Source organism: Levilactobacillus yiduensis, assembly GCF_024718525.1.
Lineage (GTDB): Bacteria > Bacillota > Bacilli > Lactobacillales > Lactobacillaceae > Levilactobacillus > Levilactobacillus yiduensis.
Window position 1 is genome coordinate 1 of sequence record NZ_JAMXAZ010000003.1, and the last position, 57,671, is coordinate 57,671.

Annotated in this window: 51 protein-coding genes and 1 other annotated feature (1 of these 52 running past the window's edge); of the genes, 13 read left to right on the forward strand and 38 right to left on the reverse strand. The window is 51.5% G+C overall.

Annotated elements, in window-relative coordinates:
- Positions 1 to 769 precede the first annotated feature (769 nt).
- From NGM66_RS02400 to NGM66_RS02420, 5 genes are all read right to left on the reverse strand, one after another.
- Positions 770 to 1,141 carry a DUF3102 domain-containing protein gene (locus tag NGM66_RS02400; protein WP_208911054.1) on the reverse strand — a complete coding sequence of 124 codons (372 nt, stop codon included), beginning with the start codon at positions 1,139 to 1,141 and terminating at the stop codon, positions 770 to 772.
- A 51-nt stretch (positions 1,142 to 1,192) separates the two neighbouring features.
- A complete protein-coding gene (locus NGM66_RS02405; RefSeq protein ID WP_208910339.1) occupies positions 1,193 to 1,804 on the reverse strand; it encodes a hypothetical protein in 612 nt (203 codons plus the stop codon).
- 198 nt (positions 1,805 to 2,002) lie between these two features.
- Complete coding sequence (locus NGM66_RS02410) at positions 2,003 to 2,329, reverse strand: ArpU family phage packaging/lysis transcriptional regulator (protein WP_245155258.1); 327 nt, start codon at positions 2,327 to 2,329, stop codon at positions 2,003 to 2,005.
- A 229-nt stretch (positions 2,330 to 2,558) separates the two neighbouring features.
- Positions 2,559 to 3,545 (reverse strand): type II TA system antitoxin MqsA family protein, encoded by a 987-nt coding sequence (locus NGM66_RS02415; protein ID WP_245155259.1) that lies wholly within the window; start codon positions 3,543 to 3,545, stop codon positions 2,559 to 2,561.
- Positions 3,546 to 3,559: 14 nt separating this feature from the next.
- Complete coding sequence (locus tag NGM66_RS02420; protein WP_208910343.1) at positions 3,560 to 3,883, reverse strand: type II toxin-antitoxin system MqsR family toxin; 324 nt, start codon at positions 3,881 to 3,883, stop codon at positions 3,560 to 3,562.
- A 333-nt stretch (positions 3,884 to 4,216) separates the two neighbouring features.
- Between NGM66_RS02420 and NGM66_RS02425 the strand changes: the two genes are divergently transcribed.
- Complete coding sequence (locus tag NGM66_RS02425) at positions 4,217 to 4,609, forward strand: hypothetical protein (RefSeq protein ID WP_258115357.1); 393 nt, start codon at positions 4,217 to 4,219, stop codon at positions 4,607 to 4,609.
- Positions 4,610 to 4,697: 88 nt separating this feature from the next.
- Here NGM66_RS02425 and asnS read toward each other — a convergent pair whose 3' ends face one another.
- Positions 4,698 to 6,089, reverse strand: a complete 1,392-nt coding sequence (asnS, locus tag NGM66_RS02430) for an asparagine--tRNA ligase (RefSeq protein WP_208910347.1) — start codon at positions 6,087 to 6,089, stop codon at positions 4,698 to 4,700.
- A gap of 375 nt (positions 6,090 to 6,464) precedes the next feature.
- The gene (locus NGM66_RS02435) at positions 6,465 to 7,217 is read right to left on the reverse strand and encodes an HAD-IIB family hydrolase (protein WP_208910349.1); all 753 of its coding nucleotides are present in this window, start codon (positions 7,215 to 7,217) and stop codon (positions 6,465 to 6,467) included.
- Between the two features lie 371 nt (positions 7,218 to 7,588).
- Between NGM66_RS02435 and NGM66_RS02440 the strand changes: the two genes are divergently transcribed.
- On the forward strand, positions 7,589 to 8,887 hold the full coding sequence (locus NGM66_RS02440) for an LPXTG cell wall anchor domain-containing protein (protein WP_208910351.1): 1,299 nt from the start codon (positions 7,589 to 7,591) through the stop codon (positions 8,885 to 8,887).
- 250 nt (positions 8,888 to 9,137) lie between these two features.
- The gene (locus NGM66_RS02445) at positions 9,138 to 9,713 is read left to right on the forward strand and encodes a C40 family peptidase (protein WP_258115358.1); all 576 of its coding nucleotides are present in this window, start codon (positions 9,138 to 9,140) and stop codon (positions 9,711 to 9,713) included.
- 645 nt (positions 9,714 to 10,358) lie between these two features.
- On the opposite strand, the gene NGM66_RS02450 is transcribed toward NGM66_RS02445, so the two are convergent.
- The 3 genes from NGM66_RS02450 to NGM66_RS02460 form a co-directional block, all read right to left on the reverse strand.
- On the reverse strand, positions 10,359 to 11,981 hold the full coding sequence (locus NGM66_RS02450; RefSeq protein ID WP_208910353.1) for a peptide ABC transporter substrate-binding protein: 1,623 nt from the start codon (positions 11,979 to 11,981) through the stop codon (positions 10,359 to 10,361).
- An 80-nt stretch (positions 11,982 to 12,061) separates the two neighbouring features.
- Positions 12,062 to 12,296 (reverse strand) — a binding site (T-box leader).
- 80 nt (positions 12,297 to 12,376) lie between these two features.
- Positions 12,377 to 13,762, reverse strand: a complete 1,386-nt coding sequence (locus NGM66_RS02455; protein WP_208910355.1) for a class II fumarate hydratase — start codon at positions 13,760 to 13,762, stop codon at positions 12,377 to 12,379.
- A gap of 686 nt (positions 13,763 to 14,448) precedes the next feature.
- Entirely contained in the window at positions 14,449 to 14,943 is a 495-nt protein-coding gene (locus tag NGM66_RS02460; protein ID WP_208910357.1) for an alcohol dehydrogenase, read from the reverse strand.
- A gap of 220 nt (positions 14,944 to 15,163) precedes the next feature.
- Between NGM66_RS02460 and NGM66_RS02465 the strand changes: the two genes are divergently transcribed.
- Positions 15,164 to 15,535, forward strand: a complete 372-nt coding sequence (locus NGM66_RS02465; RefSeq protein WP_208910359.1) for a DUF1304 domain-containing protein — start codon at positions 15,164 to 15,166, stop codon at positions 15,533 to 15,535.
- A 475-nt stretch (positions 15,536 to 16,010) separates the two neighbouring features.
- On the opposite strand, the gene NGM66_RS02470 is transcribed toward NGM66_RS02465, so the two are convergent.
- A complete protein-coding gene (locus NGM66_RS02470; RefSeq protein WP_258115359.1) occupies positions 16,011 to 16,148 on the reverse strand; it encodes a hypothetical protein in 138 nt (45 codons plus the stop codon).
- A gap of 432 nt (positions 16,149 to 16,580) precedes the next feature.
- Here NGM66_RS02470 and NGM66_RS02475 point away from each other — a divergent pair, with 432 nt between their 5' ends.
- Positions 16,581 to 17,030 (forward strand): OsmC family protein, encoded by a 450-nt coding sequence (locus NGM66_RS02475; RefSeq protein ID WP_208910363.1) that lies wholly within the window; start codon positions 16,581 to 16,583, stop codon positions 17,028 to 17,030.
- Between the two features lie 393 nt (positions 17,031 to 17,423).
- Here NGM66_RS02475 and NGM66_RS02480 read toward each other — a convergent pair whose 3' ends face one another.
- Together NGM66_RS02480 and NGM66_RS02485 are read right to left on the reverse strand one after the other, a co-directional pair.
- Positions 17,424 to 17,597, reverse strand: a complete 174-nt coding sequence (locus NGM66_RS02480) for a hypothetical protein (protein WP_208910365.1) — start codon at positions 17,595 to 17,597, stop codon at positions 17,424 to 17,426.
- A gap of 53 nt (positions 17,598 to 17,650) precedes the next feature.
- Positions 17,651 to 18,094: a MarR family winged helix-turn-helix transcriptional regulator gene (locus NGM66_RS02485; RefSeq protein ID WP_208910367.1), complete on the reverse strand. Its 444-nt coding sequence runs from the start codon at positions 18,092 to 18,094 to the stop codon at positions 17,651 to 17,653.
- A gap of 294 nt (positions 18,095 to 18,388) precedes the next feature.
- On the opposite strand from NGM66_RS02485, the gene NGM66_RS02490 reads away from it, so the two are divergent.
- The 5 genes from NGM66_RS02490 to ppx all read left to right on the forward strand — a co-directional run bounded on the left by NGM66_RS02490 (position 18,389) and on the right by ppx (position 25,045).
- Complete coding sequence (locus NGM66_RS02490; protein WP_208910369.1) at positions 18,389 to 18,958, forward strand: DUF5067 domain-containing protein; 570 nt, start codon at positions 18,389 to 18,391, stop codon at positions 18,956 to 18,958.
- Between the two features lie 25 nt (positions 18,959 to 18,983).
- Positions 18,984 to 19,805, forward strand: coding sequence for a LicD family protein (locus NGM66_RS02495; protein WP_208910371.1), 822 nt, complete (start codon positions 18,984 to 18,986; stop codon positions 19,803 to 19,805).
- A gap of 612 nt (positions 19,806 to 20,417) precedes the next feature.
- On the forward strand, positions 20,418 to 21,947 hold the full coding sequence (locus NGM66_RS02500; protein WP_208910377.1) for a Ppx/GppA phosphatase family protein: 1,530 nt from the start codon (positions 20,418 to 20,420) through the stop codon (positions 21,945 to 21,947).
- Positions 21,944 to 24,109 (forward strand): RNA degradosome polyphosphate kinase, encoded by a 2,166-nt coding sequence (locus NGM66_RS02505; protein ID WP_208910379.1) that lies wholly within the window; start codon positions 21,944 to 21,946, stop codon positions 24,107 to 24,109. Before NGM66_RS02500 ends, NGM66_RS02505 begins: the two co-directional genes overlap by 4 nt.
- Positions 24,110 to 25,045: an exopolyphosphatase gene (gene ppx, locus NGM66_RS02510; protein ID WP_208910381.1), complete on the forward strand. Its 936-nt coding sequence runs from the start codon at positions 24,110 to 24,112 to the stop codon at positions 25,043 to 25,045.
- A 502-nt stretch (positions 25,046 to 25,547) separates the two neighbouring features.
- Here ppx and NGM66_RS02515 read toward each other — a convergent pair.
- The 18 genes from NGM66_RS02515 to cdaA form a co-directional block, all read right to left on the reverse strand.
- A complete protein-coding gene (locus NGM66_RS02515) occupies positions 25,548 to 27,845 on the reverse strand; it encodes a nitric-oxide reductase large subunit (RefSeq protein WP_209279980.1) in 2,298 nt (765 codons plus the stop codon).
- A gap of 847 nt (positions 27,846 to 28,692) precedes the next feature.
- Positions 28,693 to 29,451, reverse strand: a complete 759-nt coding sequence (locus NGM66_RS02520; RefSeq protein WP_208910383.1) for an ABC transporter ATP-binding protein — start codon at positions 29,449 to 29,451, stop codon at positions 28,693 to 28,695.
- Positions 29,432 to 30,400 (reverse strand): iron ABC transporter permease, encoded by a 969-nt coding sequence (locus tag NGM66_RS02525; RefSeq protein WP_208910385.1) that lies wholly within the window; start codon positions 30,398 to 30,400, stop codon positions 29,432 to 29,434. The genes NGM66_RS02520 and NGM66_RS02525 overlap by 20 nt, the downstream gene beginning before the upstream one ends.
- Entirely contained in the window at positions 30,397 to 31,290 is an 894-nt protein-coding gene (isdE, locus tag NGM66_RS02530) for a heme ABC transporter substrate-binding protein IsdE (protein ID WP_208910387.1), read from the reverse strand. Before isdE ends, NGM66_RS02525 begins: the two co-directional genes overlap by 4 nt.
- A 13-nt stretch (positions 31,291 to 31,303) precedes the next feature.
- Complete coding sequence (locus NGM66_RS02535; RefSeq protein WP_208910389.1) at positions 31,304 to 32,098, reverse strand: NEAT domain-containing protein; 795 nt, start codon at positions 32,096 to 32,098, stop codon at positions 31,304 to 31,306.
- Complete coding sequence (locus tag NGM66_RS02540) at positions 32,082 to 33,263, reverse strand: NEAT domain-containing protein (RefSeq protein ID WP_208910391.1); 1,182 nt, start codon at positions 33,261 to 33,263, stop codon at positions 32,082 to 32,084. Before NGM66_RS02540 ends, NGM66_RS02535 begins: the two co-directional genes overlap by 17 nt.
- A 314-nt stretch (positions 33,264 to 33,577) precedes the next feature.
- Entirely contained in the window at positions 33,578 to 34,315 is a 738-nt protein-coding gene (locus tag NGM66_RS02545; RefSeq protein ID WP_258115361.1) for an NEAT domain-containing protein, read from the reverse strand.
- A gap of 239 nt (positions 34,316 to 34,554) precedes the next feature.
- The gene (locus tag NGM66_RS02550; protein ID WP_208910395.1) at positions 34,555 to 34,863 is read right to left on the reverse strand and encodes a hypothetical protein; all 309 of its coding nucleotides are present in this window, start codon (positions 34,861 to 34,863) and stop codon (positions 34,555 to 34,557) included.
- 162 nt (positions 34,864 to 35,025) lie between these two features.
- Positions 35,026 to 35,211 carry a hypothetical protein gene (locus tag NGM66_RS02555; protein ID WP_258115362.1) on the reverse strand — a complete coding sequence of 62 codons (186 nt, stop codon included), beginning with the start codon at positions 35,209 to 35,211 and terminating at the stop codon, positions 35,026 to 35,028.
- A 446-nt stretch (positions 35,212 to 35,657) separates the two neighbouring features.
- Positions 35,658 to 36,389: a class I SAM-dependent methyltransferase gene (locus tag NGM66_RS02560; protein WP_208910397.1), complete on the reverse strand. Its 732-nt coding sequence runs from the start codon at positions 36,387 to 36,389 to the stop codon at positions 35,658 to 35,660.
- Positions 36,390 to 36,715: 326 nt separating this feature from the next.
- Positions 36,716 to 37,801 carry an ABC transporter ATP-binding protein gene (locus tag NGM66_RS02565; RefSeq protein ID WP_208910399.1) on the reverse strand — a complete coding sequence of 362 codons (1,086 nt, stop codon included), beginning with the start codon at positions 37,799 to 37,801 and terminating at the stop codon, positions 36,716 to 36,718.
- Positions 37,802 to 37,992: 191 nt separating this feature from the next.
- Entirely contained in the window at positions 37,993 to 39,432 is a 1,440-nt protein-coding gene (locus NGM66_RS02570; protein WP_208910400.1) for a glycoside hydrolase family 73 protein, read from the reverse strand.
- Between the two features lie 102 nt (positions 39,433 to 39,534).
- Positions 39,535 to 40,239 carry a glucosamine-6-phosphate deaminase gene (locus tag NGM66_RS02575; protein WP_258115378.1) on the reverse strand — a complete coding sequence of 235 codons (705 nt, stop codon included), beginning with the start codon at positions 40,237 to 40,239 and terminating at the stop codon, positions 39,535 to 39,537.
- A 148-nt stretch (positions 40,240 to 40,387) separates the two neighbouring features.
- The gene (locus tag NGM66_RS02580) at positions 40,388 to 40,510 is read right to left on the reverse strand and encodes a hypothetical protein (protein ID WP_258115363.1); all 123 of its coding nucleotides are present in this window, start codon (positions 40,508 to 40,510) and stop codon (positions 40,388 to 40,390) included.
- Positions 40,511 to 41,211: 701 nt separating this feature from the next.
- The gene (gene glmS, locus NGM66_RS02585; protein ID WP_208910401.1) at positions 41,212 to 43,029 is read right to left on the reverse strand and encodes a glutamine--fructose-6-phosphate transaminase (isomerizing); all 1,818 of its coding nucleotides are present in this window, start codon (positions 43,027 to 43,029) and stop codon (positions 41,212 to 41,214) included.
- 342 nt (positions 43,030 to 43,371) lie between these two features.
- Positions 43,372 to 44,727, reverse strand: a complete 1,356-nt coding sequence (glmM, locus tag NGM66_RS02590) for a phosphoglucosamine mutase (protein ID WP_208910402.1) — start codon at positions 44,725 to 44,727, stop codon at positions 43,372 to 43,374.
- A gap of 35 nt (positions 44,728 to 44,762) precedes the next feature.
- Positions 44,763 to 45,737 carry a CdaR family protein gene (locus NGM66_RS02595; protein WP_208910403.1) on the reverse strand — a complete coding sequence of 325 codons (975 nt, stop codon included), beginning with the start codon at positions 45,735 to 45,737 and terminating at the stop codon, positions 44,763 to 44,765.
- Positions 45,737 to 46,585, reverse strand: a complete 849-nt coding sequence (cdaA, locus tag NGM66_RS02600; RefSeq protein ID WP_208910405.1) for a diadenylate cyclase CdaA — start codon at positions 46,583 to 46,585, stop codon at positions 45,737 to 45,739. The genes NGM66_RS02595 and cdaA overlap by 1 nt, the downstream gene beginning before the upstream one ends.
- Before the next feature lie 238 nt (positions 46,586 to 46,823).
- Here cdaA and NGM66_RS02605 point away from each other — a divergent pair, with 238 nt between their 5' ends.
- Positions 46,824 to 47,483 carry a DUF1361 domain-containing protein gene (locus NGM66_RS02605; protein ID WP_208910407.1) on the forward strand — a complete coding sequence of 220 codons (660 nt, stop codon included), beginning with the start codon at positions 46,824 to 46,826 and terminating at the stop codon, positions 47,481 to 47,483.
- Positions 47,484 to 48,363: 880 nt separating this feature from the next.
- Here NGM66_RS02605 and NGM66_RS02610 read toward each other — a convergent pair.
- Together NGM66_RS02610 and murB are read right to left on the reverse strand one after the other, a co-directional pair.
- On the reverse strand, positions 48,364 to 50,496 hold the full coding sequence (locus NGM66_RS02610; RefSeq protein ID WP_208910409.1) for a cation:proton antiporter: 2,133 nt from the start codon (positions 50,494 to 50,496) through the stop codon (positions 48,364 to 48,366).
- A 29-nt stretch (positions 50,497 to 50,525) separates the two neighbouring features.
- The gene (gene murB / locus NGM66_RS02615) at positions 50,526 to 51,443 is read right to left on the reverse strand and encodes a UDP-N-acetylmuramate dehydrogenase (protein ID WP_208911058.1); all 918 of its coding nucleotides are present in this window, start codon (positions 51,441 to 51,443) and stop codon (positions 50,526 to 50,528) included.
- A 291-nt stretch (positions 51,444 to 51,734) separates the two neighbouring features.
- Between murB and NGM66_RS02620 the strand changes: the two genes are divergently transcribed.
- Both NGM66_RS02620 and NGM66_RS02625 read left to right on the forward strand, forming a co-directional pair.
- Positions 51,735 to 52,499 (forward strand): exodeoxyribonuclease III, encoded by a 765-nt coding sequence (locus NGM66_RS02620; protein WP_208910411.1) that lies wholly within the window; start codon positions 51,735 to 51,737, stop codon positions 52,497 to 52,499.
- A gap of 31 nt (positions 52,500 to 52,530) precedes the next feature.
- Complete coding sequence (locus tag NGM66_RS02625) at positions 52,531 to 53,067, forward strand: 3'-5' exonuclease (RefSeq protein WP_125575707.1); 537 nt, start codon at positions 52,531 to 52,533, stop codon at positions 53,065 to 53,067.
- A gap of 186 nt (positions 53,068 to 53,253) precedes the next feature.
- On the opposite strand, the gene NGM66_RS02630 is transcribed toward NGM66_RS02625, so the two are convergent.
- The 5 genes from NGM66_RS02630 to NGM66_RS02650 form a co-directional block, all read right to left on the reverse strand.
- A complete protein-coding gene (locus NGM66_RS02630; protein WP_258115364.1) occupies positions 53,254 to 54,273 on the reverse strand; it encodes an aldo/keto reductase in 1,020 nt (339 codons plus the stop codon).
- Positions 54,274 to 54,353: 80 nt separating this feature from the next.
- Positions 54,354 to 54,872, reverse strand: a complete 519-nt coding sequence (locus NGM66_RS02635; RefSeq protein ID WP_208910415.1) for a GNAT family N-acetyltransferase — start codon at positions 54,870 to 54,872, stop codon at positions 54,354 to 54,356.
- Positions 54,869 to 55,342 (reverse strand): tRNA (adenosine(37)-N6)-threonylcarbamoyltransferase complex ATPase subunit type 1 TsaE, encoded by a 474-nt coding sequence (gene tsaE, locus NGM66_RS02640; RefSeq protein WP_208910417.1) that lies wholly within the window; start codon positions 55,340 to 55,342, stop codon positions 54,869 to 54,871. Before tsaE ends, NGM66_RS02635 begins: the two co-directional genes overlap by 4 nt.
- A gap of 718 nt (positions 55,343 to 56,060) precedes the next feature.
- Positions 56,061 to 57,035 (reverse strand): phosphate acetyltransferase, encoded by a 975-nt coding sequence (gene pta, locus NGM66_RS02645; protein ID WP_208910419.1) that lies wholly within the window; start codon positions 57,033 to 57,035, stop codon positions 56,061 to 56,063.
- 47 nt (positions 57,036 to 57,082) lie between these two features.
- Positions 57,083 to 57,671 carry the 3' portion of a uracil-DNA glycosylase gene (locus NGM66_RS02650; protein ID WP_125575702.1) on the reverse strand. 131 nt of this gene lie beyond the right edge of the window, so the window shows 589 of its 720 coding nt (coding positions 132-720); its start codon lies off the right edge, out of view; its stop codon occupies positions 57,083 to 57,085.

Here is a 57,671-nt window from a genome sequence, read left to right on the forward strand (position 1 = left end):
AAAAGTATAGGTCTCCATGGCCTATTTGTTTACCCTTAATGTCTTAAGGGGTGTTGCACTTCAATTTTAAATCGGGCCCTGTATGCAAGCTCGAATTTCGGACTTCGCTCGGCCCCGAATACACGAATAGGTGTAGGCATTTGCAAGCACCTAAACTAACATTTACTTCTTGAACAGCCATAACCTCAGTTGCACTTGTCGACTGCCTTGCACCTGATCATATAACGATAATCAAGACTGTTTGCATACCCTAAAATAGATGCAACTTTAGGTGCACCCCTAAATTAACGAGTTGCGCCCTTTTCGTGTATCCTAAATGACTTCACCAAGGCTTTGTTTGTCAACAATTGCGAGCATTATACAACGTCCTCAGACTAGTAATCGTTAGTCCCTCATCCCTTGTTAATCCTGTATGAGTTGCACCCTTTACCTACCAATTTATCCGAGCATGTCTAAGGGTGTATCTCATAGTGCAGACTTAACATTTACCAACAAATAATCTGATTAATTCGATTAGGGTTTACAAGGGTGTAATGAGCCGTTTCTTTCTCTAATCGTATTGGGGATGTTGATTAACAGAAAAAGCCCTGACAACTAACGTCAAGGCTACTCATTAAGCTGTTATCAAATTCGGACACGGGTACGAATTCAGGTCGCGTTACTATAATTGACGACGAACGGTTACCGCTAGTCGCCACTCTTATTAGTCAGCCACGTTACCTAATACGACACCGATGTCGTATTTCAAATTATGATACGTATCATAATTTTATGAAAGCAATCCAAATAAAGGTGTGACGTCGCACCGTTTAAAAAGCATCACCAAATGTAGAAACATTTCTACATTAGTTTCCCGCACGGTCATTTCATCAGGCTTCTTAACCTCACCAGATGGTAGTTGCTGTGGCTTGTCACGCTCGGACTCAGGCATGGTAACAATTTCATAAAGTGCCTGCATACCCAAATTATGCGACGTCGCATAATTTGAACTCAGCTCAGACGAAACCTTCATCGCTCTAGTTGCAAACGTCCGATTAATTTCCAAAGAATCGATCCACTTTCCAAATTCTCCATGTGCTAAATCATTTTCCTTAACCCACTTAAGTCGCCGGCCAATTTCGAAGATTGCCTGACCACCGATGAATCACCAAAACGTGCACTTAAGATTATCCAGACTCATCAATTATATGCGCTAAGCCTGATCGCTTAGCTTATCTAATCTTCCCCGTATTTCAGTAGTAATCTGATTTGTTTCGTTCTTTATAGACTCATGTAAATCGAGGTTTCGCTGCATTCCGTTCATACCAACAGCATGAGCTTTCATTTCCGGAATAAACCATTTGTATGTAAACAGGTTATGTAGCTCATTCATATCCTTTGAAATACTTTCTAATTTCTTACTAATATTTTCCGAATAGAAAGGTGCATTTTCACGTCTTACTCGAGAAAAGTCATTAAACGCCTGAACAAAATCTTTCTCTCTATGTTTCATAACTTCTAACTGTTCCTCGGGCTTTTCGGGTAAGCTATCCATAATCGGTTGCAGTAAACTCGAAGAATCATATGCCGCGACTAGGCTTTTAGATAAATCTTTATAAACTTCTAATTCTAAATCAAATCGTTTCTGGCTAATATGGGACTTATCATTTAATTGTTGCTTCACAGACTCCAATTCTTTTTCCGTTTCTTTTCGAGAACGTTCCGCATCATGTTGCTTAACTATAGTCCAGACTCCACCAACAATGGTAGTAAACCATAGAAACGGACTCATCTGACTTAAAATACCCACAACTATTTTCCACATTTTTCTTTTCTCCTTTGAGTATAACTATTCGTAGCATAACAAAGCCCTGGCGTCTCCGCTAGACCAGTCTTCTATTCTGCTTGGTAAACATGTAAGTCATCCAGAAAGTAACAGTCAGCGAACTCTAGCAGCGCTCGTGTTTTATATTCGTGAGAGTAGCTAGACTCGGAACGTTGGAGAGCCATGCAGCACTGCGTATCAGAAGTAGTTCTTGAAATACAGCATGTTCAATATATTCTGGCTTTCCTGATTGCATTGGCTAATAGCCTGTTTGACCTGCTGAACGACCTGTTCGGCATACAGGTGCTGGACTATTCGGCGGTCGCTGTCATTGTCACTATCAGACGCTTTAGGCATGTCATTTAAGCGCTGTGACCGCAGTTCAGTCAATGAATTTGAAGTTATCCGAATCATACGCGGTAACGCTCGAGATAAGAAGCTAGCCACCTTCTGCCGAGCCTTCTTCTCGTCTACTTCTGGAAAGATTTCACTCATACTTACGTTCTTAAAATCAATATCTGCCACCGTTAGCAGCTCCCATCCGTCTAGTTGTCAGTGGTACAATATAGCTATTCGGAGTGATTGGTGAGGGCTGTTAGCGCGGTCTTTTTATTTTGGCCTGCTTTTCAGTTCCCTTTATCAACTAATATCCGTGATAATGGTATTGTGAAAGAGGTTAAAATGTTACTATACCAAAGCCCCTGACTATTTGCGGTAGTCAGGGGCTCCTTCGTCTATGAAAATAAACCGGTCCCTAGTTATTTAAAACAGTTAGTGAATTAGCATAGTCATACGAAATCAGCTCAGCATTACCATTGTCAATCCAAGCATTCTCTTTGTGGGAGAAAGCAGAGATTGACGTTGCATTCATATCTTTAAAGCGTTCTAATGTGTCATGCATAACTGCCAATTCTTCTTTTGAGAACAATGCAGCATTAAATTCTGCATTGGGAGCATAGCAACTCCACTCATACTTACTTGAACTATTCTCCTTCTCAACGATAAGATTAGCGCTCTCCATAGATCCGTACAACAAACTATATTGGTCTGGAACCGGGCCATGAGGTAGTCGTGCATAAGAAACACCGCTTATTGAGACCGTGTTACGTGCAAAGTGAGTAAAATCCGCATAAAACAGTAGTTTGTTAAGCTTGGTTTTAGTCAATTCTGGCACATTAATAACGAAGTATAAAACCATATTAGAAAACTTCTTTAAATCGAAAGCATTATACCCCGAAAATTCAGAGTAATTAATATCCGCAAATAGCGTATTAATTCCCTTTTCAATGAATTTCTTAGACTTTTCTACTTTCGATGTTCCAACGTTTTCTTCAAAGGCCGCTTTGCCCCGTTCAGTCATCGCTTCTTTAGAGACGTCATACAACGGTTGCGCCACATCGGGGTCATTTTCTAAAGCTAGTAGTATCTTGTTATTAGCTTTTGAAGGCAATGATCCCGTTTCATAAGTTGCAATAGTCGTCGCACTCCAGCCCAATAGGGTAGCGAAATCTCTTTGACTTAAACCGAACGAATGACGTACTTTTTTAATTCGTTCAGGAGAAATAATTCCATGACTGTCCCGGTATTTATCGAATGCACTTAAAATTGCTTTATTATCAAGTTTTTCATCAAATACTTGTTCACCACTGTCTACGTCAAACCGAGCACTAGTAACAACGTCAACCTTTTCTCCACGAATAGTGTAAGTTTCATCTATCAACTTTACTTCTGTTCTCATCATTACCGCCCCCTCCATTAGTCGTAAATAGTTTCATGAAATGAGATAACCTTGGCATGTCCATCCATGAGTTTTAACTTTATGTATAAGCGCTTTTCAGTTTCACCATTTTTGTAGAAAACCCACAAGTATTCACCGGGTCTGTCTCTATCTAATTCAGGCCCCCTTACATAATCATCGGGGGTAAGCTTCATGAGTACGATTTTAATTGACTCGGGCGTCATTTCAGTTACCTGAGCGTACGCTACTCTGCGCTGAACAATTTCCCAGTCCCCATGACTAAGGGCCTTTTTAAAATCTTGCAAGAATCGGCGAATTGTAGTTTTACTAGCTAAACTCATGGCTATCCTCCACACTCATTTCTACATCTATCATATCATTGCTACAAAATTGTAGCAAGAATTGCAGATCAACAAAATGCTTAAGTTTTGTTGCATTCAATTACTATCAGCCGTGCTTCAAAGTAATTTTTACTTTTCTCTGATTTTCGTATCGGGCCCTCACCTTATCGTTCTTAACGCTCACCGCTTAAATCGTTAATTACAACTACAAACCCAGTACGAACACTAACACTCCCCCCAATATTTACGATAGGCTAAATACGTGGAACTCGTTAAGGTTATCACAAAAAAGGGGGAGAGAGAGGCCTGGATGCACCGGTCCTTTCGTGTAAAATGAAAACTGAATTCCAGAATACCAAATATCTAGCACACGCAATGAAACGGATTGCTGAAAAGTATGGCTTCGAGTTATTTTCCGTTGATCTCATTGCCGCATTCAATGAATCACCCTATCGGCAATGTCGGCCCAAGACGATTATCTTTTTTACACCGAACACCGACCAGCAGCTAATTGCCTTCCTGAGCTTTTGGCAAGGCCACTGGCACCCACTGATTAATCCGCGGAAATACAAGGTTTATTTCAACGTGACGCAGCCCAAGTTCACGCGTGCCATGGCCGTCAAGTTTGCGGATGAATTAAATCGTTTGACCGACACCGATGTCTCACCACTCAGGCCCCATGACTTCATCTCGGATGAAGATTGGCTGGCGATGGCTACTGAGTAATTAAAGCTATGACAACATCTCACCTAGCAAAAAGGCGCTCACCCCACCAGTTTGACTGATGGACGTGAGCGCCAATTTTTGTGTGTCTTTAGAATTCAGCGTTACCTGGTGTCCGTGGGTAAGGGATTACGTCGCGGATGTTTTCCATCCCCGTGACGTACATCAATAACCGTTCGAACCCGATACCGTAACCGGAGTGAGGCGTTTCGCCGTACTTCCGCAGGTCAAGGTACCACTGGTATTCTTCTGGTGGCAAGTTATAATCCTTGATCTTTTGGGCCAATTCGGCTTGACGTTCCTCCCGTTGGCTCCCACCGATCAGTTCCCCAATCCGTGGTACCAGCAAGTCAGCCGCCGCAACCGTCTTGCCATCCGCGTTATCGCGCATGTAGAACGCCTTGATTTCCTTTGGATAGTCCGTCAGGAAGGTTGGCCGCTTGTAAACTTGTTCGCAGAGGTAACGTTCGTGTTCCGCCTGCAGGTCCAGTCCCCAGTATACGGGCACGTCGAAGTCAACCGGGGCCTTCTTCAGCTCCTCGATGGCTTGCGTGTAGGTAATCTGCGCGAACTTCTCGTCACAGGTTTGGTGTAACCGGTTCAACAGGTCGTCGTCCACGGCGCCGTTCAAGAAGTCCAATTCGTCCTTGGCGTGTTCCAACAGGTAGGCCACGACGTACTTCAGGAGTCCTTCGGCTTCGTTGATGGTGTCTTGCAGATCAGCGAACGCCATTTCTGGTTCGATCATCCAGAATTCAGACGCGTGCCGGGCCGTATGGGAGTTTTCAGCCCGGAAAGCGGGCCCGAACGTGTAAACGTCACGTAAGGCTAGCGCAAAGGCCTCAACTGGTAATTGACCACTAACCGTCAAGTTGGTTTCCTTCTTGAAGAAGTCCGCGTGGTCATCGACCTTGCCATCGTCCGTCTTAGGCAGGTTGTTCATGTCTAACGTCGTGACCCGGAACATTTCCCCGGCCCCTTCGCTATCACTACTGGTGATGATAGGCGTGTTGACGTAGGTGAAACCGTGTTCTTGCAGGTATTGGTGAATGGCAAAGGCTGCCAATGACCGAATCCGGAAGACCGCGTAGAACGTGTTGGTCCGGGGCCGCAAGTGAGCCATGGTCCGCAGATATTCATAGGAATGCTTCTTCTTTTGCAGCGGGTAATCGTTGTCAGAAGCCCCTTCCAACACGATTTCCTTGGCGTGAACCTCCAGTGGTTGCTTGGCTTCGGGCGTGTAAACGACCGTGCCGACGACCTTAATGGTTGAGCTCAGTGGCAACTTCGTCCATTCGGCATAGTTGTCGATGTCACTCTTCATGACGATCTGTGCGTTCTTAATAGTCGAACCATCACTTAATTCGATAAAGCCGACCCGCTTGGACCCCCGGACCGTCTTGACCCAGCCGTGTAAGACAATTTCTTCACTTTCGGCAAAATGCGTTTTACCAAATAAATCTCTTACTAAAACTTCTGTCATATCTATTCTCCTTTTCTGAGCACTAAAAAAAGATCCAACATCCCTATCACTAGGGACGAAAGATCTTTCCGCGGTACCACCCAAATTGTCTTTTAATGTGCAAAACCAACTTTAAATAACGTACTAACATACGTTCCGCTGGATAACGTGGCGGGGCACGGCGCAACCTACTCTCGTAATTTCAGTTGGCAACGAAAACGGGGTTATCCTCAATCGGCATGACACTAAGCTCTCACTACCCTTAGCTCGCTTACCCATGGTGCAGATTAGGCGTTGTCCGTTCTTATTGTTTTTAAAGTTATGCAACTGTTGACAGATTATCACAAGTTGCGGCGAGTTACAACTGTTATTTCCCCACCGTGTCGCAAAACGCGATCATATCAGTTGTGCAATTTGTGCTGCCACCGCCTGGCTCGTTGGGGCGCAGGTCACCGTCGCTTGGGTACTTAGATGCGCCAGTTGGGGCTTACTGGTGACCCAAACGCTGTGTTGAGCGCCGGCCAGCATCGCCAAATCATTTTGGTCATTGCCAAAAGCCACGTAATCAGTCACGCCCAACCGCAGGAGGGTCGTGGCCTTATCAATGTGCCGTGCGGTGATATCCAAGTTACCCTCTTCGGCGTTAGCCACGACAGTTAACGTTCGACGTACCTGCAGCGTCTCTTGGAGTTCACGGGTTTGTTGCGCTGGTAGGCCGATCAAAGTGACCTTAATGGCCGCCCTGATTGCGGACAGCGGCACACATTGCGCCAGTTTAGCTGGATCGATGCGTTTGGCCAACGGATGCGTGGCGGCTACTCGCGCGGCGTAGTTCCAACGGGCGTCAACCACATAATCGAGATTTGCTTGTGAGATCACACCCCGTAGTCGCCGTAGATCCGCTGGTGGAATCGTCGCAATCGTCTGCACATCACCATTTTGAGAAATCAAGGCACCATTGGCCCCAATCAGCTGAGACTCGTGAAAACCTGGAATAATCGGCAACAGGTCCCGAATCGGCCGCGCCGATGCAAAAATCACGCGATGGCCGTGATTGACCAACTGCTGAAGCGCCTGCCGCACCTCTTGCGCAATCTCTTGGCCGTCAAAGCTCAGTGTCCCGTCCACATCGAATACAAAAGTTTTCATCCCCAACTGCCCCCAACCTCTGAAGTTTAGAAGTTAATTTTAGCATGAACCCCTGCCGCTGCCTACCGCATTCGTATCGACCCATTTAGCTGCTTAATGGCCTACTGGTCAGTGCACTATGCTGTTTATTTGCCCACTGATTTGCCGGTTAAATCGTCTTGGCAGCGAGACAGATTTATCCCTAAATGTCACTTAATTTATGCATAAGTCATTCACCCCCGCGACTAACTCGTTCATAAATACCGTAAAATCAAGGATAACGCGGTATTCGACCAGTTAACAAACGAACCGTCTGATTGAACGTCTAGCCTATAAACATGTTAATTTATAGGTGTTGAGAGAGAGGGAATCTCGATAGGAGGTATTTATTTATGCGAAGATTTTGGCGTTTTAGTTTAATCGCTGCCGCCAGCCTGATTGGTCTTTGCTTATTTACCCACCCAATCGTCGGTGAAGCAAAGGTCATTGAAGGCCACGGTACAAACGCGACCGATGCGGTAATTGTTGATAAGAAAGGTACGGTTTACAGTCACTCTGCAGTCTTACCTGAAGATCTCACTTACTACGTCAAATACAAGTTGTCCATTGATAATTGGTTGAAGATCGACCCTGGGGATGAAATGTACTTCTACGTTCCAGCTAACGTTCGGATTCCTGCGGACGACACATTCCCAATGTCCGCCGGTTTGGGCCTTTCCTTTGGGCAAGCCACAATCAAGCAGGGATCACATGTTGGGGTAGTCGTCTTTAACAGCGCCTTCTCCAACACGGCCATCCTGCGTGTCGGCTACATTCGTCTTTATGTCAAAGGTGCCGGCGACGTGGATAATCCTGAAGCGCCTGGTACCGAAGAGCCTGAACCTGAAGAACCAGGGATTGAACCTGGCGAACCTGGCACTGAGGAACCCGGAACTGAAGAGCCTGGGACCGAAGAACCTGGCACTGAAGAACCCGGAACTGAAGAGCCTGGCACTGAGGAACCTGGCACTGAAGAACCTGGGACTGAGGAACCCGGAACCGAAGAACCTGGCACTGAAGAACCTGGCACTGAAGAACCTGGCACTGAAGAACCTGGAACCGAAGAGCCCGGAACCGAACAACCTGGCACTGAGTACCCAGAAGCACCTGGCGTTGAAGAACCTGGGACTGAACAACCCGGAACTACAGAACCTGGTACTGAACAACCTGGGACCACGACACCAACTGAACCAGAAAATCCTAGTGAATTCCCTGGCGATGAACAAGTGCCTGGTGTCACCTATCCAGGTCATCCTGGCCAAGTCACCCCTGGAACCAGCCTGCCAGTTATTCCCGGCGGCTCTGGCAGCTATGTAACTGGCAGTACGACTGGTGCCAACACCAGTACTCACCGGCCAACTTACACCACGCAAAAGCCTAATACCACGACCACGATGCACCAGACCGAACAACCAGCAACTTCTGCTAGTCAGTCTAGTGAGCCGGCAACGGCCAGTGAATCTGGTTCCGGTGCAACTGGTCAAGTTGCTGATCAAACCAATAATAGTTCAGCAACCACTGAACAGCCTGCCAAGAAGTTGCCACAAACCAATGAGCAACCTCATGATGGCTTAGTCATTTTAGGCTTAAGCCTCTTGAGCTTCACGCTTGGTTTGGGCTATCTGGATCGCCGTCAGCGTAAGGAAAACTAATCAGAATTAGCTTGAGGACCACCCGCTTACAACGCCTGGCCCTTTCCTTGACCGATTACTTAAGCCCCTTAGCGACCCAGCGGATAAGTCATTAGGTATTTTAAATGTTGGTCGTACCTGACATCTGCCGTTACCGAACTGACTTAATCTGTTAAAACACTGTGACATCCCCGCAACTTTTTACCGGTATACTCAACAGTGTTGTTAGCCCTCAGCAATTCGGCCGGCAACAAATACTTATAATGATGGAGTGACATTTATCAAGACACAGACGCGCTTTTTAATCAGCACCTTAGCTGCGGGGGCTTTATTCCTGGCTGGAACCAGCACCACCGCCTCCGCTCACATGGCAACGAGCCAACAGCCGGCCCAAACACAAACGACAACGACGCCAACGACCAACACGAACTACCAACATACCTCAACCACACCAACGACGAATACGTCTACGTCCACGACGACCACGACCGGTAGCCAAGTTGCTGGTGGTAACGGCGTCGCGACAGCACTGGCAATCGCCAACAGCGGCACCCCGTACGTTTACGGCGGAAATACCACGGCTGGGTTCGACTGCTCCGGCTTGGTTCAATACGCCTTGGGCTTGAGCGCCCGGACGACGACCCAGCAAGCCGCACTGGGCACCCACCACTACGACGTGGCCAACGCACCAGCTGGCGCCATCCTGTTCTGGGGCTCAGAAAGTAACCCTTACCACGACGGTCTGTCCTTAGGAAACGGGTCTTACGTAGCCGCACAAAACCCGATTGACGGCATCGGCGTCTTCAGTCAAACCTACTTCACCCCTAGTTTCTACGTGATTCCTTAACTCCCCCTTCCACTAAAAATAGATTGACTGAAGGTGTACTCACTTTCGGCAAAAAAGCAGTGACGCCAACTGGATTTCCAGCGGGTCACTGCTTTTTCATTTGTCCTTATGTTACGCCTTACTGTCCGCAAAATATGGGCTGGAACGCGGTGGGCGGACGGGTCGAGCCAAAGATCGGTCTCGACGCCTCGCTTTGAGCCGAAGACCACGTCTCAAAGGCGCCAGTTTCCTAAGCGACATGAACCGCGCCGCTAAGGAAACTCCCACGGCTGAGCCCATATTTTGCGGGCTCACGGCTACGGTAGTGATTGGTCGACAACGACTGACTGAAACTACAATCGATTCCACGACCGTACTGGCAACGTGGTCTAAATCTGTGTGAGTATCAGCCGCTACTTTGCCGGAAGCCACTAGGGATGGCGCCAGCTGTGATAACGATGTTTCCTGGCGTTTTTTGCCAGGTTACATCGTGGGGCGACTTCGGAGACTTGCGGGCTTGGCAAGGCTTCGAAGCGAGGTGGAAGCCCGCTTCCCAGGCTGGAGCCAGTCCCCATAGCAGGCAGAATCCCTGGTGGCTGCAGGCACTGGTTTAGGCAACTTTGCGGACGGTAAGGCAACCAGTACCACCATTTATGACTAGCTAAGCTACTTCCAGTAAGCGTAGCGGTATTGGGCGGCGGTACTGAAGGTACTGTACTTGATGCCGCCGACTTTCTTGCTGACCAGGTTGACCTGTGCTTGCTGGTACAGTGGGTTGAAGACGCCCAATTGTGACAGCCGCTGGTTTGCCGTCTTCAGTAATGCGAAACGCTTCTTGGCGTTCGTTTCCGTTTGTGCCGCCAACATCAAGCGGTTGAATTTCTGATCGACGTAATTCGAGAAGTTGATGGAATTTCCCTTCATGAACAGGTCCAGATCAGTTGTCGGGTCCGGTTCATCCCCGGTCCAGCCAAAGGTCGAGACGTCAAAGTTGCCCTTGAACATCTTGTTGATCTGTTGCGTCAGTGGCATTGAGGAGATCGTAACGGTCAGCCCCGGCATGTTCTTTTGCCATTGACTCTGGATGTACTCGGCCACGTTCTTGGAGCCGTCCGAATCGTTGGTCAACAGCGTCAGCTTGAAGTTGCCCCCGCCCAATTCTGCGCGGGCCTTCCGCCACAGCTTGCGGGCCTTGGCCGCGTTGTACGGCGTGTAGTTCCCCGTGCTGACCGCGAAGTCTTGCCCGTTGTTCGGATCCTTGGCCACACCCTGGGCGACCATATTCTTCAACGGTACCGACCCATCTTGATTGACCTTCGACGTCAGTTCCTGGCGATTGATGGCCAGACTGGCCGCCGTCCGGAAGTTTTGATTACCTCCTAATTTTGTATGCGTATTGAAGTACTGGATGGAAACGGCCGTGGTCAACGTCTTGCGCATCTGCTTCTTGAGTTGCGGATTGTTGGCGGTCCCGGTAACCGTGGTCCCGGCAATCTTGGTTTCTTGAACCTTCCCGGCAGCAAATAACTTTTCAGCCGTCGAATCTGTCTTGACCACCTGCACGTTGACCCGGTTGATCTTCACTTGCTTCTTGCCGTAGTAGCGCTGATTCTTGACGTAGACCCAGTTGTCCTTGGTTCCGTTCCACTTCTTCAACACGTACGGACCGTTGGCCACGACGCGACTGGAATTGGTGCCGTACTTGGCGCCATATTTCTTTACCAAATGACGGTTGACCGGCAAGAATTCTGTGGCCGCATCGTAGTTAAATGCTGGATCTTGGCGGCTTAGCGTGACCTGGAGCTTGTATTTGCCCAGTGCCTTGACACCTAAGTCACTCGGCTGTTTCGTACCCTTTTGAATAGCTGCATAATTGGTAAATGTCGCAAATCGGTTGGCATACTGTGCTTTGGTCGTTGGATCGACCTGGCGCCGGAACGACGTGACAAAGTCTTGGGCCGTGACCTGGTCGCCGTTACTCCAACGCGCATCGCGCCGCAGCGTAAAGGTATAAGTCTTCCCGTTGTTCGTGGGTTTGACGACTTTGGTTGCCATCGCCGGCACCACCTTACCGTCATTATTTTGCCGGTACAAGCCCTCCGTGGTCTGCTTCATCATGTAAAAAGAATACGCGTCGGTCGCCTTGTTGGGGTCGGCCGTTTGTAGTTCAGCCGGCATGGTCACGCTCAACGCTTTATTTTGCGTCGTCGCTGACTTGCCTGATTGACAGCCCGCTAACGTGCCCACCACTAACAATCCTAATAATCCTAATCCCATTCGTTTATCCATCGAATCCCTCCAAACCTCAAAATGACAGTCAGTCAGCGAATCGGGGTAAAAAAAGACGCCCTCAGCAGAATTTGACTTCTGCTAAGGGCGCTAAACACGCGGTACCACCTTATTTACGACAAAAAAACTGTCGTCGCTTCGCGGACTGCCGGGGCAATCCGTTTGCACGATAATGGGTGCCACCAACGCGGTTACGAGTTTCTTCACCGTTTCGCTCCGAAGTGATTTTCGATCAGTGGCCTGTCTCCCCTCACACCAAACGGGAGTCGCTAGTCAGGCCGACCCTGATCTAGTCGTCTTCATCAACGCAAATTATTCTGTTGCTTGCTAACTTGTCCATAAGATTAGACTTTGATTAGAGAAATGTCAAGATAATTTCATCATTTTCTTAAAATTTATTTTGGCCGGTCACTATTCGTCATGGCCAAGGGGTCGACCCAAGCCGCAAATTGCTCGGCCGTTACCTTGCCAGACTTCAGCGCCGCCTCCCGCAGCGTCCAGCCGTTGCGGTCCGCTGCCTGGGCAATCAGCGCGCTGTCGTGATACCCAATGTGTGGCGACAGGGCCGTCACGGTCATCAACGACTGATCAACCAGTGCCGCCATGCGGTCGGCATTAACGGTTAGACCGTGAACTAATTTGGTCGTGAACCCCCGCATCGTCCCCGTCAATAAATCGGCAGACTCCAAGAACGTCGCAATCAAAACGGGTTTATACACATTCATTTCAAAATTTCCCTGCGAGGCGGCCACCGTGATGGTCACGTCATTGCCCATGACCCGCGTCGCCGCCATCGTTAAAGCCTCGGCTTGCGTGGGGTTGACCTTGCCGGGCATGATGGAGGAGCCAGGTTCATTGGCGGGAATATTCAGCTCGCCGTAGCCCGCCCGGGGACCACTCGCTAGGAAGCGAATGTCGTTGGCAATCTTCAACAGGTCGCCGGCCAACGTCTTCAGCGCGCCGTGAACCACGTTGAGCCCGGAATGTGCGGCTAAACCGAAGAACTTGTTGGTCTTGGCGGTAAAGGGCTGGCCGTACACCTGAGCCAGCTGGGCCGCTACGGCTTCGGCAAAGCCAGGTGCGGCGTTGAGCCCCGTACCGACCGCGGTCCCGCCAATCGGCAGTTCCAATAGGGTCGGTGCCAACTGGGTCAGGTAGTCCTGATTGTGGCGCAACATGCTGATCCACCCACTGACTTCTTGGCCAAACGTTAGCGGCGTCGCGTCCTGCAAATGGGTCCGGCCAATCTTGACCACCCGCCAATAGGCCTGCTGCTTGGTCGTGAGCTCGTCGATCAGTTGCTGGATGGCGGTCAGCAGTGGTTGCAGGGCTAAGGTCGCCGTAATGGCCATCGCCGTGGGAAACGTGTCGTTGGAACTCTGACCATGATTGACGTCATCGTTGGGCAACACGCCGCTGGTCGGGTCGAATTTCACCGTTTGGTGGGCAATAACTTCGTTGACGTTCATGTTGGTCTGCGTCCCCGACCCCGTTTGGTACACGTGCAAGGGAAAATCACGTTGCAGCTGGTCGTCTGGTAAGGCCAACAGCGCATCGGCCGCGCGGATAATCAGGGTCGCCTTAGCCTCTTGCACCTCGCCCAAGTCCCGGTTAGCCACCGCCGCGGCCCGTTTCAACTGAATCAAGGCGCGAATCAGGACCAATGGCATTAACGGTCCGGTCGTAAAATTGTGGCGGCTCCGCTCAGTCTGCGCCCCCCACAACGCGTCAGCAGGTACTTTCACGGTGCCCAACGCATCCGCTTCTTCTCGATAATCCATGGCACTCTTCCTCTCATAAATGTAAAATTGTCTAACGGTTTGAAAAACGAAAATCGACTGTAACCATTGTTACCATGCACTTCATGGTGTTAAGATCAGTCGTTTACAGCTTCTTGGTGAGAACTGGCCGCCTGCCGTCCGCCAAATATGGGTCGGAACGCGGTGGGCGGACGGGTCGAGCCAAAGAGCGGTCTCGACACCTCGCCTTTGAGCCGAAGATCACGTCTCAAAGACGCCAGTTTCCTAAGCGACATGAACCATGCCGTTTAGGAAACTCCCACGGCTGAACCCATATTTAGCGGACTCTCGGCTACAGAAATGCTTACCAACAATAATTGACTTGACCCTTAGTAACAGCTAGATCGTCAACTGTGTTGGCTGGAGTTTTATCTCAGCCTAAAGCGTGAGACGACTTAAAATTTTGGCAGTTTTTGCCAAGATTTTAAGCAAGCCTGAAGACCACACCCCATAGCAGGCGCCTGGTTCCACTAATTTTAACAGACAAAGCACTGTCATTCCGTGGATCAACACGTTAAGTCTATCATTTCGTAACTATAGCCAGCATACCCAGCCCGCCAGCCGAGCGTCAACACTTTTTTAACAATTTAACCACCAAAAAAGTCGTTCCCCAATGACGGGAACGACCGGTTTTGGCTTCTATTACTTTGCTGGTTAAGCCTGCTGAATTAGCCTTCAGCGGAGGCGTCTAATTGTAAGTTGTCTTTTTTAGCCAGCTTAAGTTCCGCTTCTTTCCGTGCCGCAACGGCATCGTAAAAGTCGGTAAAAGTCTGGTTTAAAATGTAACGGCCGTGGTAAAATAGACGTGCTGCCCACTTACCGGAGCGCTTATCAAAACTGACGCCGATAACACCGGAAATGTTCCGGGAACTAATCTTTGTCAGCGCAGCAACGTTACTCCCATTCACTAATGGCAAGTTCATTGCGTTACCGATCTGCTTCTTCGTCCGGGGATCTTTCGTCAACCGGGCCTTGCTGACGTCGCGCCGGTAGCAACCGCAACTCACCGTGATGCCATGACGTAGCCGATAGCTGTCAACGGTGACCAGGTTGCCACAATTACATTTACATAGCCAAGTGGCATTCCCGTTCTTTGCTGTGCCGTCCCGACGAATAACCGTCAGTCTGCCGAATTGTTGTCCGCTCAAGTCTAGGAGTCTCATGGGTAATTCCTCCATTCATTATTTTCAAAAGCTCGCTATACTGCCATTCTCCCCGTGAATGACTCAAGTTTCTTTGGTAAATTTAATCCTCACTAATTATTCTACACGCCAAACTAAAAATTAGCTTAAAGTTTCAAATGTTTTTGTCCGCAATGGGTAATTGCCCACATTGTCTCCACTAGCTCTACTATACTAACCACTAATAAAGAAGGCAATTATAATGATTATAATTTTAACATTCTTAATTTATTTTGTCGCGATTGAGCACCTGGGTATCATGGCTTTGGAGATCTTTGGTAAGCCCACACAACAAGCCAAAGCGTTCGGTATGCCCCTCAGTTTCGTCCATCAAGCGCCGGCTAAAGCGGCATTAGGGAATATGGGCATTTACAATGGTATGCTCGCCGTAACGATCCTCGTCAGCCAGTGGGTCTTGACCGGCCGCGCCCGGCTGATCACCACGGCGTTGCTGCTGGTTTATATTGTGATTGTTGCCATTTATGGCAGTCTGACGGTAAAAAAGTCTATTTTTTGGCTGCAAGGAATGCCGGCGTTATTGACGTTTCTCGTTTTACTAACCGTCCTAGTTTAAGTGAATCTTTAAATTTGTGGTTTACAGCGGCGGGTGTCAACGTTATAATGAAGTTACATATTCAGGTGAGAGCCTGCCACGGGACTTCAATCGTTGGAGGAATTAATTGACATTTAGCCATTATTAACACCGTTGAAGCCGTACACATACTTCTATTCTGCTGGTTGCGTCCAAACGTGACTAGCTTTTTTAATACATACTTTCAAAAAAACAAAATCACCAGGCGACGTTGAGAACGTGTTCTCAACCGCCTAGTGATTTTTTCGTCTGTGTTCATGGCTACATGCTGCTAGCGGTAATCCACAACTTGATCATTTGAAAAACGACCACCGCCATTGTCCCGATAAACAAACAACCTGCTAAGTAATAGATGTAATACACCATTGGATGTTTCATCTGCTTACCCCCTAACCCGCCATAGCGTACCACGAATGGCGAGACAGTTGTCCAAATCGTCTTCGGTAGCCCCAGTTGACTAACTAACCGCTGAAGTCTCTTGCCGCCGAGCCGCTGCGACGATTGCCTGTTGCTCAGCCACGGTGTCCGTGAAGCGCTGCATCATTTTCTTCTCAACAACTTGGGCGCCGTGCTGTTTGGCGCGCCAAGTAATCATCTGAAACCGTCTGCGTTCATCTAAAACCTCTTCATTCAACATTTGGCTCCCCCCAAACTTGTTCGCCAGTGTCTATTACCAATTGACTATATTATAAACATAAAACAGGATGTGGTCTACCCCTGATACACAATTATTACAAAATTTTTACATAAAACCGTTTACGCCGATTAACCGTGATTACAGCGTTCTGACAATCTCGCAAGGTTCAAATGTTCTTCCTGGCGGACAATTTAATCTGTAATTGGTATGGTCGTTCCGCGCAACCGCTTGTCACCACGGCTGGCCTATGCTGAGCACAATTGTTCAATTGGTTAACAGTCATTGGTTTAGCTCTAGTGGAGGCCCTTACATTTTTACGGCCTTTTAATTGTTTTTTCCCGGAAAACAGGGTAATCTAAAAGTAAATTGAACGAAAGAAGTTGATGTTTTTTGGCTATTGACCGCAGTAAATTCCCACCACGTTACCGGACCGTTGCCATCAACGACGACGGCTTGGAGAGCCACTCCTATGTTCCGGGCGGTTTAGACGCCCTGACCAGCAGTCCTGAAAATGATCGACCGGGAGCCAACCCCGAACAATTCGTTGGACTGGCGTTGAGTACCTGTCTGAATGCCACGCTGGAAGCTATCGAACAACGGCGCGACCTGCCGCACACGTCTCAGGTCCACACCATCGTGGAAATGGCCCGCGACACCCGCGGCTTACAATTCTACGTCACCGCCCAGGTTCGCATTCCTGGCGTCGACCAAGCCACGGCCGAATCCATGGTCGACCTGGCCGAACGGCGCTGTCCAGTGGCCAAGCTCTTGAGCGGCAGTGACAACGTCCGCGTCGAGCTGGTCAAAGAATTCACCCCCGTTGAACCAATCACTGACTAGCCACTTGGCGGTTACCTAACACCGCGTCCGCCTTACCGTTCGCCAAATATGAGCCGGAACGCGGTGGGCGGCGGGACGAGCCAAAGTGCGGTCTCGTCTCCTCGACTTTGAGCCGAAGACCGCGTCTCAAAGTCGCCAGTTCCCTAACCGGCATGAACCACGCCGCTAAGGGAACTCCCACGGCTGAGCTCATATTTGGCGAACTATCGGCTACTATTGCGAATCGTCAATAAATAATCGTTACGCTAGTCAATCCGTTACCATTCAACAGCGGCACACTCAGTCCAGAGTTCACGCACATGTCCACCTGATATTCCGCACGATGGCAAGGAGGCCAGCAACATAAAAAAGCGGACCACCGACTCAAGTTCAGTCGTGTGGTCCGCTTTTCATTTAGCGCCGGCCAAAGTGCTGGGTCAGCCGTTCCCACCATGATCGTTTCGCCGGTTCCCCGTACACGTACGACCGTGATTGGCGTGGCGACCGCTTGTCATCGTGGCCATCATCCATGAAGACAATCTTGCGCCAGCGCTTTGCCTCTTGGTCACTCATGCGCTTTTTGCTCATTGACTTCAATCTCCTTCTCCCCCAAGAACATTCTCGGGGTTACACCGAAATTTTTACTTTTTCATGCGGGTAACCTGGCTGAAGTCCCGAATGAAATTCAAGATTTCATGGGCCCGGTCATCGCCGTAGACATCGACCCAGCCTTGAAAACGCCGGTTGATGCGATCACGAATCGCGCGTTCAGCCTTGGCCCCCGCTGGCGTTGCTAGCAAGTACAGGCGCCGCCGGTCATTTTCATCGGGCTGTTGCTGCAAGTACCCTTGCTTCAACAGAACCTTGATCTGCCGGGAAATCGCACTACGCGTGACCTGCCGTTTACTGGCAATATCCATCAGGGTCACGTGGTCATTACGCGTGATCTCGCGGAGGATCAGATACTGTTCAAAAGACAAGTGAAACGCCTTGGCTGGTTCGGAAACGAACTCATCCAAATATTTTAATGAACTCATATAAACATCAATAAACGCGTCCAACAGCGGCTCTTCTGCTTCAGCCATGATTACCCACCTACATTTCTCAAAATACGATTTTTATCTTAGCATTTACGACCAGCAAATACCAGTCTTTTTCCTGGGTCATTAAGCGCTAGTTGCCGCCGTCCTATGCTAGAATAGAGGCGTAGCCAGCCACAGGTCCACCCGGTCATTTGCGAATCATTATTTTGCCATGACGGTGTAGTTCTATTGTACCGTCTATTCGCTGGTATTGCGGCAAAAATGCTTGTGGCGTGACCTAATTTTAGCGTTTCTTTACTTCTGGCTACGTATTACTGGTTTTAGGGGGAGTTTTTCATGTCACATCTTAAATTATTGGCCGTCCTGGGCAGCTTACTGATCCTGGGCGGCTGTGGCGCGACGAAGCAGCCCAGTAGCCAACAGGAGCCGCGGCAATCTTCATCGACCGTCGTCAGCAGCAGTCAGTCTAAGCAACGGGCCTCATCCAGTAGTCAAAAGCAAGCGTCGAGCACAACTTTTCACAATCAGACACTGACGGTCGACCACACCACGTTTAAACTGACGGGAACCAAGGTCACGGCCAGTGCGACAGCCAATCGCAACCTGTTCGTGCTGTACTACACCTTTACGAATCATCAAAGCAAGGCCGTCGTGCCAATCGATCTTTGGCAGACTGCCGTCAGCGCTACTCAAAGCGGCAAGACCCTCACGACAGGTAACCTGGCCTTCACCACTAGCCAGACCAGCGACAACAATAAGTTGAACCGCACCGTGATGCCAGTCAAGGCGGGGCAAACGATCAGTGGGCTGGCCACCTTTGAGCCCAAGTCATCCCAACCTGTAACCGTCATTTTCAAGGACACCACTAGCAAGATCATTCATCAGAGTCGTTACTCACTCGACTAAATTATTATTTAGAAAGGACCACCTTATGCCGCGTTTAATTGACCGTATCCATCAGGTGGAGCTGGGCAATCTGACCCAGTTCACCCAACTCTGCCACGACCTGAACCTCCCGTACTTTTTGATGGGCGGTTCCCTCCTGGGGGCAATTCGCCATCAGGGCTTCATCCCCTGGGACGATGACGTCGACGTTGGCCTGTTGCGTGCCGACTATGACCGCTTCATCGACCAGGCGCCAGCCGCCTTAGTTGGCACCCACTATTTCTTACAAACACCCGCCAGCGACAAGAACTATGCGCTGAGCTACGCCAAGCTCCTCGACCGCAACACTTACATTGAAGAGAAAAACAATGTCAACAACGCCCGCAAAGGCATCTTCATTGACATTTTCCCGCTCGACCGCATCCCCACGGATACCGCCGCTCAGCGCGAGCAATTGGGCAAATTCCAGCTACTAAACACCCGCTTGCTCTTGCAACTACGCTATCACTTGGTGGACAATCCCCTCCGGAAGCTACAGAGCCCGTTGAATGGCGAACAACTCGCCGCCGCCACTGAATTGAAGGTGCAACGCGAGGCGCTTATGACGCGCTATCAGGCGGACACGCAGTTGCCTCAGGTCAAAAATCTGGCCTCGCAATACGCCTATGACAAGGAAATTTATGACGTTGCGGAGTTAACAGACCTCATTTCCGTACCGTTTGAGCAGTTAACTGTTCGCGTCCCCCGTAACTATGATAAAATTCTCCAACGGCTTTACGGGGACTACCAAACCCTGCCGCCAGAGAGTCAGCGCACGGAAAAGCACTTGGAACGGGTCATCATGGACAATCAGGTGTTCACGGAATAATGGCGGCAAGTCAAAATTCATCTGCTGCGCTACGAATTTTGACTTTTTGCCCATGGTCCAGACCAATTCTGGTATCATTATGAGTTAGCTAGCTTGCATGTTGGGTCTTGCTGGTCGCCTTGCCGTTCACTAGATTTGGGCCGGAACGTTGTGACAGTCGTATCTTAGGCTTCACTTTGAACCGAAAATGCTCATCTCAAAGCTGTCATTTTGCTAGCGTTGTGATGCGCAAATTCAACAGTGATTGCCAATTCACTGTTTTTCAGTTGGCAGAACGTACTAATTGGAAATGTTCACTGTGGAAAACGTAATGAGCTGGTGAATGTTGCTGATAACAACCAACGTAGCCGAGAGTTCACCAAATATGAGTTCAGCCGTGGGAGTGCCCTTAGCGGCACGGTTCACGCCGGTTAGGGCACTGGCGATTTTGAGACGTGCTCTTCGGCTCAAAGTCGAGGAGACGAGACCGCCCTTTGGCTCGTCCCGCCGCCCACCGCGTTCCAGCTCATATTTGGCGAACGGCAGGCGGTCAGTAAGACCCAACGTACAGTCACACCGTGAACACCAGTTTTGCAGGTTTTAGATAAAATTAGTAGAAAGTAGATGAAGTTTATGGCTGATGATTATTTTGGCGCAATGCTCGTCAATGTTTCTAGCATCGAACTGTCGATTGTGAACTTGAAGACCGGCACCCAAACCGAACGGGTCAAATCGACCGTTGCCATCGGGGAAAATATTTACAACCATGAAGAAATCAGCTTCGAAACTGTGGCCGATGCCGTTGAGGCGCTGCGTGGATTTCTTCAGATTTTGAAGGACTACGGCGTCACGCATTACAAGCTTTGGGGGTCACAGGCCCTGTCATCAGCACCCAACGCGGAATTCATGCGCGACCAGCTTTACGTGCGGACTGGGCTGCACATCGAGTGGCTGTCGCTGGGCGAGGAATCCTTCGTCCGCAACGAGGCTATCGCGTTGAAGCTTGACCGGTATCATCACCTGGTCAAGGAGCACGCAGCCATCATCGGCCTTAATTCCGGGAGCACCACCCTCTCCTTCTTTGCTCACGAGGACCTGGTTGCCTCCCACAACATGAAGCTGGGGCCGATTCGGATCAAAGAAGTCTTGCAAAACTTGCGGGCAACGGCGCCGAATCCGGTCGATGTGCTGGACGATTACATCAATAGTAAGGTCGATGACTTTTACCGGTTTCTTCCCGACGAGATGCAAACGGTTCCCAACCAGGTCATGCTGGTAGGTGCCGCACCGCTCAATACCTACTTCATCCCCAAGGGCGACACCAGTTACAGCCTTTCCATCAAGGATTTCAACAAGTTCTGTTCTGAAGTCGCCGGTGCCTCCAACCAATACCTAATGGAGCGCCTACACCTGACCGAGGAAAACGTGGAGATCGTGTTACCGGTCGTCCTTTTGATCAAAAAGTTACTGACCGTGGTTCACGCCGAAAAGCTCCACCTGGTCAATTTAAACGTGTTAGACGGCTTGACCACCAACCAGGCCATTGAGGCTGGCTACCACAAATATCATTTCGAAAACCAGATCTTAGCCTCCGCCGATGACTTGGCCCGGCGCTACCGGGTGGAACCCAACCACATGAATCTGGTACGGCGCTTCGCCTTACACCTCTTCGACCAACTTAAACCGTTGCACCATTTGACGGCACGCGACCGTTTGTTGCTTCAAGTGGCGGCCATCGTGCACGACATTGGCGGGTTCATCGACACCCATCAGCACTACCTCCACTCCGATTACGTGCTAAAGCAATCCGAAATGTTGGGCTTGTCGACCGAGGAAACGCAGATCATCGCGGCCGTTTCCCGTTACCACAGCACCCGGACGCCGGCCGAGGACCTGGCGCATTTCCGCCAACTCGACAGTGAAAAACGGCTGGTCGTGGCCAAATTATCCGCCATCTTGCGGATTGCGGACGCCTTAGATGATGCCCACCAACAGACGATCCAGCGCATCTCCGTTTCCGTGCGGACCAACAAAGTGATTATTACCGTCTTCAGTGATGACGAACTGTCCCTCATTCGCTGGGCCTTTAACTATAAGGCTGATTTCTTCGCGGACGTCTTCGGCTTACAACCGGTATTGAAACAAAGGAGATTACACAAATGACAGTAGATTTTACAAAGCCCAAGTACTACACCAACCGGGAACTGAGCTGGCTTGACTTTAACGACCGGGTCTTGGAAGAGGCTCGCGACAAGGCCAACCCTTTGCTGGAACGGGTGCGGTTCCTCGGCATCACGCAGAGTAACGTTGATGAATTCTTCATGGTCCGGGTGGCCTCTTTGTCCAAATTAGCCGCGGTCAACTATCCCAAGCCCGATGCTTCCGGCATGACGGCCGAAGACCAACTGTTGGCCGTTAACGCCAAGGCCCACGACCAAGTGATCAAGCAGTATTCCACGTTGAATCGGATGTTGATTCCCGCGCTAAACAACCTGGACATCCACGTCCTGACGCCGGAAGAATTGACGCCGCAACAGACCCGGTTCATCGAAAAGTATTTTAATGACGAAATTTCCCCGGCTCTGACACCCATGGCCGTCGACAGCTCACGGCCGTTTCCATTTATCGGGAACAACACCTTGAACATCGCGCTACGACTGTACAAGAACGGCGACAAGAAGGACAAACGCTTCGCCACCGTCCAAGTTCCCGACATTTTCCCACGAACCGTCCGGCTGCCTGGTGCCGACAACAGCTTTGTCATGCTTGAAGATATCATCAAGACTTTCATCGGCAATCTGTTCATTGGCTACCAGGTCAAGGAAGCTGCCAACTACCGGGTCATTCGGGACATGGACTTGGACGTGGCCGAGGAAGATACATCCGACCTCTTGAAGGAAGTCGAACAACAGCTCAAGAAGCGGGAACACGGGCGCGCCGTCCGCATGGAAGTCGAAGCGGGCATCAGCCAATCGCTGCGGACCCGTCTGATCAACTCCGTAGAAATTGCGGACTACGCCGTTTACGAGATTGGCGGCCCCATTGACCTGACCTACCTCAGCAAGTTAGTCAAGCAGATCAGTGGCCACGATGACGAGAGCTATCCCGCCTTCACCGCTGCCCGGACCCCCGGCCTGCAGCATGACGACGACATTTTTCAGACCATTCGCCAACACGATGTTTTGGTTCACCACCCCTTCGATACCTTCGCTGGGGTCACGGAATTGATTCGGCAAGCGGCTTGTGACGACGGCGTTTTGGCCATCAAGATGACGCTCTACCGGGTCTCCTCGAACTCGCCGATCATCAAGTACCTGGGCAACGCCGCGCAAAATGGCAAGCAGGTCACCGTCTTGGTCGAAGTTAAGGCGCGGTTCGATGAGGAAAACAACGTCCACTGGGCCCAACAACTGGAAAAGATGGGCTGTCACGTAATTTACGGTCTGATTGGCCTGAAGACCCACTGTAAGTTGGCGTTGATCGTGCGTCGGGAACCCGACGGCATCCGTCGCTACATGCACATGGGAACCGGGAACTACAACGACGTCACCGCCCACTTCTACACCGATTTGGGCTTGATGACCACCAACACGGACATGGGGATCGACGCCTCCAACATCTTTAACATGTTGTCCGGCTACTCCGAACCCCCTTACTTCCACCAGCTGCACATGTCGCCCAACGGCATCCGCAACTTCATCGTGTCTAAGATCGACCAGGAAATCACCAACGCCCGCAACGGCCAAGACGCCTGGATCGAAATGAAGATGAACTCACTGTCCGACTCCGCCATGATCGCCAAACTCTACGAAGCGTCACACGCCGGGGTTAAGATCAAATTGATCGTTCGGGGTATCTGCTGTTTAAACGTTGGCATTCCCGAGCTCAGTGAAAACATTGAAGTGCACTCCATCGTCGGCCGCTTCCTGGAACACAGCCGGATCTACGCGTTCGCTAACGCCGGCGACCCGCAGCTGTACCTGTCCAGTGCCGACCTGATGACCCGGAACCTCAATCGGCGGGTCGAACTGCTTTTCCCCATCCTGCAAGACGATTTGCGGCAACGGGTCTTTGACATTTTCGCCACGCTCTGGCATGATAACGTCAAAACACGGGTTCTGCTGGCCGACCGCACCTATGCGCGCGTTGACCGGCGGGGGCTGGAACCGCTGGACGCTCAAGAAACCTTCATGGCGCAGGCAACGGCCAAGATCAAGGCCAACGCCACCCACAAACCGCAAGACAGCAATGCGCCGCGGCAGTTCAAACCCATGTTAAGTCCGAAAAATCAGCCTGAATCCCCAATCGATCGGAGTCTAGAATAAATGGAAAATTTAGTTGTCATTGACTTAGGGTCAAACTCAGTCCGTATGACGATCAGCGAAATCGATGAGGCCGGCAACCACAAGACTGTGGCCGAGGAAAAACGCTACGTGCGCCTCTCCGAAAACATGGGCACCGAGCAGATCTTACAACCGGCCGCCATTGAACGCACCCTAGCAGCTTTGGCCGACTTCAAGACCGTCTACGATAAATTAGATGATGCCAACATCGTCGCCGTCGCCACGGCGGCCGTGCGTCAGGCCACCAACCAGAAGTACTTCTTGAAGCAGGTCAAAGAAAAATTCGACCTAGACTTCGATGTGATCTCTGGGGCGGCTGAGGCCCGCTACGACTACATCGGCGTGGTCCACACCCTCCCCATCATCAACGGCTTGCTGGTCGACACTGGGGGCGGTTCGTCCGAACTGATTCTGGTCCAAAACCGGCAAATGAAGCACGTGGTCTCGATTCCACTGGGATCGGTCACCCTGTCACAAACCTACTTGGAAAGCGACAAGGTCCAAGCAGACTCCCTCTTCGCCGCCATGACGTTCGTCAACAACGTGTTCAACGACGTCTGGTGGCTACGCGAGGCCGCCAACCTCCCCGTGATTGGGCTGGGCGGCGCGAACCGGACGCTGGCCAAGATCAACCGCCGCAACAAGAACTTCTTGAATTTTGAAGACGTCCACGGCTACAAGCTAAACGCCACCGACGTATACAACACTCTGACGCAACTGCTGGGCCTCGACTTGGCAGAACGCAAAAAGGTCCCGGGTCTGTCTAAGGACCGGGCCGACATCATCATCGGTGGGTTGATTCCGGTGGCGCTGTTGATGCGGCTGCTGGATTCCCAACAGATCACGTTCTCCAACGCCGGCTTGCGCGATGGTGTCCTGTTCGACCGCATCGAGCAAATCAAAGCAGCGATTGACTAACCGATTCGTTACGGCCGCTTTGCATCTTACAGTGGTGGTAACTGGCCGCCTACCGTTCGCCAAATATGGGACTGGAACGCGGTGGGCGGACCGATCGAGCCAAAGGGCGGTCTCGCTCTCGCTTTGAGCCGAAATTCACGTCTCAAAGACGCCAGTTTCCTAAGCAGCAAGCTGCTAACGAAACTCCCACGGCTGAGCCCATATTTGGCGAACTCCCGGCTACGGTGGTGGTTGTTGGCGACATTGGGTTGTTAGTCGTTTCTGGTCATTGAGTCGCTCATCGCCGGTCCTGATATAAACGTCGGCCTCGGATCTGAATTGTTTGCCAATGCGTTCAATCCCACCGGCAGGCAGTTTAAGTCACCATCGTTGGCCATAACATCCAAAACACAAAACGCCTGACTACTCGCACCGAATTGGTGTGAATAGTCAGGCGTTTTGTGTTTTAACCATTACAGATTGACTGATGCCTCACAAGACAGGCTACATCAACCTAATCAGTCTATTTAATATCGTAATCCACTGGATTGATCGTCTTTGAAGCTGGCTTCAAGTGGAACATTGCCCGCAAGAAGATCACCCCAATGATGACCACACCGGCCGTGAAGATGAGGTCTGGTACCGACCGGGCAATCGTTAAGCCCTGAATGATCGGTTCCTTGTAGAAGCTCATCTGCCGTGCATGCCAGTAACCGAAGTCCAGCGCATCCTTTAATTGCAGGAAGCCCATTGGCATCAAGGTAATGAAGACCATGCCGGCCAAGCCGATGTTGAATAACCAGCAAGCCCATTTGACCCATTTATCGACCTTGGCCGTCCAGAATTCTGGCTTGGTCAAGTGCCTCATGGCAAAGAGCATGATGGCAATCGAGAAGAAGCCGTAGACTCCGGCCATTGACGCGTGCGCGTGGGCTGACGTCCATTGCGTCCCGTGTTCAAAGAAGTTGATGGCTGGTGCGTTGATCAAGAAGCCTAAGGCCCCGGCACCCAGCGCGTTCCACAACCCGGTTGAAACCAGGAACATGAAGGTCCCCTTGTACGGGAAGTCCAACTGACTGTCACGGTAGACCTTGTAATGCGTGTAGGCCTCCCAAACCAGCAAACACAGCGGAATAACTTCCAGCGCGGAGAAACATGATCCGAGGGCCAACCAAATGGAGTGGTCCCCTTCCCAGAAGTAGTGGTGACCCATCCCAACGACCCCGGTCCCCAGTAACAGAATCAACTGGAAGTACAGGGCTCGAATGGTCGACTTGATCGTCGTTAATTTCATATCGACCAGCAGGTACCCGATCAAAATGACGGCAAAGGACTCGAAGATCCCTTCAACCCACAGATGGACGATCCACCAACGCCAGTAATCGGCGAAGGTCACGTGAGAATTTGGCAAAATGAACAGCGATGCCAGGTAGAAAGCTGGAATGGCGATTGACCCACTCAGCAACAGCTGTAGCAGGCGCGACCGGTCCAGGTTCTTCTTGATCTTGATGGCTGGCAAAAATCCGCGGCAAAGAATGATGACCCACAGAACCATGCCCAAGATAAAGAGAATCTGCCAGAACTTACCCATTTCTGCGTATTCCCAGCCATAGTGACCGAACAGCCACCACTTGCTGTTGATGATACCTAACGTGGAGCCCCATTCACCAAGCATTGAGCCGGCCACCACGATCAGCAGTGCGTAAAATAAGGTATCGACCAAGAAGCCTTGGCGTTTCGGTTCGCGGCCCAAGACCCGCGGCGTGATGTAGATCCCCGTCGCCAGCCAAGCCGTGGCCACCCAGAAGATGACCAGCTGTAAGTGCCAGGTCTTCGCCAGGTTAAATGGCCAGATATTTTGCAGTGGAATTCCGAAGAACCCATTTTCCACATAGTAGTGCGCCAGTAACTCGCCCAACAGGACTTGAATGAAGAACATTCCCATGACGATCAGGAAGTACTTCGCCGCCTTGCGTTGGGATGGCGTGATTGGCTCATCCGTCTTGATAGCGCCAATCTTGTCGTAGTCCAGCGTGTATTCCATGTCGAAGTGGTACCGCTTGTAAAAGTAAATAACCACACCGACACCAGCGACCAATAAGGCCACGGACAAGGCTGTCCAGACCATCGCGTCACTGGTCATGACGTTGCCAGCTTCCAGGTCGTACGGCCAGTTATTGGTGTACGAGTAGGTCTGCCCCGGCCGATTGGTCGATGACAACCAGGCGCCCCAGAAGAAGAAGAACGTCAGCTGGTCGATCTTGTCGCCTCGCTGCATGAAATCATCCGTGTTGTTGCGAATCATATTTTCTGGCATCCCAGCCTGCCGCGGGTTATTACGTAATTGATGCCGATAATAGCTGGTTAAATGATTTAACCCCGCAGTTTGGGCAGTCGTCAGTGTTAATTGATCCGTCTTCGCATCGTAACGGTTTTGGCGAATCTCCTCTTTGACCTTGCCCTTGATGCCGGCCTGTTGCTCAGCAGTCAAGGCTTTAAAGGATTTATCATACTGCTTATTGCTATAGTATTGATACATCCCCTGAATATAAACATGTAACGCCTGGGCCGTGTAGTCGGGACCAAAGTAAGTCCCATTTCCCAGATAGCTCCCGTAATCGGTAAGCCCGTACTTTTCGTAGACCGCTTGGCCGGAAATTAACTGTTGCTTAGTCACTAACGTCGTCCCATTTTGACTGACGATTTTCGTAGGCCGTGGTGCTTCATTCTTAAAAATCAGCAGCCCGCCCGCAATCAGAATCGAAAACGCAATCACCAACACCCACAAAAGTGTTTTGTTAAGCCGTCGATAGGTGCTCATTGACCTTCCCTCCATCACTAAGATTTTAGCCAAATCCAAGTTGACTAACCCCCCAGTTAGCTGAACTGAACTTCGCACGCTTCTAGAATAAAACGCTTTCATTGTTTTGTAAATATAATTTCATACACTATCGTATATAATTTATTATATATTTAGCGACTGATAACCGGCTAAACGCTGGTCTTATCACCTTCACCAACAACTATTTCACCCGATAAAAAATCGCAATTGTTCACCAATCAGGTGATTAATTGCGATTTGCTTGGTTTATTTGGTTTATTTGGTTTATTTGGTTTGCGTTGATTGGGCGACTTGGGTTGGTGCTGGCCGCCTTACCGCCCGCGCGATATGAGCCGGAACGCTGTAGGCGGACGGGTCGAGCCAAGAAGCGGTCTCGACACCTCGCCTTTGAGCCGAAAACCGCGTCTCAAAGACGCCAGTTTCCTAACCGGCATGAACCCTGCCGCTAAGCAAACTCCTACGGCTGAGCTCATATCGCACGAGCTCACGGCTACGGTAGTGGTGGCCACCCACAAAGCGTGTCAACTGCACCAGCAATCAGCTACCGAATGCCTGCCAACAATGCTGCAAGGCAGTTCAGTTCTTGACCAATTGCTGTGGCAATCCATTACAGTAGCCGAGAGTGGAGCGAAACTAGGCTCAGCCGGGGAATTTGGCAGCGATTTTGGCTGACAAATTGGTATCTTTGAGACGGCGGTTTTCCGGCTCAAAGTAAGCCACGAGACCGCTTCTCAGGCTCGGGGCGGTCCTTCCCCAGCGTTCCAGCCTAGCTTTCGCGGAACGGTAAGGCGGCCAGCCCCAACAACCATACCGGTCCACAACAAAATCACTCAGGAATCTGCACGATGTAAGGGCCGAGCTGGGGGACATCCACGATTTCGATTGGCGTGGCAAAGGCCTGCGCCAATAAAGTGGCGTCCCGCAAGTCCGTCGGCGTGCCGCTAGCCACCAATTTGCCCGCCTGCAGCAACCACAACCAGTCACTCTCGCGAAAGGCCTGGTTGATGTCATGGAGCACCTGAATGACCGTCATCCCCCGCGCCGCCAACTGTCGCAGCTGCGTCATGAGGACCTGCTGGTAGTGCACATCCAGGTAAGTCGTCGGCTCGTCTAGCAACAGAACGCTAGGCTCTTGTGCCAGGGCCGCTGCTAACCAGACGCGTTGCTGCTGACCACCGGAGAGATCTTGCATCACCATATCGGCCAAGTCCGTCAGCCCACTCTGTGCTAGGTAGGGCGTGACCTCGGTCGGCGGTACCGCCTGTAACAACCCGTGATACGGCAACCGGCCCGTCGCCACGACCTCGCGCACCGTCAGCTCATCGTACAGCTGATGGCGCTGCGTGACCATGGCAACCTGCTGGGCCAGCGCCTTGGGTTTCAGCTGCGTCACGGGGTGTTGATCCAACAAGATTTGCCCCGCTTGTATTGGGAGTCGCTGCGCCAATAGATTGAGCAGCGTGGATTTGCCCGCACCATTGGGGCCAATGATGGTGGTGACCTGTCCCGGCGGAAAAGTCCCGGTCAGGTCGTGAAGCCCCTGCGTTTGGTGGGGATACTGATAGCTAACGTGTTGACATTCCATGGAATCCTCGCCCCCGTTGTAGCAAAATAATGACAAATGGTCCGCCGATGACGGCCATCATGGTCGCCGCCGAAATCTCGCTGGGCACGATCACGGTCCGCCCCAACGTGTCCGCGGCCAGCATCAGCCAGGCCCCGGCCAACATGGAGAACGGCACCAGCGTTTGGTAATCGTGGCCAACTAGCCGCCGCGCCACGTTGGGAACCACGATGCCGACAAACGGAATCGCACCGACCACGGCCGTCACGCTCACGGCCAGGTACATCCCCAGCAACAGCAGGCTCCAGCGAATCACGCTAACCGGCACTCCGACGTTCTTTAAGGCACTATCGGTCAGTTTCAGGTAATTGGCCCAGGGTGTCAGTAACAGCGCCCCTATGAGCCCGAGAACGCCAAGAATCAGGACGGTCGTCGTATCGGCCCAGGTCGTTCCATTAAACGTGCTGTGACTGACCTGAGCGGCCCCACTGCTCAAGAGCTGTTGAAGTCCGACGAACGTGGCGTCCAACGCTACCCCAACGATAATTAGGCGATACGGATCTGCGAGGGCTCGGCCGCTGGTCAAGATGATCAGGACCACTAGCCCACCAACCACGGCCATCAGCCAATTGCGGCCCGGAAGCCACGGCAGGAGCAAGGCCCCGCCTAATTTGAAAAAGTCCGCCGCCGAACTGATTCCCAGAATGCTGGGGTCGGCGATAGGGTTGCGGAAGACCGCTTGAAACAAGGCTCCCGCCACGGCCAGACTCCCCCCGCAGATCAAGCTACTCAAGATCCGCGGCAGTCGCAAAGAAAAGGCCGTCACAAAGGCCGTGCTCCCGGGATGCCCCGCGGCTTGGACCAGTTGCGGAAGACCCAGCCATGTGGTCCCGGCCATGAGGGCAATCACGCTGGTGGCTAGTAAGAGCACGATGACGCCACCGTACCACCAGCCGCTATTTTTCGTCATGCGGTCACCCCCTTGGGATACAGCCACTGGCTCACTTGATCCAAGGCTGTCACGACGCGCATGTTGGCGGTCGCGTCAAAGATGGGTTCCTGCAGGTCATAGACGCGATGGTGCTTGACCGCCGACGTCTTGGCCCACATCGCATTGCGTTTGAATTCTTGCTTGAATTGTTGCGTGACCATCTTCGGCATGGCATGCTCCAGGCGCAAAATCACCTGGGGGTTGGCCTTTTGAATGGCCTCATCATTGGGTTGTTGATACTCTTGACTACTGCTGGTAAAGACATTCCGTCCACCCGCTAGTCGGACCAGATCCCCCACGTAGGCGCGATTGGTGGCCACCATGTAGCTGGCGCCAGGTAGGCCCATCAGGACCAATACCCGCGGCCGGGTGCGACCCTGGGCCCGGTTTTTGGCATGGCGCTTGGCCAGATTAATACGGGCATTTTGCTTGGTTGCGGCTGACTGCCGGTCGTAGCGCTTGCCCAGTTGCGTCAAAGTCGTTTGTAAATGAGCCACACTGGTCAGGTCCAAAAAATGGGGCATGACGTGTTGGGCCTTGAAGGCTTTGCCAAACTGGTCATTCAACGTGGTCACGGAATAGACCGCGGTCGGCTTTAACGCCGTGATCTTTTCCACGCTGGGATTCATCGGACTGCCGACCTTGGTGAGGTGCTGGTAGCGCTGCGGCAAGGTGTTCGCCGTCGTCGGCACGCCCACTAGGGGCAAGTTCAGCTTATCCGCAATCTGGACGATGGCATAGGTGGTAGCCACGATCCGCGGTTGCGCTGCTCGCCGTTGGTGCTGGTGCCAAGCGAACCCACCGCCAGCTACCCCCACAATCAGGATGACGGCTAGAGTCACCAACCCGATAGTTCTTGGATTTTTCATTTTCGTCATCCTCCTAATGCCGACCGAAGTACCACCAGCTGCCACCGCCGACTAAGACGATGATGGCCACGGCACCGCCAATCAGGCCGCCCCAGTGGGTCTTTTGTTGGGGAACCTGATCCGCTTCAGCCGTGGTTTGTTGACTGGAACTGCTACTCGTCTGCGTTGCTTGACTGGCCTGACTGCTCGTCTTGTTCGAGCTGGACTGGCTGGTCTGACGACTGTGATGGCGCTTGGATGTCTTCGTGTTTGGCTTAGCTGTGGATGCGCTACTGCTCTTAGCGGCCGCTTGCTGGTGACGACGACTGGTTGCCGCCGGCGTCGACTGCGTTGTCTTCGCAGCGGTTGTGGCCGTCTTAGCCGTCGTCAGAGCTGGCAAATGGGCCGTCTTAAATTTGAACGCAATCAGGTGCTTGGCCTTGTACACGTCCGGGACGTCGATCGCCAATTTGGCAGTGACCTTGCGTTTCAGATCAGTCGTGGTAAACGCGTAGTACAGGTGTGAATTACCGGCGCTGTCCTTGGTCTTGCGCACATTTTCCGGGGCGTGGCCGTCCACCGACAGGACCGTCACCGGCCAGCTCGTCAGCTTCTTGGCCGTCTTAATGTCCATAGTCACCACGTAGGCGTGATTCTTCACGGTCACCTGGGCGGGATGGACGAAATACCCGCTGGCCATGGACGTCTGGTTAGTCCCGTACTTCAGCGCTGCGTAATCCAGCGACTGCGCGTGCCCCACCACTGGTGTCAGACTGGCGAGCACGCCCAGTATCAGGGCGAGGATCACCACTTTAATGCTTTTTAACATAAATGCTGCCTCCTAACCCGATACCGAGAACCACGACGCCAATCAACGACGCCAGGCCGCGATACTCACCGGTTGCCGGTAACTCGGCCTTGCGTTGTGGTTGCTCGCTTGAACTGGTGGCAGCTTGACTCGTCGCCGATGCGGCCGCCACGTTTTTCGTTTGCGGCAACGCACTCACGTTAGCCGCAGCCGCCTGATTCGCTGCCCCGCTACGGGCAAAGCGGAAGCGGACGGGGAAAGTCTGGCTAATGTTCATGGCGGGGACCGTCACGTGGATGCGCCCGGGAATTAGTTTTTGCGTCAATTGACTGGGCCGCTTGATTGTAAAGGCATAGTGCATGGTGTAGGTCTTGCCCTGCTGCCCGTACGTCACGTTTTGCGGCTGCTGACCGTTGATCGATTCAGGCACAACGGCCTTGCTGCCCAGCTTCAACGACTTGGCGTAGGCGACCTTGAGCGTTACCTGATAGCCGCTTCCCTGTGGTGTGACCGTGGCCACGTCCGTATAGTACTGGTCGGCCTCAGATTTGGCCATCTTATTGCCCTGTAAGACCTGGTAGCGCCAGTACTCGGTCTTAGCCGAACGAGTCGTCGCAGCCTTAGACGTCTTGGTACTGGTCGTGGTGCCCGTCGTTTTAGGAACCTTGATGCTCGAAGAACTGCTCGTCGCCGGAATTAATTTAACGGTCTGGGCAATCAGGTCACTGGTCGCCGTACTGGTACTCAACGACTTGGCCTGCCCCCAGCCCAACGTTAGCCGCGCCGTTTCTTTCATGGCGCCCAATGGCGTGGTCAGGCTAAAGGTCGTCGTCAACGGGCTCTTCTGCTTCGTCAGGTTAAACTGATAAATGGCCTGCGACTTGACCGTCTTGACCTTGGTCACGGCTTGATCGGCAACCTTCATCGACTTGATGTACTGCGCCCCGTTGGAGGTGATCAGCACCGTATACTGGTCGTCGTTCACCCGCACGACCGCTGACTTACCAAAGAACTGACTGGCCGTGGAGGTTGCGGAACTGTCGGCTTTTAAAATTTTCAGTGGCACTTGATAAATGCCATTGCTCAAAGTGGCCGCGTGACTGCTCACGGGTTGACCCCAGGCAAAGAGTGCCAGGCCCACCACGAGCCAGCCAATCAGCCGGAATAATTGCTGGATGTGTTTCATGAGTGCTCCCCCATTTCTTTATTTTATTGGTTTTAAATTGGTTGCGTTGTGAAAAACATCCGCCTACCGTCCATCAAAGATGGGTCGGAATGCGGTGGGCGGACGTGTCGAGCCAAAGCCCGGTCTCGACACCTCGTCTTTGAGCCGAAGTTCGCGTCTCAAAGACGCCAGAGCAGACGGAACTGCTGGCTGGCGGAGGTATCCTGGTTTCGCTAGTCTTAGCGTTTACTAGATACCTGCCAACACCTCGTCCACGCTGACTTGTATAACCAAAAAATCACCACCGAAAACCGGTAGTGACTTTACCACTTCACTTACTTAACAGTAACAGTCTTCGTCACGGTCTTGTAGCCCGCCTTGGTTGCGGTGACCTTTAGCTTCCAGCTCTTCTTCACAGCCTTCTTCAGCTTGACCGTGTAAGCCTTCTTCTTGGTCGTGACCTTACCTAAGGTCTTCTTGTTGTGCTTGACCGTCACCTTGGCGCCCTTGGTCGCGGTCCCGCTTAACTTCTTGGCTTTGGCCTTGATCTTCTTGGTGCTCAAAGCAACCTTCTTGGCCTTAGCCTTGCTGGTGGCCTTTAAACTGCTAGTGTTAAATTTCAGGGTCGCAGATTCTTGCATCTTAATGGTTTGGCCGTTCATTGGGACTGCCAAACTAAATCCGATGACTTGGTCCTTCTTCAAGTTAACGTTACTGAAGGTGTATGTATTGCCGCTTGCCGCCTTCGTTACTTGGGCGTCCTTGCCATTTAATGTCAGTGCTTGGATAAATTGGTTACCAGCAGTGGTGCCCTTAATGGTGACCGTTGCCTTCTTACTCTTCACGCTGACCGTTGCCTTGCTGTTGAGGTATTGGGCCGCTTCAGAAGCCGTCGTGGTCCCGGTCTTGTAGACGTTGAAGTTGATGCTGTACTTACCATTAGCCAATTTAGCTGCGTTCAAAGCAGCCGCTTGCGCCGTCGACGTTGGGGTAACGACTTGATTCAGGGAAATACCGGCACCCGCACTAGTCAGCATTAATAAAACACTCATCACAGTTAAAGATTTTTTCATAAAATGTCCCTCCAAAACAAAAAATGTGTGTATTAATGAATCCGTTTTCATAGTAGCACGATTACTAGTTGAGTACCACAATTTTGTAACCAATTTAACTAACAATTGGTTTATATACTGATAGATGACTGTCCGCTAATGCCATGAAAAAAGCCCCAACGACGGCATTTACCGCGTTAGAGCTTTCACAGTTTTTGTTAGCGTTATCGGGTCAGTTGGGTTTGACCATTAACTATCGACTACCCAATGTGATTTTCATGTAAAATCGCTGCCACTTCTTCTTGCATTTCCGGCGTGCGTTTCCACTCCTGAAATTCGGTGAAGTCTTCTTCAGGCATCGTGTAATTCTCATTGACATAGTCCTCGTACGCCTGCACGTGCGGCGTGTGGGCAATGTTGAGCTGGAGGATGCGGACCTGCTTGATCAGCTTCCGTTCGACCGCCAACTCCGCCCGGCCGTTTTGGACCATGTCACTGATTTCCATGTACTTGCTCCCATCGAGGCGTGTAATTTCCTCGATCAATGTAAATGTCTCATGACTTTTCATCACAATCACCTCCACACAATATTTCTATTATACCGTGATTTTGGGCAAAACAAAACCACTACCAGGGAATGGCAGTGGTCGGCATAAGAGAGAAAGAGAATTGATTAGAAGGTAATTATTAATACCTTACGAGATATAATATACCGGTTTTTGTAAGCGCTGTCAATGCTTTTCAAAAAATAGTTGGTAATTTTCACTATTTTTTTGTGACATGGCCATGGGGCTTGATGATTTGTGGGCCGTAGTTGCCGATTGGCGGGGCTTTCCACGTTCACCCACGCATCCACCACATTTCCTAAATAAAAAAGAAACAGCCACCTGCGCAGCCGTCTCTTCCGTTAATTTCACGATTTACTTACCTAAAAGTTGCAAGTACAAAAACACCTGATAATACTCAGCTGACAAGGATTTGTGAACACTAAATTAGTCCACACCGCCATCTGCGGCTGTCAGAGATTACCCGCCAAATTTGCAGGGAAATCTCTGAAATGGCAACGTTCATCCACACTAGTGGGTAACCTGTCACGTAGCCGAGAGTGAGCTAAATTTGGACTCAGCCGTGGGAGTTTTCAAGTGACCTGCTTGGAAACTGGCGTCTTCGAGACGTGATTTTCGGCTCGAAGCGAGGTTGAAGACCGACTTTTGGCTTCGACCGGTCCTTCCCACAGCGTCACGGTCCAAATTTGGCGAACGGTAAGGCGACCAGCACCGATCACATGACATTCAAAGACTACTTTTGTCCTTGTGGTATCACCATAAATCTGGCTACTTTCGAGCTTGCAACCTTTAATTACTTATCCCTGATTGCGGGCAACCACGATCAGCATCATTGGCCGCCGCAACTCGTCGCGCATGCCAGGTAGGTCCAGCATGGACACCGGTGGCTGCGGCTCGACGACGTGCTCTAGTACAAAGCCCCGTTGTAGGAGCGTCTCCAAGTAAGTCGTCAATGTCCGGTGGTATTTACGAACTGGTGTATCAAGAAACTCCGTCGTCCGTTCGCCTTCCTCAAAGTACCGGTCGACCGGAAAATCTTGAATCTGCCCTTGACTGTCACGGTGCCACTGCTCGCTACCAGCTGCCGTGAAGACGGGATGCTCCACGGAAAAGATAAATTGCCCGTTCGGTTTCAGGTAGCGCGCCACTTGTTCGACGACCGCAGCAAAGTCTGGTACGTAGTGCAGGGCCAGCGAGCTAAGTACCGTCTCATACTGATCAGCCGGTAAGTCTAACTTGGTCAGGTCGCCTCGCTGATAGGTGATGACCGGACTCGTCGTCTTTTGCCGGGCCACGGCCAGCATCTTTTCAGAAATATCGATGCCCAGTACGGACCGTGCGCCGTGTTCCGCCGCATAACGGGCGTGCCAACCATAGCCACAGCCCAGGTCCAGCACGTCTTGATTCGTGAAGTCTGGCAAGAGTGGTGCTAGTGTCGCCCACTCCCCGGCTCCGGCTAAGCCCTGTTGGCTCCGCGGCATTTGTTGGTAGCGTTCAAAAAATTTTTCATTGTCATAAATTGCTGTCATGATTTTTCCTCCATGTGAATTGACTAAGCGCAACAAGTCACATGGCCCAATACCCGCTTATATGCAATCATGAGACCACCCCTAACGTTTTGGATTGGCCCCAGTATAGCAACTTCTGACAATTCTGACAATTTAAAACCAACATCGCGGTCGAAAGACAAAAAAAGAGGCCGGATTGCTCCAGCCCCACCATTTAGTTTCCACCAAATGAGAGATAAACCTTTATTCAATTCATTGGGAAATTAAATAAAGGGGTAAATAAATGGTAACTTAAAGATACCACGATAAATGATAAAAATCTATCCATTTTATTACCGTGTTCTAATTTATTTAACGTTAGTTGTCTTGTTCTGGTCGTGCAGTACTGTTTCGGGGTGCACGATGTTACTTGGATGCTCGATGACCTCACCCAGCGAATGCCCAGAAATATTGACCAGGCAGGCCACCACAAAGACGATGGCCACGGCACTGGTCAGTAACCGGTTGCCCCAGCTCATCTTTTCGCTGATGACCGACCCATAGAAATCTTTCTTGACCTCAGCCGCTACGTTGCGATCCGTTGGCGCCGCCGCTTGGCGTTCCTCGGTGACCTGCTTTTGGTAAGCGTCGATGTCAAACGACTTCTGGTTGGTCTTCATTTGGCGTTGGAAGTGCTTTTTTTCCTTCTTGGTCTGGCCCTTGAACCACTTGGTGAATTCGCGGTAATGCTTGACCACGTCCTTGGTGGCGCCAAGTTCTTTCAGCGTACCGTAGTGGATCCAAGCAACCCGGTCACACAAGATTTCCACTTGCTTTAAGGAGTGACTGACGAAGACGATGGTCTTGCCCTCATCCTTGAATTCAGAAATCTTGTCCACACATTTTTGGTAGAAAGTATCATCCCCGACGGACAGCGCTTCATCAATGATGAGGATATCCGGGTTGACGTGCACGGCGATGGAGAACCCTAGCCGGGACTTCATCCCTGAGGAGTAACTCTTGACTGGTTGGTACAAGAAATCACCAATATCAGCAAACGACACGATGTCGTCCATCAACGCATCGATCTCGGGATTGGTCAGCCCCTGCATCAAGGCCTTCAACCGGATGTTTTCCAATCCAGTCAGGTTGCCCCGCAGTCCAGCCCCAATCGCAATGATCGAGGTATCGCCGCGAACATCGACCGTCCCCGTCGTTTGGGGAATGATGCCGGAAATGATGTTGGACAAGGTGGACTTTCCAGAGCCGTTGACCCCGATCAAGCCCAGCGTTTCGCCCGGCTTCACTTCCAGGGAAATGCCCATCAGTGACCAGAAGTGCGGCACCGTTGAGTTGCGCAGCGAGAAGAACGACCGCAGCTTTTCAGCCTGGCTCTTGTAAAGATCGTATTCCTTCGTAACGTGTTGTACCTTAATTTTGTAAGAATTATCCATGAATTAAACTTCCTAACTCAGTTTTTGCGTTACCTACGCGCCCGTAAATGGACCGGGCTCAGTCTGTTGTATTATACCAAAAAATACTGCCTTGTGGGTAGTTTACGATGAGCTTTAGAACTTTATTAAAGGACCGAGGTACAAAAAACAAAAGTTCCAGCCATGACGGCTAGAACTTCCAGTGAATTGACTTAAGCTAATGCGCGTGAATCGACCCAGTAATTGGTCTTATCGCCGTTGAATTTGAACCGGTACCACGTTGTGCCATAAGTCGTTTTGACGCCCTTATAGTTCACGGTAACCTTGGTCCCCTTCTTGACCCCCTTCGGCCAATCAAAGGTCTGCTGGTCGAAGTGCGTCTTCTTCACGTGATTGTACAAATGATACTTGCTGTACTTGGCACTCAACCTCTTGGTACCACTGGCATTGGCATAGGTCACGTAATCATACTGTGGGCTGGCCGCCGCTTCGTTGGCCGCGATCCAGTACTTCTTATCGCCGACCTTGATGCGGTACCAGGTCGTTTTGATGCCATCCTGGGTGCGAACGGCTTGATTGTCCGCCGTATAGGACTTGGCGGTCAGTGCCTTTAACTTGCCCATCGACTTGGCCAAGTAGGGTGAATTGTACACGTGGTTGTAGTAATACCCACTCAATGCACTGTTGACCTTCACCTTTGCTGTTCCTTTGCTGTAGGTCACCTTTGGCAACGTCAATGCCTTACTGTAGAGCCAGTATCGCTTTGCGGAGGCGCCATTGCTAAAGGTAATGCGGTACCACGTGGTCTTGTTGCCATTCTTAGTGGTTTTCACGCCCCGCATGTTCAAATAGACCTGTACGTCTTGGCCGGCCTTCACTTTCTTCCAAGCCGTCTTGGTAATGTCAGCTCGCGTGCCCTTCACGTGATTGTACAGCCGATAGCTGGTGTACTTACTGTTCAACCGCGCTGTTTGCCCGCCAGCCGCGCCGTAATACTTGGCCGTCGCGTACGTCGGTTCTGGGGTGGTATCCGTTGAAGACTCGCTGGACGAACTACTGCTAGATGACGAAGAACTACTTGCGCTCCCGTCCAACAACGTGTTCAGACCATACGTCTTAATGATGGAAATCAAGCTGGATCCATACGTCGGTGCCGTCGCATAAGTATTGGTCAAGGCATTGGCCGCATCGCTGTAAGTCGCCGCGTTTTCCCGCCACGTCCCACTATAGAGTGTGGGATTGTAGCTGGTACCACCGCGCAAAAGCGTTGCGTTGTCGGTCATTGAAGCCTTGGCACTTGGATATTTTCGGAAATTGGCGTTCGTGTAATACAGTTGGCCATCACTGTCGTACTCGGCCGTTTGCATCGTCACGGACTGCCCGTTATAACTGCCTTTGATTCCAAAATAATTGTTAGCCGTCGTGGTCAGCGTACTGGTTCCCCAGGCACTTTCCAACGCCGCCTGCGCCATCATGACGGACGGGTACAATTTATACTGGTTCGCCACCGAGGTGACGGGACTTTTCAACGTTGAAATGAAAGATTGAGGATCGGTAGTCGCCGCATGACCCGTTCCCTTACTCATGGTGAGACCGCCGAGACCCACGCCGACAATCAGCGTGGCCAGCAGCCATCTTTTTGTTCGTTTCATCTTACCGGTTTCCCCCTTAAAATCGTTTCCAAGTCAAGAATACCATATCTCGACCGGGTGCAGAAAGGGGAATTTAAGAGAAAACGCCTTTGACACAAAGACTTAATCTAACTGACTTGCAGCGGCTTCATCCAAAATCACGGTCACGTTCGGATGAGTCTGCAAATAGCTGGCCGGCACGTCTGGCGTGACTGGACCTTGAATCATGGCTGCCACTGCGGCTGCCTTGGCTTCACCGTAGGCCACAATCAGAATCTGCTTGGCTTTCAGAATGGATCCAATACCCATGGAGTAAGCGTAACGGGGTACTTCATCGGCGTTGGTAAAGAAACGGGCATTGGCGTCAATCGTTGATTCTGTCAGCGTCACCTTGTGCGTCGTGGATTCGGGATCCGTGCCGGGTTCGTTGAAGCCAATGTGCCCGTTCTTACCTAAGCCCAACAGTTGGAGATCAATCGGGTTGTCCGCGATAATTTGGTCGTATTCGCTGGTAGCGGCCGCTGCGTCTAAGTTAGACCCATCTGGCACGTAGGAATGCGCAAATGGCTTGGCGTTAAATAAGTGTTGTTGCATGAAGTAGTGGTAGCTTTGGGGATGATCCGCATTCAGCCCCACGTATTCGTCCAGGTTGACCGACGTTAACTGACTGAAGTCCAAATCGCTGGCCACGAGTTGTCCATAAATCGTGACTGGCGTGCTCCCAGTGGCCAAGCCTAGAACCTTCGCATCATTTTGTAAGGCATCTTCAAAGACTTTGAACCCCGCTTTGCCGCCTGCTTGCTTGTCACTGACAATTTGTACATTCATATTTGTTAATTGTTCCATATCATTCAGTCTCCCTCTCTTAATGGTATAGCCCAATTATAAATGCTCTAGACCAGTTTTTCAAGCTTTTTGCTCAGGAGTTTGGTAAATTTTCTGTAAACAAAAAGGGCGACCGCCAATGGCTATCGTCCTACTTCCGCCGGATTCCCCGTCGGTTCGCGCTTAAATCGTTTTGCTGCTTACGGAATTTTTCAAAGGTCGCATCCCGTTGCTTCTGGTTCTTGTGACTATCGACTCGCTTCGTATACTTCATGGTCTGCACCTCCGTTCCTCGTTTAGATGATTTGCAATTACTATACAACTAAACCTAAATTTAGGCAAGGAAAACACTTGATCTGTGTCGAACAAAGTCGGTTGTTGGGCAACTCATTTTGAAGGCCGCCTTACCGTTCGTCTATTGTCCAAGCCAGTCGCCTACGGCTGCCAGGGGTTCCGCCTGCTCTGGGGAACGGCTACAGCCAAAGAGCGGGCTTCCACCTCGCTTCAAAGCCTCGCAAGGTCCGCGAGTCTCTGAAGTCGTCCTACCCAGTAACCTGGCACAAGACGCCAGCTAACTGGGTCGACACAGCTGGCTCCACCCCTGGCCTCCTCCGGCAGATTGATTAGGTCAAGTCAACTGACATTGGGTCGGCAACAATGCAATCACCAATTGACCAAAACCAGATACATTGACAACCACCAGTGTAGCCGAGAGTTCGGCTAATATGAGCTCAGCCGTGGGAGTTCCCTTAGCGGTGGGCTTTACCGGTTAGGGAACTGGCGTCTTTGAGACGTGGTCTTCGGCTCAAAGCGAGGTGTCGAGACCGCTCTGTGGCTCGACCCGTCCGCCCACCGCGTTCCAGCTCATATTGGCCGAACGGTAAGGCGGCAAACTATGCCTACATAGTTGCAAAAAACGGCCACCTCTCAGTTTGACCTGAGACGTGACCGCTTCGTTTTGTTTTAAGTTAAACCCTATTCAACAGTGACACTCTTAGCCAAGTTCCGTGGCTTGTCGACATCCAGGCCCTTGTTCAGGCTGGTGTAGTAAGCCAACAGTTGGGCAGGCACGACACTCAGCAATGGCATCAACATTTCGTCAACGTCTGGCAAGATCAGGTCGTCGCCGTCAACGGCTAAGCCTTCACGCACGATGGTCAAGGTCTTGGCCCCACGTGCCATGGTTTCTTGCAAGTTGCTGCGCGTCAAACCGGCCGTCTTCGCCTGGGTGATGAAGCCGATAACCGGCGTACCATCTTCAATCAAGGCAATCGTCCCGTGCTTCAATTCACCTGAAGCGAATCCTTCACATTGGATGTAAGAGATTTCCTTCAGCTTCAAAGCGGCTTCCAAGGAAACGGCGTGGTCGAGTCCCCGACCGATGTAGAAGGCCCGGTTGGTCTTCATCAAGTAGTCGTTGGAGATCTTTTCCAGCTTATCTTTTTCGTCGACGATGGCTTGCATCCCTGTTGCCACCAAACCTAATTGTTGACGAACGTTAAAGTTTTGGGCAATGATTTGTCCCGTCACTTCACCCAACGCCTTGGCCAAGATGGCTTCGAGCGCAATTTGGGCAGTGTACGCCTTGGTTGAGGCCACGGCGATTTCAGGACCGGCATGCAGTAACAGCGTGTAAGTGGCTTCACGAGACAACGTGGAGTTTTGCACGTTGGTGATCGTCAGGCTTGGGTAACCCGCGTCGTTGACGTTGACCAAGACTTCACGGCTATCGGCCGTTTCCCCTGATTGCGTCAGGAAAATGAAGAATGGTTTGTCAGCCAACATCGGTTGTTCGTAGGCAAATTCGGAAGACACGTGGACTTCCGTTGGGATGTGGGCCAGATTTTCAAACAGGCGCTTCCCAATCAAGCCGGCGTGATAACTGGTCCCGGCACCGACGATGTAAAGCCGGTCAGCGGCTTGCATTGCCTTCAACAACTTGTCATCAATTTCGGGCTCGCCGTGTTCTGACAGGTAAGTTTGGGCTAATTTCCGCATCACGTTAGGTTGTTCGTCGACTTCCTTCAACATGTAGAATGGGTAAGTCCCCTTGTCTGCTTCGTCAGGGTTCATGTCGACGTGGAAGGTCTTACGTTCAACGGGTTGGCCGTTGGCGTCTTGGATAGCGACCTTGTCAGGCGTGATGGTCACGACTTCGCCGTCCATCAATTCTAAGAAGTCGTGCGTTTGCCGCAACATAGCCAAAGCATCGGAGCAGACCACGTTGAAGCCGTCACCGACCCCAATCAACAGTGGGCTCTTGTTCTTGGCAACGAATAACGTATCTGGTTGATCGCGGTCCATCATCAAGAAGGCGTAAGAAGACCCCTTCAACAGGCTCAGCGTCTTCAAGAAGGCTTGCTTAGCGTCTAAATTGTCTTCAACGGCAAATTTGTCGATCAATTGCACAACGACTTCCGTATCCGTTTGGCTTCTGAACGGCACGTCACTCAAGTACTGCGCCTTTAATTCTTGGAAGTTGTCGATCACACCATTGTGGACCAAGTAGAACCGGTTGTCATTTGAAAAATGTGGGTGCGCATTGTCCACGCTAACGACCCCATGCGTGGCCCAACGCGTGTGCCCAATCCCCGTGGAACCGTGAACGTCAGGCGTAATCTTTGCCCGTAATTGCGAAATCCGGCCCTTGGTCTTAACCAAGTAGTCCTGACCCTTTTGGTCGTTAACGTAAATACCGGCTGAATCGTAACCCCGGTATTCCAATTTTTGCAAACCGTCAACTAAAATCTTAACGGCGTTGTCGTTCCCCGTAACACCAACAATTCCACACATATTAATATCTTCCTTTGCTCGACACCAATTCCGGTTAACCGGCCGGGTCGGATAGTTTGATTAACGAAATGAATCCCTTTTCTCAGAAATTGGTATAGACTGAAATCTTATGAAAATCATCTCTGAATGACTATACTTTACAGCCTTTGGCCAAGGTTGTCAATCAGAAAAGTCTAAACCGGTCTATCGAAATTTTAATAATAATTTTTCCGTAAATTTTGCCCCCTATTTTCCGGTGAAAACAGGGCAATTGGCCCACCAAAACCGGCCTACGAAGCTTTCTGGCAGCAAAAACGGGATTGGTGGCTCACCTTTGAGTCAGCAATCCCGTTTGATAAATGCTTAATCAATCCCAACTTCGGCACGGACCACATCCGCAATACGATCAACGTAGCCTGCCACCGTTTCTTCGGTTGGCGCTTCCGCCATCACCCGTAGCAGTGGTTCAGTCCCGGAAGGCCGTACTAAGACGCGGCCATCGCCGTTCATTTCCTTTTCCACCGTTGCAATCATTGCTTGGACTTGTGGGTTTTCCAGTGCAGCTTGCTTGTCGGCCACTTTAATGTTGACCAACTTTTGGGGGTACGTCTTGACATCAGCGGCCAGTTCGGACAAGCTCTTGCCCGTGACCTTTAGGATGTGCAGCAGTTGCAGGCTGGTCAACAGGCCATCCCCGGTCGTGTTGAAGTCCAAAAAGACGATGTGGCCAGATTGTTCGCCACCCAGATTGTAGCCGGACTTACGCATTTCTTCCACCACGTAACGGTCCCCGACCTTGGTCTTGACCGACTTCAATTCGTGCGCAGCCATGGCCTTGTACATCCCCAGGTTGCTCATGACGGTCGTCACGATGGTGTCCTTTTTCAGGCGACCATGTTCCGCCATGTATTTTCCGCAAATGTACATGATCTTGTCACCATCGACAATGTTGCCGTTCTCGTCGACCGCGATGCACCGGTCGCCATCACCGTCAAAGGCCAAGCCAATCTCAGCGCCCTTTTCCACGACGAACTTCTGTAATTGTTCAGGATGCGTCGAGCCGACTTGGTCGTTGATGTTCAAGCCGTTCGGTGTCGTCGCAATCGTGTCAAAGTCCAGGTTCAGGTCCGCGTACAGCCGGGAAACCAGTCCACTGGTGGCCCCGTTAGCGGAGTCGACCGCGATATGTAACCCGTCTAAGTCATCGGCAATCGTTTGTTCCAGGAATTGAATGTACTTTTGGCTACCTTCGGAGTAATCTTCGACGGTCCCTAAGCCATCGGTCGTTGGCCGTGGCAGGTCGTCGCTCTTGGCGTCCAGTAAAGCTTCGATTTCTTCTTCCATTTCATCAGACAACTTGTAGCCGTCGTTACCGAAATACTTGATGCCGTTGTATTCTACCGGGTTGTGTGAGGCCGTGATCATAACACCAGCTGCGGCGCCTTGCGTCCGGACCAAATAGGCCACGGCTGGCGTGGTGATGACACCCAAGCGCAGCACCTCAATGCCGACGGACAATAAACCAGCGACCAGCGCGTTTTCCAGCAGTTGGCCAGAAATCCGGGTATCACGGGCAACTAAGACTTGGGGATGCGCGTTATCGCTATCGGCGTGTTGGGTCAACACGTAACCGCCAAAGCGGCCGACCTTAAACGCTAATTCGGGTGACAAATCTTGGTTCGCAACGCCCCGCACACCATCAGTTCCAAAATACTTCATATCAAAATTCCTCATTTCTCAATCTGTTTGTTGGTTTATTTGTTCGACACGTTGACCGTCACTTGAATCGTGGTTGGGTCAATGGCCGTCACATTGTTTTCATCCGCATCTAGGGTGATCGTCTTGGTGGTCTTGCTGGTGATATCACTGAGATCCACCGATGCGGCCACACTGCTACCTAGCTTACTCAACTGGCTCGCACTCCCATACGCCATGACCTTCTTGGGGTTGGCCGTGATCGAATAGGACGAGTCACTACTGCCATTTTTGCCGGAAACATCGACGCTAACCTTTTTGCCCTCACCATCCGAGGTAACGGGCAGGTTCACCGTGGTCGTCGACGGCGTCAAAATGACGTTGACCGTCTTGCCACTACTATCCAACGCCTCAATCACCGCTTGGCTCTTGACCGTCTTCTTGGTATTGGCGGGTACCGTCAACTGGGCCACCACTTGCTTGACACGGGCAATCTCGTTAGCCGCCCCGGTCGCCTTGACTGTGGTGGTGTCTGAGGTCGCCTTGCCAGCACTGTACCCGGCAGCGATGTTTTGACTATTATACCGAACCTTGACCGGGAATGAAACCGTCCGTCGTGGTTCGATGTCCACTGAGATCTTTGCTGGCGAAATCGTCGAGGAGATCTCGTGGTTCAACCCTTCTTGATGCAGCGTGACGGTGTGCTTTCCCACCCCCAGGTCACTCAAGGCGGCGTACACCTTAAAATTTTGGGTGTTGGCCGTCGTGGTCACCAGGGCGAGCGGCCCCTTCAGCTTCACTTTCACTTTAGACGGGTAGCCGGTCACGAAGTATTTATTACTATTCACATTTAGTTGCAGGGGCACCGACACTGTCATGGTCTTGGTCGCCGTCAACGAGGTGTTGTTGCTGCTGGTGCTGGTTGACGACCCATTGCTGGATGACTTGGTGCTGTTGACGTAGAAGAACAACAGGATCGCTAAGATGAGGGCGAGAATGCGGTACAGCCACGTGGTGTAACGTTCGTTTTTCATTAACGCCGCCCCCCTCTAAACCGTTGATCGAACCAGTCCAACGCCTTTAGAAACACGTTGTTGGTCTCTGTGGCCTCATCGTTGACCAGTTCATTGCGCAAGAACTTCAGGTAATCCGTCTGCGTCAACCCGCGCAACAGCTCGTTGTTCTTGGTGATGGAGACTTCCCCGGTTTCTTCGGAAATGACGATGGTCAAAGCATCGGTGACTTCGGAAATGCCGACGGCCGCCCGGTGCCGCGTCCCCAATTCTTTGGGAATCAGATTACTTTCGGACAACGGCAGATAGGCCGCGGCGACGGCGATGCGGTTGTCCCGGATGATGACGGCGCCATCGTGCAACGGGGTATTGGGAATGAAGATATTGATCAGCAATTCACCAGTCAATTCCGCATCCAAATCAATCCCCGTTTCAATGTAGTCCTCCAATCCGGTATCGCGCTGAATCGTCATCAACGCCCCGATTCGCCGTTTGGACATGTACTGGATAGCCTTATCCAGGCCCTCGATCATCTTATTGGCCGCCTCATTTTCATGACGGACCCGGACGAACAAAGACCCCCGGCCGAGGTGCTCCAACCCCCGCCGAATTTCTGGTTGAAAAACAATAATGATGGCAATAACGCCCCAGTTGATCACTTGGTCGACCAGCCACGACACCGTGTTCAGTCCCATGTAGGCACTGACAAAGCGGACGATCAGAATTAAAATGACACCCCGGAACAGCTGAATTGCCTTAGTCCCGCGTAGCATCACGATTAATTCATAGATGACGAACCACACCACAAGAATGTCGAGAACGTTGACCAGATTGCCGATAGTTAGGAGATTTCCCCAATCCAGGTTCATGACTTTCCCTCCAAATTGAATTCAAATTTCATTATAGCACGGCGCCGCTGACATTTCGCCCCGATTCCGCTTGATTCGGCGAAAGTCCCCGTGTCAGCCGTAAAAACTTACAGATTCCTTAAAGTGAACGATTGTCATTATTTATCTGCTAATAATCTGCTAAGATAGAAGTCATATTCTGTTCGTTTCTGACAGAGACGCTGTAAAATAAAGGTAGTAGCTTGTGAAAGGATTGGTGATGGTAATGAAACGGCGAGCAAAGTGGGAAATCCGCGTATTCTTTGTGGCGTGGCTCGTTTTTCTCTTTTTCCGTGCCAAGGATCCCTTCTCCTTCTTAGTGCTCAACACCTTTCTAGGGGCCATCCCCATTGAATTGAGCTTTCACCTGGGCAGCAAACACCCTCGCGGCTGGCTCTTTTGGCCGCTGGTGATCTTGTGGTTGCTCTTCTATCCCAACGCGCCCTACCTGTTAACGGACTTGTTCCACTTGTCGCTCCTGCAGCCATACGCCGTGAGTGGCCTGTTGCGGGTCACGCCGCACTTGTGGATCTACTTCACCTACATGATCATCAGCGCCATCAGCTGCTCGTTTTTGGGCTTCTGGAGCCTCAATCACGTCAGCCAGGCTATCACTCACCGCTTGGCGAAGGATAATGGCATTGCCCACCTGTTCGTCGTGCTGGTGCTCACCTTCTTGACGTCGGTGGGCCTGTACATCGGCCGTTTTCTCCGCATTCACACGGTCTATCTCTTCCTCAATCCCGAGCAGTTCATCCGCCCGTTGATGGACATGTGGACCACGAACATGTGGGTCTTCGTGGGCTTGATGACGCTGATTCAGCTGTTCTGTTACTGGATCTTGTACCTGATCATGGACAATCGCGAAGTAACCGACTAACACCTGAGACATTTGAAAATGACTTACCCAGTTGCGGGCCATCACTGATGGGCCGCAACTTTTTGATTGGTGGACGCATTATTGCCGCCTCCATCCGCCAAATATGGGTCGTGACGCGGTGGGCGGACGGGGCTACACAATCAAGCTGTCCACCGCACAACCTCCGGCTGCCAGGGGTTCCGCCTGCTATGGGGGACACCTCCAGCCAAAGAGCGGGCTTCCGGTTCGCTTGAAAGCCTGGCAAAATCGCCAGTCTCTCAAGTCGCCCCACGCTGTAGGCTGAGAAGAAACCTCAGCCAACACCGTCGACACAGCTGGCTCCACCCCTGGCCTCCTCCGGAACTCTTGTGTATCGAGACAACTTTGTCGCGTCCAAACTCCTCAGTTACCCATGTGATGGTATCTGATTGATTATCCAATCCCAATCTTACACAACCAATTTACCATGGTTTACGCCAGCGCATTCCCATTGTGCCGCTCACGTTCTTAGTTTGCGCCATTAACTAACATCCCCGCTACTCTTACTAACGAAATCCAACCTGATTTTGTCACCCTTTTTCGGTGGTTGGGTCGGTTGCCTTACTAATGGAATTAGTCATTTTCCGTATCAACGATGCTGCTAAACATTTATTCTAGTGAAAAACCACCCATCACCTGTGACCGCTAGTGCTTTCGGTAGTAACGCAGGTTTCTCGGCTCGAAGCGAGGTTGAAGACCGCTCTGTGGCTTCGACTGGCCCTTCCCACAGCGTCACGGCCTAAATTTGACGAACGGTAAGGCAGCCAGTACGAACCACTTGGCGCAAAAAAAGGAGCCTAGGTACATTTAAACCCAAACTCCTTGCATCTATTCGAATTCGCTAAACCAGGAACAACGCGCACTAAGCTTCGTCGTTATTGAGCGACATCACCAGCACATTTTCCGAATAGTTCACGTACTGGCGCAAATGTGACGCCATGTTCCAAGTGATATTGCCGGCCTCTAACAACGACTGAATCCCGGTCCGTTCGGCGCCCAGTGCCCGCACCCGCAACTTGTTGATCTGGTGTTGGTAGAGTTCCTCGTGGTCCGGTGCCGTTTCTGCCTTGGCCCGTTCGATCCGGTTTCGGTATTGGACCAGCAGGTGGTAAACGGCCTGGTTGTCGAATTGCGTTTCGTCCACATCTGAACTGGCGAGGTACTGCGACAAGGACTTAATGGCCGCCTTGGCCGTCTCCCGCTCAATCAGGTTGTTTTCCGCGTGCAACCGGTCGGTATCCTCGGAATGCAGCCAGTAGGCCGCGTTTCTGAACATGTGCTTGAAGAAGACCCGCCAGTACCGTAACACGCTGGGCATGGTGTGGCCGGCCACTTGGGTCAACCGACTTTCCATGTTTTCAATGCGCCGAATGGCCCCGACGTAACTGGTCTGGGTAATCTTTTCGCCCTTCCGCAGCTCCTTCAAGGATGTGCGTTCGCCCTCCAGCGTGACCTCGCGTAACTTGATTTCGTCTTCCAAGACCTTCTGCATCGCTGTATCCGCCCGGTAATTCATTTCCAACCGTCGGATGACGAATTGGTAATCCAAAATCAAGTCGTAGGCCGCCCGCTGATTGTTGGGCCGCCGCAGCTCCTCGATTTTCGAAATAGCCAGTCGCATGATGTAGGCCCGCGCCTCGTCCTCGCTGATTTGCCGCACGGTATCCACGGGAATCTCCTCACCGTCCGCGTCCAAATCAATCTCGTTGGCGCTCTCATCACTGGCACTCGCCCGCGTCTGGAGGGGTTGCCCCGACGTAGAAATCAGTGGCAAGGTCACTGTGGCCGCCACCAGACTAATGATGATAACACCAGACGCCACGAATAGCATCAAAGAACGCGTCGGGAAACCAGCCCCAGAGGCAATCGTCATTGGCACGGATAAGACCCCGGCCATGGTAACGGCGCCCCGGACCCCAGATAGGCCCGACAGAATCGACATTCGCAAGCCAGGCTTATTGGGCTGTTCCTTGTGATTGAGGCGTTCAAATAAGACGTACCCGTAAGTCCAGACCGTCCGAATGACGACAATGATGACCCAGGTCATGAAGGCGAAGAACAGCGCCTGCCAGGTATTGAATTGCCCACCCTTGATGACCTTCGAAGTGGCCACGGGTAGCTCGATTCCTAGAATGACAAACACGATACCGTTTAACGAATAAATAATAATATCCCAAACTTTTTCCGTGACCAATTTCAATTCCGGTGAATCTTCCACAATCCGGTTTTCCCGGGCATGATAGAGCACACCGGCCGTCACCACGGCAATCACGCCGGATGCGTGGGTCACTTCTTCCGTGACCAGGTAGACCACGAACGGCGTGGCAATCTGCAAAACTGTGTTAAAGATCACATCATCAATGCCTTGACGCCGCAAGATATCCATCAACAGCTGAATGGCCGTCATAAAGATCAGTCCGGACAAAAAGCCGACGATACTGATGTAAAAGAAGTCACCCACGGCGGTCCCCATGGAAAAGGCACCGGTAACCGTGGCGGCGATGGCGTATTTGAAGGCAATCAGGCCACTGGCATCGTTGATCAGACTTTCACCACTGACCAAATGCATCAGGCTATCTGGCAGCTTGGCCTGCTTGGAGATCGATTGCACGGCCACGGGGTCGGTCGGCGACAAGATGGCCGCCAGGGCCAACGCCACCGTGAAGGGCATCTTGGGAATCAATTCATAGATCAAGAAGCCACCCAAAATCGTGGTCAAGAAGACCAGCCAGATGGCATTGGCAAAAATCGGTCCCCGCAATCGCCAGAGTTCTCGTCTGGGAAAGCGCCGCCCATCGTTATACAGCAACGGGGCGATGAACAAAAGCAAAAACCAGTCAGTCTCCAGTGGCACTTCAAATCGCCAAACCAAGGCGACAATCAGCCCCAGGGCAATTTGAATCAAACTGACGGGTATAAACGTGAGGTAGTGACTGATAATATTAGAGAACAAAACTAACACGATCAACAGGATCACTGCTTCAACTATAGGCACATAAGGTTCCCCCTTTTAATTTGTTGTGATTATGGGCGCTCCGCTACCGGCGCTTCCCCAATAATCCGGACTTCTGTTTCTAACTTAACGTGATCCTTTTCCCAAATCACTGATTGAATGTGGTGAATCAGGTCTAAGTAATCAGTCGCCGTGGCGTGGTCAATGTTGACGATGAACCCGGCGTGTTTCGTGGACACTTGGGCACCGCCCCACTTGAGGCCTTGTAGCCCGGCTTCTTGAATCAGTTGGCCTGTATAGTGGCCTTCAGGGCGTTTGAACACACTCCCACAAGACGGCAGGTCCAACGGCTGCTTAGCGGCTCGCCGCGCGTTCAGGTCGTCCATTTTGGCTTGAATGGCCTGACCATCCCCCGGCTTCAAGGCAAAAGTCGCGGTCAACACGATGTCGTTGTAATCTTGAATCGAGCTGTGCCGGTAACCAAAGTCAAATTCGTCTTGGTTCAGCGTCCGGATCTCGCCATCAGTCGTCAAGACTTCCGCAGAAAAGGCGACTTCACTGATTTCACCGCCGTAAGCACCGGCGTTCATGAAGACCGCTCCGCCGACACTGCCAGGGATGCCCGCCGCAAATTCCAAGCCGGTTAGCGACTGACTTTGGGCGACTTGCGTGGTCTTGATCAAGGACGCACCCGCCTCAGCCGTTACCGTTTGACCGTCCGTCGTAATCTGATTCATCTTGGTCAAAATCATGACCAGCCCCCGAATACCGCCATCACGCACGATCAGGTTGCTAGCATTGCCAACGACCGTGACGGGTAAGTGGCAGTCATTGGCATATGCCAACAGGGACTTGGTTTCTTGGATATTGGTTGGAAAAGCCAGGTAATCCGCTGGGCCCCCGGTCTTCGTGTGCGTAAAATGCGCTAAGGGTTCATTTTTTAAAATTTCAATTGCCGGGAAAGCCGTTGCGATATCTTCTGCCATCATCATGTTTATCCTCTCGTTCTGCAAAAATTTTAACCGCGTTACGCCAGTAAGTGACTGAACGCGCGACACGTTAACTTATCCTCACGACTGGTCAGTAAAATCGGTCGCGCATCTGCAATCAGACCGCGATGTCGTGAGTGCCGTTGGCTTGACCCGTGAGCCAGGTCTCAGCCTTTTTGGTCAATAGACCTATTTTACCATGAATCCCCTGTCAACCGGGAATGAACGCATCAATCAAAGCAAAATCTAACATTTCTGGTATACTAAAATCAGTTAGTGGAGGTGCGAAAATTGAAATTTATTTCTTGGAACGTGAACGGGCTACGCGCAATTGTGAAAAAGAACTTTGGTGAGACCTTTAAGGATCTGGATGCGGACTTCTTCGGCGTGCAGGAAACCAAGCTGCAAGAAGGCCAGATCGACCTTGACCTGCCCGGCTACTATCAGTACTGGAACTACGCCGAACGCAAGGGTTACTCCGGCACGGCACTCTTTACCAAGCACAAACCGTTAAACGTCATCTACGGTATCGATGCGCCCGACTTCGATCATGAAGGCCGAGCCATTACACTGGAATATCCGGACTTTTATGTGTTAACCTGTTATACACCGAATTCCGGTAGTGGTTTGAAGCGGCTGAACTTTCGGATGGGCTGGGAGGAAGCCTTCTTGGCCTTCATTCAAAAGCTAGACGCCAAGAAGCCCATCATTTTCTGTGGGGACCTAAACGTGGCCCACACGGAGATCGACCTGCGCAATCCCAAAACCAATCACAAGAACGCCGGCTTTACCGACGACGAACGGGAAAAAATGACGCACCTGTTGGCCTCAGGCTTTACGGACACCTTCCGTTACTTCAATCCTGACGCCACCGACCGCTACTCCTGGTGGAGCTACCGGTTCCACGCCCGCGACAATAACGCCGGCTGGCGGATCGACTACTTCATCACCAGCAATCGTCTCCAACCGCAATTACAGAAGGCAGAAATTTTAGACCAAGTCATGGGGTCGGACCACTGTCCCGTTGAATTAGACGTGGACGAACTGACCGTCTAGCCCCGGCATCATCAGAGAGGAAGATTATTCAGTGAACTTTGTTGCCATGGATTTTGAAACCGCGAGTGGCAAACGTTACAGCGCCTGCTCGCTAGCATTGACCATCGTTCGCGACAGCCAAGTCGTCGATGAATTTTATTCGTTGATCAAGCCTGATACGGACTTTTTCTGGCGCAACGTCCAGATTCACGGCATCCACGAACGCGACGTTGCCAACGCCCCGACCTTTCCTGAGGTTTGGGAGCACGTTGCCCCCTTCTTCCAACGCGATCGCCTCGTCATCGCGCACAACGCGCCCTTTGACAACGGGGTCTTACGGAGCAGTCTGGAGCACTACAACCTGCCACCAGCCCGTTATTTGACGTTAGACACCGTCAAAACCAGTCGGAAGTTCTTCCCGGAATTTCCGAACCACAAGTTGGACACGGTCTGTGATGAGTTAAACATCGACCTACACCATCACCACAACGCGCTGGATGACAGCCTGGCCTGCGCCAACATCCTGCTGTACGAAGCCAATCATTTTGGCACCCAGCCGTTGAAGTCATTTGTTAAGGTGACGGCTTAAACCGACAGAGCTAACAGGGTGCCGTAAACTTCTGATTTAGCTAATCTTAGCAGGTAGGCGTTTTCAACCTGTCAATCAACGACACAAAACCCGTAGATCAGTCGCATTCGTCGCGATTGGCCTACGGGTTTTTATTTTGTCCGGCCACCACAGACACCCGGTCAAACCAGCTTGTTCAACAGCACGTTAGGCCTTGGCAGACCAGTCGATTGGGGCTTGAGCCGCCAAGATATTGTCAATGGCTGTGAGCTCTGCTGCACTGAACGTCAGATTCTCTAGCGCCGCCACATTGGCCACCACCTGTTCCGGTCGGCTGGCGCCAATCAGAACGCTGGCGATTGCCGGTTGCCGCAGGTTCCATGCCAGCGCCATTTGCGCCAGGCTCTGTCCCCGGTCCGCCGCCACGGCATTGAGCTGCTTGATGGTTCCCAGCGTTTGTTCGACCTGGGCTGGGTGGAGGAACGGAATCGTGGCCTTCATGGCGCGGGAGTCGGCGGGGATGCCGTGCAAATATTTGTTGGTCAATAATCCCTGGCACAACGAACTGAAGCTGACGGCGCCCTTCTTTTCCGCAGTCAGTTCCGGTAAGACGTCCGTTTCAATCTGCCGGTTCAAGAGGTTGTAGCGCGGCTGGTCGATAATAAATGGCGTATGTAAGTCCTTGAAAATGCCGGCCATCACCTTGATCTGCGCACCACTGTAGTTGGATAAGCCAACGTACAGCGCCTTGCCTGATCGAACCAATTGATCCAGTGCCAACGCCGTTCCTGCCGGATTGGTCTGCGGGTCCGCCCGGTGGCTGTAGAAAATGTCGAAGTAATCCAAACCGGTCCGCCGCAAACTCTGGTCGGCGCTGGCGATGATACTCTTGCGTGACCCCCAGTTACCGTAGGGTCCCGGCCACATTACATAACCCGCCTTGCTGGCAATCACTAGTTCGTCCCGGTATGGCTTCAGGTCCGTTGCCAACATTTTACCGAAATTGGTTTCGGCGCTGCCTGGTTCTGGTCCGTAATTGTTGGCTAGGTCAAAATACGTAATGCCTAAATCAAAGGCCTGCTGGACGATGGCCTTTTGGGTGGCATAGGCATCCACACTGCCAAAGTTATTCCACAGCCCCAACCCAATTGCCGAGAGTTTGAGGCCGCTGTCGCCGACCCGGTTATAAACCATTTTTTGATAACGCTGTTCATCTGCACGATACATCTGACACCCTCCTCAAAGCGAATCGCTTTAAGTTAAGGATACCGCTTTCATGGTCGCAAAAAAAGCCCGGTCTCACCGAGCTAGTCTTGTCCTGTAATTTGGTAGACCATTTCGACTGCCGTGACCTGTTCACCATCATCATCGGTGACCAGCTTGGGCGGCGTCGCGGTCCGGGTGAAACCTAGCTTCTGGTACAACTTCATCGCCGCCACGTTACGGGTCTGCACGATGAGCCCAATCGCCTGAAGCGCGCTGGCTGTATCGGCCCAGTAAAGCGCTTCATCGACCAGGGCCGTGCCAATGCCCATGTGCCAATATTTTTTCTCCACCGCAATGCCTAATTCACCGACATTGCCCTGAGGCGTGGGCGAGATGGAGCAGACACCCAACAGCTGATTCCCCAAGCTCGCCACCAGCAACAAGTGCCGCGGGCTGTGCGTGATTTGGGTCAGCTGGTCGGCCTCTTGGGCGGCACTGATCGGGTCATCAGCGTCGGCGAGGGTAAACGTATCGCTTTCTTGCTGCAGCCGGTCGAGTAGCGTCAACAATTGCTTGGCGTCGGCTGGATTCGGTAAGCGAATAGCGACTTCTTCACTCATTTTTGGCTGTCCTCCAACTGCTGAACTAATTTTTCAAAGCGCGCACCAACCGGTTCAAAGGTCAATTTTCGCTGATTTTCCCCAGCGGCATCGTCACGTTTAAAAATGATGCGCAGATACTGTGCGGGCAGCTCGTCGGCAATAAACTTTGACCATTCGATCACGTTCACGCCATCCCCGTTGAAGTATTCATCGAGCCCCAGTTCATCGCCGCTACCGTCTTCTAGCCGGTAAACATCCATGTGGTACAGCGGGATGCGGCCACTCTGATATTCCCGAATAATCGTAAATGTCGGGCTCTTCACGTTACGCTTGATGCCCAGACCGAGGGCCAATCCCTTGGTAAAGGTCGTCTTGCCCGCCCCTAGATCACCATCGAGCAAGATCACATCTCGCGGTTGCAAGGCGGGAGCCAACGCTTGGCCCAACGCCATGGTTTGTTCCGGACTCGTTACGGTCGTTTCAAACATACTTACTTTCCCCTTTTTAACGAATTTCTATGACGCTTACTTAAATGAACAGCACTATTTATCCCGGTCGGATAGCGTCTTTACCGCTGAAATTTGTGAAACCAGAATGCCTCCACCAGCCAGCAGTTCCGCCTGCTCTGGGGAACGCCTCCAGACTGAGAAACGGTCTTTCGGCTCGCTTCAAAGTCTCGCAAAATCGGCGAGTCTCTGAAGTCGTCCCACCCAGTAACCTGGCAAACAACGCCAGCTAACTGGGTCGACACAGCTGGCTCCACTGCCGGCTGCCTCCGGCGGGGTAGTGCTTATCAATAACACTGGATCAGATTGGATTTGACTGTTGCCCAAACAGTGTCAAGGATTGGACTGACTGGTGGTAAATCACCCCTGTAGCCGGGAGTTCGCCAAATATGAGCTCACCCGTGGGAGTTCCCTTAGCGGCATGATTCACGCCGGTTAGGGAACTGGCGACTTTGAGACGCGGTCTTCCGGCTCAAAGTCGAGGAGTCGAGACCGCCCTTTGGCTCGGCCCGTCCGCCCACCGCGTTCCGGCTCATATTTGGCGGACGGGAGGCGGCTAGTCACCGCCAAATCAAGTGACGCGTTAACCTGGTGATCAGTAACCATTTTCCCATCAGAATAAATAATACCCGGACTGCTGATAAATAGCAATCCGGGTATCTTTTAATTTAGCAATTCATTTGTGTCCAGTAAATAAATGCTAGAGTGATTGGGCTGCGGTGATGATGGCAACCTTGTAAACGTCCTCTTCGTTGCAGCCACGAGACAAGTCAGAAACAGGCTTGTTCAGGCCTTGCAGGATAGGACCGATGGCTTCAAAGCCACCAAAGCGTTGGGCAATCTTGTAGCCGATGTTCCCGGATTGTAATTCTGGGAAGACAAAGACGTTGGCATGACCCGCAACCTTGGAGTCTGGGGCCTTTTGGGCACCGACGCTTGGTACAAAGGCAGCATCGAATTGTAATTCACCGTCTAATGGCAGATCAGGTGCCGTTTCGTGGGCAATCTTCGTGGCTTCTTGAACCTTGGTGACCATATCACCTTTGGCAGAACCCTTGGTGGAGAAGCTTAACAAAGCAACCTTCGGGTCAATGTCAAAGACTTTGGCCGTGTGGGCACTTTCAATGGCAACTTCGGCCATGCCCGGTGCATCCAACTCAATGTTGATGGCGCAATCAGCGAAGACGAAACGTTGGTCGCCCTTTTGCATGATGAAGGCCCCACTGATTCGGTGAACGCCTTCCTTGGTTTTAATGATTTGTAAGGCTGGCCGAACCGTGTCACCGGTTGCGTGAACGGCACCAGAAACCATGCCGTCTGCTTGGTCCATGTAGACCATCATCGTCCCAATGTAGTTGGGATCCTTTAACATTTCAGCAGCTTGTTCTGGCGTGTTCTTGCCCTTCCGCCGTGCAACCAAGGCGTCTAACATGGCCTTGTGTTGGTCAGCAGGAATGGCTTCAGGATCCAGCAAGGTCACTGGACTTAAGTCAATATTGTTGTCCTTGGCAGTCGCTTCAACATCACTTTGCTTGCCTAATACGACGGATTTGATCAGTCCGTCAGCGGCTAACCGACTAGCGGCGCCTAAGACCCGCGCATCTTCTCCTTCAGGGAAAACGATGGTTTTGTTTTGTCCATTAATCTTTTGCTTGAGACTATCAAAAAGTTCCATAGATAATGACCTCCATAAAATATCCCACGAATCAATTCTCTCTCAACTTATGCTTGGTTAGATGCTGAGTGCGGCCCCTCATCGACGGAAACGTGCTCTGGCAGTTGCCAGTCGATCGGTGTTTCACCCAATGATGTCAGTGCGATGTTGGTTTTGGAAAATGGTTTGGACCCAAAGAAGCCGCGGTAAGCGGACAACGGACTTGGATGGGGCGCCTGCAAAACGATATTGGTTTGCGTATCGATCAAACTGATCTTCGACCGCGCGGCGCTACCCCACAGGATAAACACCACAGGTTCCGGCCGTGCCGATAATTTGGCAATGGCCGCATCAGTCAGGCGTTCCCAACCTTTTCCTTGATGAGAAAAGGCCTTGCCGTCGCGCACGGTCAACACGGAGTTCAACAGTAAGACACCCTGCTTGGCCCAGCTTTCTAGATAACCGTGGTGGACGGGCTTGATGCCCAAGTCACTCTCGAGTTCTTTATAGATATTCTGCAATGATGGTGGAATCGGCGTTCCCGGTAGGACCGAGAAGCTACAGCCGTGCGCTTGACCAGGGTTGTGGTACGGGTCTTGACCCAAGATCACCACTTTGACCTGGCTAAACGGCGTCCACTCGAACGCAGTAAAAATG

What these genes read in the sequence shown, in the direction of transcription:
- NGM66_RS02520 (WP_208910383.1), bottom strand. Translation starts at nt 29,451, where the DNA reads ATGGAATGTCAACACGTTAGCTATCAGTATCCCCACCAAACGCAGGGG.
- murB (WP_208911058.1), bottom strand. Translation starts at nt 51,443, where the DNA reads ATGATGGCAGAAGATATCGCAACGGCTTTCCCGGCAATTGAAATTTTA.
- NGM66_RS02455 (WP_208910355.1), bottom strand. Translation starts at nt 13,762, where the DNA reads ATGGATTATCGAGAAGAAGCGGATGCGTTGGGCACCGTGAAAGTACCT.
- NGM66_RS02485 (WP_208910367.1), bottom strand. Translation starts at nt 18,094, where the DNA reads ATGGCTGAAGCAGAAGAGCCGCTGTTGGACGCGTTTATTGATGTTTAT.
- NGM66_RS02440 (WP_208910351.1), top strand. Translation starts at nt 7,589, where the DNA reads ATGCGAAGATTTTGGCGTTTTAGTTTAATCGCTGCCGCCAGCCTGATT.
- NGM66_RS02425 (WP_258115357.1), top strand. Translation starts at nt 4,217, where the DNA reads ATGAAAACTGAATTCCAGAATACCAAATATCTAGCACACGCAATGAAA.
- NGM66_RS02450 (WP_208910353.1), bottom strand. Translation starts at nt 11,981, where the DNA reads ATGGATAAACGAATGGGATTAGGATTATTAGGATTGTTAGTGGTGGGC.
- NGM66_RS02550 (WP_208910395.1), bottom strand. Translation starts at nt 34,863, where the DNA reads ATGAAAAGTCATGAGACATTTACATTGATCGAGGAAATTACACGCCTC.
- NGM66_RS02470 (WP_258115359.1), bottom strand. Translation starts at nt 16,148, where the DNA reads ATGATTACTTGGCGCGCCAAACAGCACGGCGCCCAAGTTGTTGAGAAG.
- NGM66_RS02505 (WP_208910379.1), top strand. Translation starts at nt 21,944, where the DNA reads ATGACAGTAGATTTTACAAAGCCCAAGTACTACACCAACCGGGAACTG.
- NGM66_RS02415 (WP_245155259.1), bottom strand. Translation starts at nt 3,545, where the DNA reads ATGATGAGAACAGAAGTAAAGTTGATAGATGAAACTTACACTATTCGT.
- NGM66_RS02465 (WP_208910359.1), top strand. Translation starts at nt 15,164, where the DNA reads ATGATTATAATTTTAACATTCTTAATTTATTTTGTCGCGATTGAGCAC.
- NGM66_RS02480 (WP_208910365.1), bottom strand. Translation starts at nt 17,597, where the DNA reads ATGAGCAAAAAGCGCATGAGTGACCAAGAGGCAAAGCGCTGGCGCAAG.
- ppx (WP_208910381.1), top strand. Translation starts at nt 24,110, where the DNA reads ATGGAAAATTTAGTTGTCATTGACTTAGGGTCAAACTCAGTCCGTATG.
- NGM66_RS02500 (WP_208910377.1), top strand. Translation starts at nt 20,418, where the DNA reads ATGGCTGATGATTATTTTGGCGCAATGCTCGTCAATGTTTCTAGCATC.
- NGM66_RS02435 (WP_208910349.1), bottom strand. Translation starts at nt 7,217, where the DNA reads ATGAAAACTTTTGTATTCGATGTGGACGGGACACTGAGCTTTGACGGC.
- NGM66_RS02595 (WP_208910403.1), bottom strand. Translation starts at nt 45,737, where the DNA reads ATGAAAAACGAACGTTACACCACGTGGCTGTACCGCATTCTCGCCCTC.
- NGM66_RS02635 (WP_208910415.1), bottom strand. Translation starts at nt 54,872, where the DNA reads ATGAGTGAAGAAGTCGCTATTCGCTTACCGAATCCAGCCGACGCCAAG.
- asnS (WP_208910347.1), bottom strand. Translation starts at nt 6,089, where the DNA reads ATGACAGAAGTTTTAGTAAGAGATTTATTTGGTAAAACGCATTTTGCC.
- isdE (WP_208910387.1), bottom strand. Translation starts at nt 31,290, where the DNA reads ATGAAAAATCCAAGAACTATCGGGTTGGTGACTCTAGCCGTCATCCTG.
- NGM66_RS02565 (WP_208910399.1), bottom strand. Translation starts at nt 37,801, where the DNA reads ATGGATAATTCTTACAAAATTAAGGTACAACACGTTACGAAGGAATAC.
- NGM66_RS02495 (WP_208910371.1), top strand. Translation starts at nt 18,984, where the DNA reads ATGCCGCGTTTAATTGACCGTATCCATCAGGTGGAGCTGGGCAATCTG.
- cdaA (WP_208910405.1), bottom strand. Translation starts at nt 46,585, where the DNA reads ATGAACCTGGATTGGGGAAATCTCCTAACTATCGGCAATCTGGTCAAC.
- NGM66_RS02570 (WP_208910400.1), bottom strand. Translation starts at nt 39,432, where the DNA reads ATGAAACGAACAAAAAGATGGCTGCTGGCCACGCTGATTGTCGGCGTG.
- NGM66_RS02490 (WP_208910369.1), top strand. Translation starts at nt 18,389, where the DNA reads ATGTCACATCTTAAATTATTGGCCGTCCTGGGCAGCTTACTGATCCTG.
- NGM66_RS02405 (WP_208910339.1), bottom strand. Translation starts at nt 1,804, where the DNA reads ATGTGGAAAATAGTTGTGGGTATTTTAAGTCAGATGAGTCCGTTTCTA.
- NGM66_RS02420 (WP_208910343.1), bottom strand. Translation starts at nt 3,883, where the DNA reads ATGAGTTTAGCTAGTAAAACTACAATTCGCCGATTCTTGCAAGATTTT.
- NGM66_RS02605 (WP_208910407.1), top strand. Translation starts at nt 46,824, where the DNA reads ATGGTAATGAAACGGCGAGCAAAGTGGGAAATCCGCGTATTCTTTGTG.
- NGM66_RS02525 (WP_208910385.1), bottom strand. Translation starts at nt 30,400, where the DNA reads ATGACGAAAAATAGCGGCTGGTGGTACGGTGGCGTCATCGTGCTCTTA.
- glmM (WP_208910402.1), bottom strand. Translation starts at nt 44,727, where the DNA reads ATGAAGTATTTTGGAACTGATGGTGTGCGGGGCGTTGCGAACCAAGAT.
- NGM66_RS02535 (WP_208910389.1), bottom strand. Translation starts at nt 32,098, where the DNA reads ATGTTAAAAAGCATTAAAGTGGTGATCCTCGCCCTGATACTGGGCGTG.
- NGM66_RS02545 (WP_258115361.1), bottom strand. Translation starts at nt 34,315, where the DNA reads ATGAAAAAATCTTTAACTGTGATGAGTGTTTTATTAATGCTGACTAGT.
- NGM66_RS02580 (WP_258115363.1), bottom strand. Translation starts at nt 40,510, where the DNA reads ATGAAGTATACGAAGCGAGTCGATAGTCACAAGAACCAGAAGCAACGG.
- NGM66_RS02460 (WP_208910357.1), bottom strand. Translation starts at nt 14,943, where the DNA reads ATGAGACTCCTAGACTTGAGCGGACAACAATTCGGCAGACTGACGGTT.
- tsaE (WP_208910417.1), bottom strand. Translation starts at nt 55,342, where the DNA reads ATGTTTGAAACGACCGTAACGAGTCCGGAACAAACCATGGCGTTGGGC.
- glmS (WP_208910401.1), bottom strand. Translation starts at nt 43,029, where the DNA reads ATGTGTGGAATTGTTGGTGTTACGGGGAACGACAACGCCGTTAAGATT.
- NGM66_RS02515 (WP_209279980.1), bottom strand. Translation starts at nt 27,845, where the DNA reads ATGAGCACCTATCGACGGCTTAACAAAACACTTTTGTGGGTGTTGGTG.
- NGM66_RS02575 (WP_258115378.1), bottom strand. Translation starts at nt 40,239, where the DNA reads ATGAATGTACAAATTGTCAGTGACAAGCAAGCAGGCGGCAAAGCGGGG.
- NGM66_RS02560 (WP_208910397.1), bottom strand. Translation starts at nt 36,389, where the DNA reads ATGACAGCAATTTATGACAATGAAAAATTTTTTGAACGCTACCAACAA.
- NGM66_RS02630 (WP_258115364.1), bottom strand. Translation starts at nt 54,273, where the DNA reads ATGTATCGTGCAGATGAACAGCGTTATCAAAAAATGGTTTATAACCGG.
- NGM66_RS02540 (WP_208910391.1), bottom strand. Translation starts at nt 33,263, where the DNA reads ATGAAACACATCCAGCAATTATTCCGGCTGATTGGCTGGCTCGTGGTG.
- pta (WP_208910419.1), bottom strand. Translation starts at nt 57,035, where the DNA reads ATGGAACTTTTTGATAGTCTCAAGCAAAAGATTAATGGACAAAACAAA.